The organism is Alkanindiges illinoisensis DSM 15370 (assembly GCF_000619845.1).
Classification (GTDB): Bacteria; Pseudomonadota; Gammaproteobacteria; order Pseudomonadales; family Moraxellaceae; genus Alkanindiges; species Alkanindiges illinoisensis.
On sequence record NZ_JHUX01000008.1, the window covers coordinates 115,344 to 172,217 of the forward strand.

A 56,874-nucleotide genomic window follows, 5' to 3' on the forward strand; every position below is an offset into this window, starting at 1 on the left:
GGCTTCCACATAGTCATCAAAACTGGCAGAGCCTTCTGCAAAATACGACAGGTCCTTATCGGGTACATGACCAAAGCGATGCTGTGCTTCCTTTTTAGCCAGTTCAATAAAGTAGGTGCCGATACAATTGCCAAGTCCACGGCTGCCGGAATGCAACATCACCCAGACCTGATCCTGTTCATCCACGCACAGTTCAATAAAGTGGTTGCCACCACCCAAAGTACCGAGCTGTTTTTGCCAGGTTTGGTCAAAATTTTTCAGCATGCGCTTAAGGCCCGGATGCTTGGCAATAATGGTATTCAGGCGCTTGTCCAGCGGGCTCAGTGTGGAAGCCTTGGCCTTTACCTGTTTGTGCAGGGCAAAACCGACGGGCACCTTGCGTTCAATATCGCTACGGATACGGCGCAAGTCATCCGGCAGTTGGCGGGCATTTAAGCCAAGCCGGACTGCATTCATGCCGCAACCAATATCCACACCAACAGCCGCAGGAATAATGGCATTTTTGGTAGGAATTACACTGCCGACTGTGGCACCAATCCCTAAGTGAACATCCGGCATTACCGCCACATGCGAATGAATAAACTGCAATTGCGCTACTTTCTTAAGCTGCTCAATGGCATCCGCGTCGATATCTGTGGTGAAAATCTTGATGGGAACGCCATAGCCCAAATTATTAAGGGTCTGAGCATCATCTCTGGCGTTAATGGTCATTTGTATGGCCATGATTATTTTCCATTTAAAAAATTGATCATGGTAAATATCAACGACAGCGCACCTGTGCACCTTAAAAACCTTGCAGTGCTAACCGGGGTACGTCTTACCGTACGGGTTTTTTCAGGTATAAAAAAACCCAGCGAATGCTGAGCTTTTGGCTTATGCATTCGGATATTTACCGTTTTTAAGTCTGGCAAACATCCGAACGGGCAGATGTTTGCTAAACAGTCAGGTTTTTCTTCAAATTAGGGTTTAGCACAACATCCTCCTTTTAATTGGTTAAAATTAGGGAATCAATGGAATCTGGTAAATCAGCATATCACTTGGGGATAGCTGGTTTATGCAGGGCAATTATTATAAGTTGAATCCGCAAAAATGCAATACTTTCCGGCACAGGGCAAAAACTCATGCTGTTATATCGGGAGAAACAAAGGACTATTACGCTAGGTTTAATCTGCAAGTCACGTTTAATCAACAAATTATAAAAAAACTATGCTCGCATCAGGAGTCAATTTTTAAGATTATTTTAAGGATACACTTGATAAAAACAGGACATAGATCATGAGCATGACGCATAGGTATGAAGGGCTGGCCAAGCAGGCAGCCAAGTATTCAGGCCGGCCAGTAACCTTTTTAATCGCCACGCTGGTGGTGATTGTCTGGGCAGTGTCCGGGCCGATTTTTCATTACAGTGATACCTGGCAGCTGGTGATCAATACGGGGACGACCATCATTACCTTTCTCATGGTGTTTTTAATCCAGAATACCCAGAATACTGACACCACGGCGATTCAGCTTAAACTGGATGAACTGATTCGGGTCAAGCAGGCCGTAGACAATAGCTTGTTAAATCTGGAAGACATGGATGCCGCATCGTTAGAAAAATTCAGGGAAAAATACCTGAAGCTGGCAAAAGAAGCCTGTGAGCAAATCGAAGAAAAAGCTGATGTACAAAAAGTAGATGAGTACAAAAACAAACCCACTGCTTGATTGACAGGGGCTTGTTTAGTAAACACTATTCGTTGTAATAAATGAGGATAAATTTTGCCGCTATTGTTTGGAAACTGCTTTGGAGATTGCTTTAGAGACTATGTGCCGGACAGTGCGGTTTAATCGCCCCGGTAAGGCCGCACATCCATTTCGGTATAGGTAACAAAACGGGTTTTATACTTCCAGCGATAGCCCAGCCAGATGGCCAAGAAAATGGGAATGCTGATATAAGCCGAAATAATACCTTGCCAGTCGATGTGCTCACCAATAAAAGCCTGATAATTTTGCCCCAGAGTAATAAACAAACATAACGCAAAGGCAAACAATGGGCCAAACGGGAAAAACTTGGCTTGATAGGGCAATTCGCTGAGCTGATAGCCTTGGGCAATATAGCCCTTGCGAAAGCGGTAATGTGCTACTGCAATACCAAGCCACACAATAAAGCCGCACATCCCTGAGGTATTCAGCAGCCAGACATATACCTGTTTGTCCCCAATAAAGGTGCTTAAAAAACACAATGCACCAATCAGCGTGGTTGCCAGCAAGGCGTTACGCGGTACACCGTTTTTACTCAATCTGGCAAAAATTCGCGGCGCATTGCCTTCTTTGGCCAGGTTATACAGCATGCGGGTTGACGCATACATGCCGGAATTTCCAGCCGACAAAATGGCAGTCAGGATGACTGCATTCATGACACTGGCGGCAAAGGCAAAGCCGGCGCGTTCAAACAGCAGGGTAAATGGTGATACCGTAATGTCATTGTTACTGGCGGCTTGCAGCAGGCGCGGGTCATCGTAGGGAATCAGCGTGCCAATTACAAAAATGGCCAGAATGTAAAACATCAGGATGCGCCAGAATAGCTGCTTGATGGCGAGTGGGATGGTCTTTTTGGGGTTTTCCGATTCCCCGGCTGCCACACCAATCAGCTCGGTGCCCTGAAAGGAAAATCCGGCAATCATGGCAACCCCAACCATGGCCTGCAGGCCACCTACAAACGGCGCATCACCATGCGTCCAGTTGCTAAAGCCGGGTGACTGTACGCCATGCATCAGGCCAAAGATACTGGCCAGCCCAAGCCCAATGAAAATAATTACGGCAATAACTTTAACCAGTGAAAACCAGAATTCACTTTCGCCAAAGCCTTTGACTGAAATGACATTAAGCAAAAACATGAGCGCCAGAAAGCCGCCGCTCCACACGATGCCATTCACCTCAGGGAACCAGAACCCCATGATAATCTGTGCAGCAACCAGCTCGGCAGCAATGGTCACTGCCCAGTTGTACCAGAAGTTCCAGCCCAGCGCGAAACCAAAGCCTTTTTCCACATAGCGCTCACCATAGGTGGAAAATGAGCCGGAAACCGGCTGGTAAGCTGCCATTTCACCCAGACTGGTCATCAGGAAAAACACCATCACGCCAATCAGGGCATAGGCCAGCAATGCACCTGCCGGGCCAGCCGCAGCAATGGTACTGCCGGATGCCAGAAACAGGCCGGTGCCAATGGAGCCGCCAATGGCAATCATGTTTAAATGGCGGGCTTTGAGTTTGCGCTGTAAGTGCGGCGCTTCAGGGTGTGGGCTGGCCATGATAAAAAAAATATCCGGTTAAATAAGACAGTATGAAACAACAGGTTTATGTAAGAAAACCAGCGCAAAACTAGCTGCGTTTGGCTTGGTATACATGAAAGCCATGCCCCTGGGCAAGGACATGACAATGGCCAAAATGGGTTTTGAGCAGCGGAGGATATTTTAAAAAGCTGTTGGCAACAATCCTTAATTCACTTCCTGAATAATGGGAAGGGTTAAGGTGCAGCACGGCCTGAGTAAGCAAATCTTCACTGGCTTGATAGCTGGTATGAATGCCCTGATGAAACGGCGGATTGCTAATAATGGCGCCCAGATTGTGCGGGGCATCAGCAATGCCACGTCCGGCAATCAGGTGAACACCGTCATCCTCAGCAATCTGGTTGGCAGCCAGACTTAAGCGGGTCGCAGCCAGTGCAAAGGCATCGACATCCAGGAAATGCACGGTTTGCTGAGGATATTTTTTCTTTAAAAAACAGCCAATCACACCTGCACCGCAACCAAAATCCAGCAAGTCGCCTTTGGGCAAATTGTCCAGATGTTGCAGCAACAGGGCAGTGCCATGATCCAACTCACCATGGCTAAATACACCGGGTAGGCTAACTACCTTTAAATGATCAAATGGTTCCAGCACAACGGTTTTGGCCCAATCAATCAGTGGCTTGTCGTTAACAGGGCCGGACAAATTGCATTGCCACAACTGGCAATGCCGGGCGCTATCGAGTTTTAAGGTTTTGCCATAAGGCTGTAACTGCTTGGCAGCACGCTCAATGCCAGCACGCTTTTCACCCACCAGAAACAGCTCGCCCTGAGGTTTTAACCGGCTGGCAATGCGCTGTAATAAATAATTGGTGAGTTCTTTTGATTTGGGCAAAAAGATAATGGCCTGATCAAATTGCTGTTCTGGCGGTTCGGCTGAAAAATGACAGTCACTGCTAAGCTGTGTCAAGGCACTATATTCTCCAAAGTGCCAAGACCACGCACACAGGCTGCTAATCTGTGGTTTTAGCGCGTGAATGAGCTGATCGGCTGGCAGGCCTGCCAGTAATACGGAACCCTTAAAAAAATCGAGCTGCCGTAAAATTACTTCGCTGCGCGGATCCATGCCATGCCCCTGTAACGTGTCTGGTTTAAAAATGAAATTTTAGCAGAACTTGCCTAATGAATTCTGCGTGCGCCACAATGAAAATCTGAACCGTCAGAATCAAGGCAGGATGAAAAAGTCTGGTCTGGTTTTGCTGGCCCGATGGGGTGGTTACAAAGTAACCAGTATGAGGTGTTTAAAAAAACCAATGCTGTAACCGGTTCTCTGATATAATTTCGCGTCCAAATTTTTAGTTGCTTGCATTCAGATGGGTGCTAGTAAAATAAACTGTGTACATACGTATGTACAAACTACCGGATTTAATTGAATGTCATCTAATGCAAGTGATTCAAGTGTAAAAGATTTACGCAATATTGCCATTATTGCGCACGTTGACCATGGCAAAACCACACTGGTCGACAAATTGTTGCAACAGTCTGGCGCGCTGGGCGACCGTGCTGGTGAAATTGAGCGTGTGATGGATTCCAATGCGCTGGAAAGTGAGCGCGGTATTACCATTCTGGCCAAGAATACGGCCATTAAGTGGTTAGATAAGCGTACCAATCAGGAATACCGCATTAATATCGTGGATACCCCAGGACACGCCGATTTTGGTGGTGAAGTAGAGCGTGTTATGTCCATGGTGGACTGCGTACTGCTGCTGGTTGATGCGCAAGATGGCCCAATGCCACAAACCCGCTTTGTAACCCAGAAAGCCTTTGCCCGTGGCCTAAAGCCAATTGTGGTACTGAACAAGATTGACCGTCCGGGCGCACGTCCTGACTGGGTAATGGATCAGGTATTTGACCTGTTTGACAATCTGGGCGCCAGCGATGAACAGCTGGATTTCCCGGTGGTGTATGCCTCTGCACTTAATGGTATTGCCGGTAATGACCCAGCCGACATGGCCGATGACATGACCCCACTGTTCCAGACCATTGTAGACATTGTTGAGCCGCCAAAAGTTGATATTGATGGCCCGTTCCAGATGCAGATTTCCAGTCTGGATTACAACAGCTTTGTGGGCGTAATCGGGATTGGCCGTATCCAGCGCGGTGCAGTTAAAACCAACACCCCGGTGGTGGTGGTAGATAAAGAAGGCAACAAGCGTAACGGTCGTATCCTGCAAATCATGGGCTACCATGGTCTTGAGCGCGTTGAAGTGCCAGATGCGTCTGCTGGTGACATTGTCTGTATTACCGGTATTGATGCACTAAACATTTCTGACACCATTTGTGACCCGAAAACTGTTGAAGCATTGCCACCACTGTCTGTGGATGAGCCAACTGTTTCCATGACTTTTCAGGTCAACAACTCGCCATTTGCTGGTAAAGAAGGCAAATTTGTGACCTCACGTAATATCCGTGAGCGCCTGGAACGTGAACTGATTCACAACGTGGCACTGCGTGTTGAAGACACTGATTCTCCAGACCGTTTCAAGGTGTCTGGCCGTGGCGAATTGCACTTGTCGGTACTGATTGAAAACATGCGCCGCGAAGGCTTTGAGCTGGGTGTATCGCGTCCTGAAGTGATCATGAAAGAAATTGACGGCGTGATGAACGAGCCGTTTGAAAACGTAACCTTTGATGTGGAAGAACAGCATCAGGGCGGCGTGATGGAGCAAATGGGTAACCGCCGTGGCGAGCTGACCAATATGGAAGTAGACGGCAAAGGCCGTATCCGTATTGAAGCCACTGTGCCATCACGTGGCCTGATTGGTTTCCGCTCCGAGTTCCTGACCATGACATCCGGTTCAGGCATCATGACTTCCAGCTTCTCGCATTATGGCCCGGTTAAAAGCGGAACAGGGGCATCACGTCAAAATGGTGTGCTGATTTCCATGGCCAATGGCACTTGTCTGGCGTATGGCCTGTATTTCCTGCAGGATCGTGGCCGTTTGTTTGCCGAGCCACAGCTTGAAGTGTATGAAGGCATGATCGTAGGCATTAACTCCCGTGGTGATGACATGGTGGTTAACCCAACCAAAGCCAAGCAGCTGACCAACGTGCGTGCCAGTGGTACGGATGAAGCGCTGACCTTGACGCCAGCCATTAAATTTACGCTGGAACAGGCGTTGGAATTTATTGAAGATGACGAACTGGTTGAGGTAACTCCAAAATCGATTCGTATGCGCAAGAAATTCCTGACTGAAAATGATCGTAAACGCGCTGGTCGTAAGTAAGCATGTATTAAACCAGAATAAGCCCACTGCCATAAAAGCAGTGTGCCTACTGTAGTGCTAAATACGTGATTTTACGAAGTTAGCAAAAACCACTTGTCTATCTCTTAGGCAGGTGGTTTTTTATTGTGTTGCAAAACTGTGTGAACCCGTTCCTTTTTTTGGCAAAAACATTACAGTAAAACCTGACACAGTATTAAAGCTGTTTTTAATTTAAATAACATATTGTTATGCGATAAATTTTCTATATGAAAACCATAACTGGAGTGATTGCATGAGCATTCTGCAAGAATTTAAAGAGTTTGCCATCAAGGGCAACATGATTGACCTGGCAGTGGGTGTGATTATTGGCGGTGCCTTTAGCAAGATTACTGATTCACTGGTGAAAGATATTTTTATGCCATTTATTTCGTGGATTGTTGGCGGTGATGTGGATTTTTCCCAGTGGTTTATTGTGCTGGGCGATAATCCCAATAACCTGACATCACTGGCTGACCTTAAGGCGGCAGGGGTCAATGTGCTGAGCTATGGTAGTTTCCTGACCATTTTAATTAATTTCCTGCTGCTGGCATGGATCGTGTTCCTGATGGTCAAAGGCATTAACCGCCTGCGTCGCATTCATGCCAACAAGGAAGAACCCAAAAAAGCCGATGAAAAACCGGCACCGGAACCTGAAGACATCAAGCTATTGCGTGAAATCCGTGATCAGTTAAAGACCAAAAATAGTTAAAATTTTCAAGAACGGCTGAGAAATCGGCCGTTTTTTATTGCCAAGAGTTTTACCCGTTTTATACTGACTGCTTTGGGGCTTTCGTAAACTTATAATGACGGAATTGCTGCTTGCGGCGCTGTGCAGTGTGCTGGTGTCACTGGTTTTAAAGTGGTCAAAATCGCAGGGTTTTACTGCAATTGCACTGATTAGCTGGAATTATGTAGCGGCCATTGGCTTGAGCGCTGTATTGCTGAAGCCGAATTTTAGCAGCCTACAGCATATCAACTACGGATCGTGGCTGGCCTTTTTGGCACTGGGTCTTTTGTTGCCTGTGATTTTTGTGACACTAGCCCGTTCATTACACCATGCTGGCCTGATTAAAACTGAAGTGGCACAGCGTATGTCGTTGGTGCTGTCATTATTGGCGGCATTTTTGCTGTTTGACGAAAGCTTTAACTGGCTCAAGCTGCTGGGGATTGTACTGGGTTTGGGCGGCGTGCTGGGCCTGATTTTGAGTAGCAAAGGTAGCAGCAAGCCGGTTGGTGCGCTAAAGCATTCGAGTGGGTTATTGCTGGCGGTATGGGCAGGTTATGCCGCTGTCGATGTATTGCTGAAATATATTTCCACGCTGGGCTATTCTACCAGTACCGCCCTGTGTGCCAGTTTTGGTATTGCCTTGTTGGGCTTGTGTCTGTGGCAAGCCATACAACGCCAGTTGAAACTGTTGCTACAGCCCCGCCATATTGGGCTGGGGTTAATGCTCGGCACATTAAATTTTTGCAATATCTGGTTTTACATCAAGGCACATCAGCAGCTGGCCAGCAATCCAGCCATCATTTTTGCCAGCATGAACATTCTGGTGGTCATACTAGGCGTTATTGCTGGGGTAGTGCTATTCCAAGAAAAACTGAAAAAATCCGGCTGGGGATTTGTGGCTTTGTCACTCTTGGCGATTGTGGTGCTGTATTACGCTAAACTCTAACTTACCCTAAGTTTACAGATAGATTTTAGGGCTATTTTAAAGGCTGGCGCTATTTCAATGGCTGACAGCAGGGACAAAACGCACTGGCGCGCTGGCCCAGTTTCAGGTTTTCAAGTTCTGTATCGCAATTGATGCACAGTTCACCTGCACGACCATACGCCAGCAGAGTTTGCTGAAAATAACCGTTTTCGCCCATTGCATTGGTATAGTCACGCAAAGTGGAGCCGCCCAGATCAATGGCCTGTTTTAGAATGCGCTTGATTTCCAGCACCAGTTTTTCAATTTCAGACATGGTGAGTGAACTGGCTGGCCGCGCCGGATGAATGCCGGTATTAAACAGGCTTTCGGTGGCATAAATATTTCCCACGCCCACCACCACAGCATTGTCCATAATGGCCACCTTAATGGCGGTACTTTTACCTTTTAATTTGCTGGCCAGATAGCTGGCATCAAATTCATTATCCAGTGGCTCTGGCCCCAGCTTTGATAGCAGGGGATGCGTACCATTTTCCAGCCACAGCATGCAGCCAAAACGGCGCGGATCGTGATAGCGCAGTTCAGTGATTTGCCCTTCATTGTCAGTAAACTGCCCATCACTGAATTGTAAAATCACATGATCATGCTTGCGTAATTCATCCTGTGCATTGCAAATACTAAAACTGCCGGACATACCCAAATGCAATAGCAACGCATCCTGGTCAAAATGCGCCAGAATATACTTGGCACGACGTTCTAGCCTGAGCAGCTTTTGTCCAGTCAGTTTGGATAAATCATCCGGCACAGGCCAGCGTAAGCTATGCTGACGTACCTGAACATGGGTCACAGTCTGGCCCAATAAGGGTTGCAAACTGGTTTTGGTGGTTTCAACTTCGGGCAATTCAGGCATAAAACGCTCACAGATCAACAACGGCTATCACACGTTGTAACAGGTTTAGCAAAAACCGGCTTAGCAATAACAGATTTAATCCAATTAATATTGGTCTTAAAGTGAAAGAAAACAAGGACACTGTGCTCAAAGATGCAAAAATCACCGACACCTTCCAATATTGCTATAAGTCAACCGGAACAAGTGTGTTCCAATGCAGCACAGGTTCTGGCGCATGACTGGTTTAGGCGCCCGACTGCGGTGGTGGCGGCTGATTTGATTGGCTGCTATTTATGTCGTCGTATGGATGATGGGCAGGTGGTTCGAGCCATGATTACTGAAACTGAGGCTTATCTAGGCGTTGGTGATGCAGCCTGCCATGCCTTTGAGGGGCGTCATACGCCGCGTACCAGTGTGATGTACAAAGAAGCAGGCACCATTTATGTGTACCTGATTTATGGGCTGCATTATTTATTGAACATTGTGACCACCGAAATTGGCCAGCCGGAAGCGGTACTGATTCGCGCGGTGCATGTGCAAGGTGAACCTATCAAGACTGGCGCAGGGCCTGCCAAGCTGACCAAGCGGTTAACTATTGATAAGCGCTTGAACAATCACCTGCTGGGCGAGCAGGTTGGACTTTGGATTGAAAATAAAACCGAAGCCAATATTCCGGTGAGCGTAGCCAAGCGGGTAGGCATTGATTATGCCGGAGAAGCTGCGCACTGGCTGATGCGTTTTTACTGGACAGGGCATGGGTCGGTGTCTAAGTAGTGGTTTAAGGCAATAGTTTTAACTGCTGTCATTCTTGTATGGTATGAATCACTTGATGAGGTAAAGCATGAGTTTGTTATTTAGCCCGATCCAGTTGGGAACATTAACCTTGAAGAACCGGATTATTGTCGCGCCAATGTGCCAGTATTCTGCTGAAGACAACGGTGAAATTACCGCATGGCATCGGGCGCACTGGATGAACATGGCACTGTCTGGCGCTGGTTTATTTATTGTCGAAGCCACCACCGTGCAGGAAAACGGCGGCATTACTTATGCTGACCTTGGGCTATGGAATGATCCGCAGAAGCACAAAATGCAGCAGGCACTGGCAGAAATCCGGCAATTTACACCTATGCCAATAGCCATTCAGCTGGCTCATGCCGGGCGCAAGGCCTCCACGGAAAAACCCTGGCATGGTGGTCAGCAAATTCCTGCCAATCAGCCGCATGGCTGGCAAACTGTGGCACCTAGTGCACTGACTTTTGACCCTGAGGAGGCCTTGCCGCATACGCTTGACCTTGCAGGGATCAAACAGGTGCAACAGGATTTTGCCAAGGCAGCCCAGCGCGCTGTCGATGCTGGCTTTGAGTTGATTGAACTGCATTCAGCACATGGCTACTTGTTGCATCAGTTTTTATCACCGCTATCCAACCAGCGACATGATGAATATGGGGGTAGCCTGCAAAACCGCCTGCGCATGGTGCTGGAAACATTTACCGCCATTAAGGCAGCAGTACCAGAAGGTTTTCCGGTGGGTGTACGCATTTCGGGTACAGACTGGATTAATGAACCAAACCGGCAAGGCTGGGATATTGCATCCAGTATTGCACTGTCTCAACAGTTGGAACAACTGGGTGCGGCCTATATTCATGTGTCCAGCGGTGGCTTGGACATCCAGCAAAAAATTGAAGTGAAGGACAACTATCAGGTGCCTTTTGCTGATGCCATCAAGCAGCAGGTTAACATTCCGGTGATTGCAGTCGGCCTGATTACCAAAGCCCAGCAGGCAGAAGCCATTTTGCAAAACCACCAGGCAGATGCGATTGCTGTGGCACGTGCCATGCTGTATGACCCGCGCTGGCCGTGGCATGTGGCCGCCGAGCTAAAAGAAAAAATTGCCATTGCGCCGCAATATTTACGTAGTCAGCCGCACGGCTTAAAGAAATTGTTTGAACCTTTTTAACGGCTATAAAAAAGCGTGATATGACTTCACGCTTTTAAATTTTCAGCAGCGTGTTATGCTTCACGCCCTATATCGCCATTCAAGCCTTCTGGTAAGTCCAGCACCTGATAAATTGAAGCTTCTAAGGCACTAGGCTTTGCCACCACCAGTGCTTGCCAGCCATCTGCGCTTGCAATGGCATTCACCACCTGAATATCTTTGTCTAATTCAGCACCCCCAGCAGGCACATCACCAATCCCGGCACGAATCAGATGCAGCCAGTGCTTGGGCTTGGCGCGAAACCACAGGCGCGCAATGATTTCCTGCCCCAGATAACAGCCCTTGTCATAGTCAACACCACCACGCTGATGCAAACGCAATTCCTGTGGCTGAAACAGTCCTGCTGTTTGCGCCGTAATCCATGCCTGTCCTTGGCTAATGGCAGTGTGTTGCCATTGTTCAGGCTTTACACCTTGGTCATCGGTACTAAAGCTGGCTTTACCGTCAATAATCGCCAAATGCACAGGTACTGCTGCGTCCAGTTGGAATTTTGAAAATGCACCATATTTTTTAATGTGGGCTTGCAGGGCATCACGCTGGTCGTCGGCCACAATGACTTCAATGGATTCGGCACTGTATTTTTTTAGCCACAAGCCAAAATTAATGCGGCCTTTTAAGTCACAAATAGCGGTAGGACGATATTCATCGGCACTGATAGCATTGACGTTTACTGTCACCTGTCCCTGCAAGAATTTTTCGGCATCCGGCCCTTGTAGTGTCAGGCGGCTAAAGCTTGGGGAAGCGCTTAAACTCATGGTTATCTCCAAAAAAATGGTCTGCAATTAGAATTGCTGGCATAAGATTTTGGTTATTTTTAACTTCAAGGTGACCAAAATCAGGGATTGCCGGAATTCAACCGTGACTCAATGAAATCATGCTGTATAGCCTATACCTAAACAGTTGGGGATACTGCCTGAAAACTCAACAATCTGCTCAAATTGTAGTTGAGGATGTGAGTTTAAACAGGTCTGCTGGGATTGAGGCTAAAGTTGTGCCAGTACAAAAACCAGTTTAACCAGTCCACATAGCATGACGATAAAGGGCTGGAGCAGCAACCAGCCAAAAGCCATCCAGCCAGCAGCGCCATCAATCCGCTGGGCTTTTGTTTCAAGATAAAATACCAGTGCCAGCAGGGTTAAATCGGCAAGTGCCAATGCCAGCCACCAGCCAAAACCGGCCTGCATCAGCAGCCAGTAATTCACTGCCATGACGGGTGCCCATACCATGCCACAAAGGGCCAGTAGCGCCAGTAGGGGAGAGGTTTTTGCCTTAGCATGTGGCGGGCTGTTTTTGTTGTGACGCCGGATAAACTGCTGGCCCAGCACGGCTACTGTAAACAGTGCAGCCAGTGTGCCCAGCACAAGGGTTGAAGGCATGTATCTATCGTTATGCAATGATCTAGCGATAGTCTAGCAAGTAATCAAGCGGATAATAAGTAACCAGTTAATCAATAGGTGGTTTTATCGAAAATTCCAGTTAAATTTGCCAAAATAAGAAATAGAGTAAAAAACCTAAGAATATGTAACTAAATATTTCAAAAGCTAGGTTTTTTAGGGGTAAATCTATGATAAATATAAAATTTGGGAAACGCTATTCGCGCAGAGTACAATATGCACCATTGATAACACCGAGCCACTGGATTAACCCCCTAGCCATGAATACACAATACCGTAAGCCCTTACCCGGTACCCAGCTTGACTACTTTGATGTTCGCGCCGCAGTTGAAGCCATTCAGCCCGGTAGCTATGACACCCTGCCGTATACCTCGCGCGTGCTGGCGGAACAACTGGTACGCCGTGCCGAACCCGAGCACTTAACTGATTACCTCACCCAATTGATTGAGCGCCGTCAGGATCTGGATTTTCCATGGTATCCGGCCCGCGTGGTGTGCCATGACATTTTGGGCCAGACTGCACTGGTTGACCTTGCTGGCCTGCGTGATGCCATTGCCGATCAGGGTGGTGATCCTTCCAAAGTCAATCCGGTGGTGCCAACCCAGCTGATTGTGGATCACTCACTGGCTGTAGAGTGTGGCGGTTTTGATCCTGATGCGTTTGAAAAAAACCGCGCCATTGAAGACCGTCGCAACGAAGACCGTTTCCATTTTATTGAATGGACCAAAACTGCGTTTAAAAACGTGGATGTTATTCCAGCCGGTAACGGCATCATGCACCAGATCAATCTGGAAAAAATGTCGCCGGTTATTCAGAATCGTGATGGCATTGCATTCCCGGATACCTGTGTAGGCACTGATTCGCACACCCCGCACGTGGATGCGCTGGGTGTGATTGCGATTGGTGTGGGTGGTCTGGAAGCAGAAACTGTGATGCTGGGCCGTGCTTCCATGATGCGCCTGCCGGATATTGTCGGCGTGGAATTGGTTGGCCAGCGTCAACCCGGCATTACCGCAACTGATATTGTGCTGGCTCTAACGGAATTCCTGCGTAAAGAGCGTGTGGTCGGCGCTTACCTTGAGTTCTTTGGCGAAGGTGCGGACAGCATGACCATTGGTGACCGCGCCACCATTTCCAACATGACGCCAGAATACGGTGCAACTGCCGCCATGTTCTCCATTGACCAGCAAACACTGGACTATTTAAAGCTCACTGGCCGTGAAGACGAGCAGGTAGCACTGGTGGAAACCTACGCCAAAGCCACTGGCCTGTGGGCAGATAGCTTAAAAACTGCGGTGTATCCACGCGTACTGAAATTTGACCTGTCCACGGTTACCCGTAACATGGCTGGCCCATCCAACCCGCATGCGCGCGTGTCAACCAGTGACTTGGCTGCCAAGGGCATTGCTGGCGTGGTAGAAAATCGCACTGATGGCCTGATGCCAGATGGCGCAGTGATTATTGCAGCCATTACCTCCTGTACCAATACTTCCAACCCGCGCAATACCGTGGCGGCTGGTTTGCTGGCCAAAAAAGCCAATGAACTGGGCCTGACCCGCAAGCCATGGGTAAAAAGCTCGTTTGCACCGGGTTCCAAGGCTGCTGCGCTGTATCTGGAAGAAGCCGGCGTATTAAATGAACTGGAAAAACTGGGCTTTGGTATTGTGGCATTTGCCTGCACCACCTGTAACGGCATGTCTGGCGCGTTAGATCCACAAATCCAGCAGGAAATTATTGACCGCGATTTGTACGCCACTGCCGTGTTGTCCGGTAACCGTAACTTTGATGGCCGCATTCATCCCTATGCCAAGCAGGCCTTTTTGGCATCCCCACCGCTGGTCGTAGCCTATGCGATTGCTGGTACTATTCGTTTTGACATTGAAAAAGACGTATTGGGCACCGACAAAAACGGCAATCCGGTATATCTAAAAGACATCTGGCCAAGTGATGAAGAAATTGATGCACTGGTAGCCAAGAGCGTGAAGCCGGAACAATTCCGCAAGGTTTATATTCCCATGTTTGACCTTGGTGAAATTGAACAGGCAGAAAGCCCACTGTACGACTGGCGTCCGATGTCAACCTACATTCGTCGTCCGCCGTACTGGGATACGGAAGGCATGGGCGCGCTGGCTGCCAATCCACGTACCCTGACAGGTATGCGTCCACTGGCGGTACTGCCAGACAACATCACCACCGACCATTTGTCGCCCTCCAATGCGATTCTGGCCAGCAGTGCAGCGGGTGAATATCTTGCCAAAATGGGCCTGCCGGAAGAAGACTTTAACTCTTATGCCACCCATCGCGGCGACCATTTGACCGCCATGCGCGCTACCTTTGCTAACCCGAAATTACTGAATGAAATGGTGCGCAATGAAGCGGGCAAGGTGATTCAGGGTTCACTGGCGCGTGTTGAGCCAGAAGGTCAGGTGACCCGCATGTGGGAAGCCATTGAAACCTATATGACCCGCAAGCAGCCGCTGATTATTATTGCCGGTGCGGATTATGGTCAGGGTTCCAGTCGTGACTGGGCGGCCAAAGGTGTGCGTCTGGCAGGTGTTGAAGCGATTGTGGCGGAAGGCTTTGAGCGCATTCACCGTACCAACCTGATTGGCATGGGTGTATTGCCATTGGAGTTTAAGGCAGGCACCAACCGCAATACCTTGAACATTGATGGCACTGAAACCTTTGATGTGATTGGCCAACATACGCCACGCGCTGAGCTGACACTGGTGATTCATCGGGCAAATGGTGAAAGCCTTGAAGTGCCAGTGATCTCGCGTCTGGATACTGCCGAAGAAGTGCTGATTTATGAAGCCGGTGGTGTGCTGCAGCGCTTTGCCAAGGACTTTTTAGAAGGCAATGTTGAAGTAGAAGCGACTGCTTAAACTGTTTGATTTTGTTTTAAAAAAGCCCTACTGTGAAGTGGGGTTTTTCTATATGTGAACTACTAATAAATAACGTAACTATAGAGTAAGTTTAAAAAATACTTGGGGTAAAGTTTAAATGCAGCGTTTAATGATTGTTTTAGTCATTGGCTTGGGGCTATTTTATATTCAATCCACAATGGCATTTTCTGAAGCGCATGTCATGCGCTGGATTGCGGAATATAACAATAAAACTATCGCAGGGGATTCCACAGTTTGTGACGATTTTACCGATGATGTTGAAGTCAATATTTTTGCTGAAACCCTGCAAGGTCATTGGGAAGTTGAAGGCGGTAAGGATGAAATGTGTGGCTATTTAAGGCAGGCCTCAGCAGCATTTATCGTACTTCAGGCTTCGACCAATACCCAGTTTGACAGCTTACAGATTGAGCGCGGCGGCTTCCCGTGGACATCGGCACAGGTGAAGTATCACTACAAGGCAAGCATGCAGGCAGACCGGATTCCAACCATGACTGTGGATGGCAATGACACGTTAATACTGTCAAAGAGTGTTTTTTCAGGCCTAAAAATCAAATCCCTGGAATCAAAATCGACCACTACAGTAGGTCACTAAGTCTTTAATTTAATTATTTATAAGTACTTACATTGCCTTTGACAGGTTCAGGCTCGTTGGTTGAGCTTGTCGAAACCGTGTTTTTGGAAGAAGTTTAATGATGAAGACTTCAATAAATCAGAGAAAACCAATGAACAAAATTATTTCAGCAGGCACAAGTTCAGCCTTTTTATATATTTATCATTATATTGTACTGCTGGCGATATCTTTGGCCTTGATGTTCTGGATAAAGATTCTGGCAGGAATCCCAGTCTTGCTGATGATTGCATTGTTCAGGGATGCCAAAACTATGCACTATGAGCTAACGGATAAAACCCTTTATATTTCAGCAAGTCTTCTAGATGAGGAAACTACTATTGTTAAGCTGGAAGATGTTAAAGGTTTTTATATTGTTGACCGACAACCATGGAGGTTCATTTCTTTAGGTACAGTACTGGTAATTACGGATGTTGAAGCAGAAAGTCATCCCTGCATTAAGTGTATAAAAAATCCGTTTCAGTTAGCTAAAATCATTAAAAGGTACGCCTTGAAGAATGGTGCAAATATTGATGAGAGTTTTGCTTGAACAGTGATCTGATCATAAAAAATTATATCGGCGTAAACGTCACGGTCATCAAAAATCATATACCCATCGCTAAAATCCTAATAGTGTTGACCAATCATTAAACTCACACACATTGCAAATCAAGGAGAGGAAGAAATATGTTTAATCACATTATGGTTGGAACAAACGACATCGAACGTTCAAAGCAGTTTTATAATGCTGTACTTGCCACACTAGGTGTGGGTGAACCGCTGGTGAACAAGGCAAATAGCGGACATACCCGACTTTTTTATCGCCACGATGGCAATACATTTGGCATTAGCGAACCTATAAATGACGAACCCGCAACCTGTGCCAATGGCGCAACCATTGGTTTTAAGTGCAACTCACCTGAACAAGTGCAGCAATTCCATGATGTGGCAGTTGCACACGGCGGTACTTCTATTGAGGACATGCCGGGCTTGCGCCAAACCAGCCTAGGTGCGCTGCACTTAGCTTATGTGCGTGATCCGGACGGCAATAAACTGTGCGCCATTTATCGGCCTTAATCTGTTGTTCTGGCATTGCATCGGCTAATTACGAGTAAGTCTTTGAACGATATCGCGTTGTATTTTTAAGCCGCGCGATAGATGGCTATACTGAGTTTACTGTGATCAGCAGCTATAATGTGTTTAATAATTAAAGGCAATTTAGGGTTATCCCTTCAAAGTAGCCTTGTATACTACAGGCTCTTAAAATCTTATTGTCATCTATTTTCGTGCCGCTAAACGACCATTTTATTTACACGCCGCCACAAGGTTCACTTCATGTCCTTTATGAGGATGATGACCTGATCGTAATTGATAAACCAGCGGGGTTGCTGTCCGTGCCCGGTCGCTTGCCAGAACATCAGGACAGCGCCTATTTACGGGTTTTAGAAAAGTATCCTTTGGCCAAAGTTACGCATCGGCTGGATATGGCAACCTCAGGCATTTTACTGTTTGCGAAGCATCGGGATGCCGAAGTGGCCATCAGTAAAATGTTTCAGGCCAGAAGTGTTAAAAAGAATTATGTGGCACTGGTGCAGGGACAATTGGCTGGTGAGGGCAGTATTGAAGTGCCGCTAATCACTGACTGGCCCAATCGTCCCAAACAAAAAGTAGATTTTGAAATTGGCAAACCTGCCAAAACCTTATACCAGCAGCTTGAATATGATGCCGGACAAGACATTAGCCGGATTTTGCTAGAGCCGATTACCGGGCGTTCACACCAGCTTCGTGTGCATCTGGCGCATATCGGCCACCCTATTACTGGCGACAAGCTGTATCACTTTAATCCCACAGCCAGCCTGTTAAACCGCCTAGCGTTGCATGCCAGCTATCTGGCCTTTACCCATCCCCTGCAAGGTCATCATCTGGTGCTTGAATCAACGGTGCCGTTTTAGCAGTACTCTTTTAGCAGCGGCCTGCCAGTTGCCACATGAAATGATGTTTTTGCGCGTATAATGCAGCACATGATGTAATTGAAGTAATGATGATGACTGCACCAAAGACTGAACCTGTTCGCCTTGCCAAAGTAGTGAGTGAATTACGTGCCTGTTCGCGCCGCGATGCCGAGCATTATATTGCTGGTGGCTGGGTCATGGTGAATGGGGTGGTGGTAGAGCAGCCCAATTACCTGATTACCGATCAGCGCGTAGAGGTGGATGCAGCCGCTAATTTAAAACCGCTGGCACCAGTCACCATTTTGTTTAACAAGCCTGCCGGCTATGATTTTGGCCTAACGCAAAGCTTGATCACGCGTGGTTTGAATCACCCCAAAATGCACAGCCAGCTGAGTCCTGAGCAAATGGATTTGCTTAAATTTGATGCATTGCAACTCATTACGTTAGAGACTCAGGCCAAGGATGACCGCTCCAATATTCGCCCCTTGCGCTCACATTTTCAAAAGCTTATTCCCACGCTGCCACTAGAAAGTGCCGCCAGTGGCCTGGTGGTGTATACGCAAGACAAATCAGTAGCACGTAAGCTGATTGATGATGCCAGCCGGGTGGAGCAGGAATTTATTGTCAAGGTACAAGGCACGTTGTCTGATGATGATTTAAGACGCCTGAATCAAGGCTTTTATGCGCAAAGCAAATTGCTGCCAGCCGCAAAAGTGAGCTGGCAAAATGAAGATCATTTGCGTATTGCCTTAAAAAATGTGCAGCTCGACCAGATTGAAACCATGTGTCAGGCGGTGGGCTTGCAGGTGCTGGAATTACGGCGCTTACGGATTGGCCGCCTCTCGAAAGCCAAACTGGCGGTGGGTGAATGGCGCTATTTGCTGCCTTATGAAAAGTTTTAGACGGTTTTACAGCATAAGGATTACAGGCTGGCCAGATTAATAAAACATCAGTAAAACCCGGGAGCGCCTGATGAAAAAACTGCTTCTCACGGCCTTTGAACCATTCGCTGGCCAGCAGATTAATCCAACGCTTGAGATCGTGAAAGACATCCGTGCCATGGCGTTTGCCAATGCTCAGCTAGAGGTTTTAGAGCTGCCTGTCGCCTGTTTCGATGCAGTGGAACTCACCATTCATCGTATGGGTGAGTTTAAGCCAGATATCATATTGATGCTGGGTGAAGCCGGTGGACGTGCCAGTATTCATCCTGAACGCGTTGCCATTAACATGGATGATTTCAATATTCCTGATAACACAGGCCATCAGTTAAAAGGCAAGCCCATTATCGACGGGGCGCCAGTCGGCTATTTTTCGAGCTTACCCATTAATGAAATTGTTGATCAGTTAAAACAAGCCCATATTCCAGCAGAAATATCCAATACGGCTGGGCTATATGTCTGCAATCGGCTGTTTTACAGTGTGATGCATTTTATTGCCAAAAATGATTTGCCGACATTGGCCGGATTTATCCATGTGCCGTATTTGCATGAGCAAACCTTGAGTCTCAATGTAGAGCGTCACAGCCCGGATGTTCCATGGCTAGCACGGGAAGTGATGGTAGCGGGAATAAAAATCGCCATTGAAGTGTGCTTAAGGCAAGATAGCAGGCCGCAGTTTATTTAAGAGAATAATTATTGTTATTAAATCTGGCTATTAAATAAAGTCCGCAAGATTCGGGTCGGCAGGCAGGCAAGGTCTGCCTAGTATGGCAATAGATCAGGCTTGACCTGAGCAAAAAACTGATCCCATTAATGACCTTATTAAAAAGAGCCTTGCCATGACAACATCAAACCCTGTTTCATCAGCTCAGTCTTCGTTAATTAGCGCTTTACCCAATAACCATTTATTCAATAGCCTGTTATTAAAAGGCAAGGTGGCCATTATTACAGGGGCCAGCAGCGGAATTGGCTATGCCACTGCCCAGCTATTTGCCAGGCAAGGCGCAGCAGTGGTGCTTGCTGCCCGACGGCAGGCCGAGCTGGTTCAACTGGTGGCTGAAATTCGGGCACAAGGTGGTCAAGCAGTTGCACTGGCTGGTGATGTCGGGCATGAGGCATTTGCCCAGCAATTGGTTGAGCTTGCCATCCGGCAGTTTGGGCGGCTGGACATTGCCTTTAACAATGCAGCCATACTGGGCACAATGGGGCCAGTACCGGAGATGTCACTACAGCAGTGGAATGAGGTCATGCAAACCAATTTAACCAGTGCTTTTCTGGCAGCAAAATACCAGTTGCCGGCCATATTAACCTCAGGTGGTGGTTCGCTGATTTTTACCTCTACCTTTGTAGGTTATACCGCAGGAATGCCGGGCATAGCTGCCTATGCCGCCAGCAAGGCAGGCTTAATTGGCCTGACCAAAGTACTGGCCACTGAATACGGCGCGCAGAAAATCCGGGTGAATGCGCTATTGCCGGGTGGCACGGATACGCCCACAGGTCGTGAGTTTGCCAGTACGCCTGACGCCCTTGAGTTTATAGCCAGCCTGCATGCCTTAAAGCGTATGGCAAACCCGGCAGAAATTGCCCAGTCGGCATTATATTTAGCCTCTGATCTATCCAGTTTTACTACGGGTACGGCACTGCTGGTAGATGGCGGCATTTCGATTAATCATGTTTAGTTATAGTTTTTTACACTGCTAAATGTTAGTTCACCCAATTAAGAGTAAACCCATATGCCAGATTATGCCTGTATTGATTATGAGCGCATTGAAAAAGCCATTGCCTATCTGGTGGATCATGTGGGTGAGCAACCCAGTCTGGAGGAGATGGCCGCGCAGGTACATTTAAGCCCGTTTCATTTTCAGCGCCTGTTTTGCCAATGGGCTGGTACCACGCCCAAGCGCTTTTTACAGGTGTTAACCCTTGAGCGTGGCAAGCAGTTGTTGCAGCAGTCGCGCTCAGTGCTGGAGGTATCACATGATATTGGCCTAAGCGGCAGTTCACGCCTGCATGATCATTTTGTGCAGCTTGAAGCCGTGACGCCGGGCGAGTTTAAGCAAAAAGGCCGGGATTTGCAGATTGATTATGGCGTGCATGCGACGCCGTTTGGGCCGTTATTTATTGCCATGACCCAGCGGGGTATTTGCCGCGCCAGCTTTGTAGATTTTAGCTCACTGGAGCATGAGCTGGCTGCCCTGCAACAGGCATGGCCATTGAGTATCTTGCAGCATAATGAAAGTCTAACAGCGCCTGTGGTTGACCGTATGTTTTCGTTGCAATACGACAAGCACGACAGCCTGTACAAGCCGTTTTCGCTGCATGTATCAGGCACCAATTTTCAGGTGGCGGTGTGGCGCGCTTTGCTCAAAATTCCATCGGGTAGTCTGGTCAGTTATTCCGAACTGGCCAATACGCTGGGCTATCCCAAGGCATCACGGGCAGTGGCCAATGCCATTGGTGCCAATCCGGTGGCCTGGATGATTCCCTGCCATCGGGTCATCCGGGAAAGTGGCGCGCTGGGTGGCTATCGCTGGGGCGTACCGAAAAAACAACTGATTCAAACCTGGGAACGCCTGCACATTGCGCCTGCTGATGAAGTGGTGGATTCATCAATGAACACTGAACAAGACTAAGGGTCAACAGTAAAATAAACACAAAAATACCAACCACAAAGTTGCCAGCTTGTATGCTCAAGGCATAGAAAACCAGCAAAAAACCAGCGAGTACTTTATGCAATTTTGCCAAAAACCAAGTCAGGCGATGTATAAAAAAACCGTTATTAAAAAAGCAGGGATTCAAAAAACGGTTTGCGCTTTAGTTCTTATACCCTGCATGGCCTATGCAGCAACAGGCACAAATACAAACTCTGGAAAAGGCATTCATTTTTCTCATCAGGATTGGGAAGTGGTTTGTGATAACACCCGGACTTGCCGTGCAGCAGGCTATCAGGCCGATGATGGTGACAGTTTTCCAGTATCAGTTTTATTTACCCGTAAAGCTGGGGCAGGCCAAAATATTGATGGACAGCTCAAGCTGGGCACCACGGATTATGTAGAAGGCCAGCCGACCCCTCAAGCTGTTCAGTTATTTATCAATAACACCAGCTATAGCAAGGTTTTATTAAATGGCGAGGGGCTGGATGGTCATTTGTCGAGTGTACAAACGCAGGCATTGGTTGCCGCACTGGCAGGCCATACCGTGATTCAGTTTAAATCGGGGCAGGATACATGGAGTCTGTCCGGGCAGGGTGCCGCTGCGGTATTGCTTAAAATGGATGATGTGCAGGGACGTGTTGGCACCACCAGCGCCGTATTGCGAAAAGGTAAAAAAACTGAGGCCAGCGTGCTGCCTGCATTGCCAATGTCAGTGGTGAACTGGATAAAACCCGTTGAAAGTCCTGCTTTAAAGCGTCTGGCAAAATCTGTGGATCTGCTTCAGCTTAAAAAAGAAATGCTGGCGCACACCCCAAAAACAGATGACAACTATTGCCCGGTCATCAATGGCGAAGATGACTCTGCAAAATTTGAACTGGATATTCAGCCTTTAACTAGCCATAAGCTGCTAGCTAGCGGATTGTGCTGGCGAGGGGCATACAATGAAGGCTATGGCTACTGGGTAATTAATGCACAAAAGCCTTATCAGCCCAAACTGGTGACAACGGGTGCTTCTGATTATGCCGATGGGATGATTAGCGCGGCGCAAAAAGGCCGTGGCTTGGGAGATTGCTGGTCACATGAAGCATGGACATGGAACGGGCAGCAGTTTATTCAAACCGATGATTCCACCACAGGCATGTGCCGCATGGTTGAGCTGGGTGGGGCATGGGATTTACCAACCCGGGTAGCTATAGTGAAGAAAGCAAGCATCAAATAATCACGGGTTAAATAATTACGCGTTAAATAATCAGACAGCAATTTTCTAATGACAGGAATAAAAAATAATGACAGAAAACCCGGATGCGCAGGTGGTTGCGGCTTTAAAAGAGGCTGGTTCAGATATTAGCAAACCGCATCAGGTTGAATTTGTTTTTGATGTAGCTGAGACATCGGTCGATGGTTTGGCCAGTGCGCTGGAAGTACTGGAGCTGGATATCTGTATTTATGCTCCAGTGCCAGATAATCATACTGAACAAGCTTTTGAAGTGGTGGCGCATAAAACCATGCTGCTGGATGTTGCCGAACTCAACCATTTGAGTGCGCAATTTGAAGCGATTGCCGCCCAGCATCAAGCCAGTTACAACGGCTGGGGTGCTGAGATCGTTGATTAGCATGAGCATAGCGATAGATAGGCACTTCAAGCATAAACACATGAAAGAAATGCCTATAACCCCCGATTTAATGCCGTTATAATAGCGGCAAATTTTAACAACGCACTGGAACTAAAATGACTGCCGCCCAAAGCTACGCGCCACAAGTTAAAATCCCGGCCACCTATATGCGTGGTGGCACCAGTAAAGGGGTGTTCTTCCGTTTGCAGGATTTACCAGAAGCAGCACAAGTGCCCGGGACTGCGCGTGACAAGCTGTTTATGCGTGTGATTGGCAGTCCTGATGCGTATGGCGCCCACATTGATGGCATGGGTGGCGCAACGTCCAGCACCAGCAAGTGCGTGATTTTGTGCAAAAGCAGCCAGCCAGATCATGATGTTGATTACCTATATGGTCAGGTATCCATTGACAAGGCCTTTGTGGACTGGAGTGGTAACTGCGGTAATTTGTCCACCGGGGCAGGTGCCTTTGCGCTACATGCCGGGCTGGTAGACCCAAGCCGCATTCCCCAAAATGGCGTGTGCGAAGTGCGTATCTGGCAGGCCAACATTGGCAAAACCATTATTGCGCACGTGCCCGTGACTAATGGCGAAGTGCAGGAAACTGGGGATTTTGAGCTGGACGGCGTGACGTTTCCAGCCGCAGAAATTGTGCTGGAATTCATGAATCCATCCGAAGACGGCGAAGGTTCCATGTTTCCTACCGGCAATCTGGTGGATGAACTAGAGGTTGAAGGTTTAGGGAACCTAAAAGCCACCATGATTAGTGCGGGCATTCCTACCGTATTTGTTAATGCAGAAGACATTGGGTATACAGGCACTGAACTGCGTGAAACCATTAATACCGACCCTGCGGCGCTGGCCAAATTTGAAGCCATTCGTATTGCCGGGGCGCTGCGCATGGGCCTGATTAAAGACCCAAGCGAGGCTGCCACGCGTCAGCACACCCCAAAAATTGCCTTTGTGGCCAAGCCAAAGGATTATGTGGCTTCTAGCGGCAAAGAGATTAAAGCTGATAACGTTGACCTATTGGTACGTGCGTTGTCCATGGGCAAGCTGCACCATGCCATGATGGGCACGGCAGCGGTGGCGATTGGTACAGCCGCAGCTATTCCGGGCACGCTGGTGAATCTGGCAGCAGGTGGCGGCGAACGACAGGCGGTGCGGTTTGGCCATCCTTCCGGTACATTGCGCGTGGGTGCAGAGGCCATACAGGTTAACGGCGAGTGGACAGTCACCAAGGCCATTATGAGCCGCAGTGCACGGATTTTAATGGAAGGCTGGGTGCGTGTGCCGGGTGATTCCTTTTAACGCATTGCATTAACAAAACTTTATGAACACCAGCGCATTGGCAGCAGTGCGCTGGTAAATAAACCAGTGATTACAACAATGTGAATTAAAATAATGTCTGCAAAAATTTTATTGTCTTTCAGCTTGCTGTTAAGCACGATGAGTATTCCAGCCTTTGCCAGTCCGGTTAATGCAGCCAGCAAGAATACGCTGCCTAAAGAGGCTCAGCAATTTCTGAATCGCTATGAATTGTGTGGACATTTTGCCGGTGAGTTTAATGGGGATCGTTCCGAACGCGATGCCGAGCTGAACCGTGAAATGGAAAAATTACGTTGTGGCAGCATGGATAACGAAGAAAAAGCCTTTCGTCAAAAATATGCCCATAACAAAAAAGTCATGGCCGCCCTGATTCAGCTTGATGCGCCTTATTAATAACAGCAACGCAATGCTGAACATGGCGTAAGTATCTCACATGCCTTTTACTCCCATTCATTTCGGTGCAGGTCTGGCAGCCAAAGCTATCGGACAAAGACAATTTAGCCTGATGATTTTTGCGGGTTCACAGGTGCTCATGGATATTGAGCCATTGCTGGGCATCATTTATGGCTGGCCAGTGCTGCATAGGATAAGCCATACTTTGGGTGGCGCACTGCTAGTTGGTACGATTGCAGCATTGATTGGCAAACCTGTCAGTCAGTGGATGCTACGTTGTTTCAGGTATGATCAATGGTCAATCACATGGCAGGTTAGCTTTATCAGTGCCTATGTTGGCACGTTTTCCCATATTGCCCTTGATGCCATTATGCACAGTGATATGAATCCCTTTTGGCCCTTGCTGCGTGGTAATCCATGGCTGGGAATCATCACCATAAACCAGTTGCATTTGCTTTGCCTGGTCTTGGGGATGATTGGTGGGATAATGATTGCTGTGCAAAAATATCGGCAAAAGTCAGCAGTCAAATCAGCATGAATATAACCAAAGAACCAAATACCAGGCAACCAACGATTCAACAGGATATTTTTCAGGTGGTTGCCCTGATTCCCTATGGCAAGGTTGCCACGTATGGACAGGTTGCTGCCTTGGCTGGTTATCCTCGCCATGCACGGCTGGTGGGTTATGCCTTGAATCGTATACTGGCACCCGACAGCGATTTGCCCTGGCACCGGGTGATTAATGCGCAAGGTCGTTTAAGCCTGCATAAACTTGATATCCATGCTGAGGAGCTGCAACGGTTTAAACTCGAACAGGAAGGTGTGGTATTTGCAGAGGGGCGAGTTAATCTTAAAACTTTTCAATGGCAACCTTAGCCAATTGGGTTTAAGTCTGGTATGCCTATTTCTCTTGATCCCGCTTTTACATTAGTTCGTTGCCAGTTTGAGCAACATGGCCAACCCATTCTGGTCATTTTTAACCACGCCATTTTGCACACGCTGTCACTGTATGAGTATCAGCCACGCAGCCTGCATGACATCAGGTTATGGTTTGACTTTAAGGCCAAAGCGGGTTTTCCGGTGCTGGGATTGGTAGATAATAATGGGCAGTTGCTGGGCTTTGCTTCTTATGGCCCGTTTCGGCCACAGGCGGCTTTTGTCCATACTATCGAACATTCGATTTATATCCGGCCAGATCAGCAGGGCAAAGGGCTAGGCAACATTCTATTGCAAGCCATTATTGATGAAGCCAGTCGCCAGCAGTTTCATAGTATGGTGGCCGCCATTGACAGCAGTAATATTGCCAGTATTGCGCTACACCAGAAATTTGGCTTTCAACACACGGGCACTATTTATCAGGCTGCTTACAAGTTTGAGCGCTGGCTGGATTTAGTGTTTTACCAGCTTCTGCTACCCAGTGCTGAGTTAGACCCATAACTGTTCTAACAGCATGCGTTGATTCGCAATGAATCAGTCATGGCCTGACAAATTTGCAAGTTTGATACACATTACGACTAGTGATTCATAGGGGTGCAACCTATGGTCAGTAGGCTGGCTTTGTTATGATTTGCGGGATTAAGACAATTTTAGTGAAGTGAAAATATCAACCTTTCCTGCAAATCCAGCAGTGACTAACTCAAAACAAATGGAATAAACCCATGACAATGATCTCCGCTGCGGTCTTGTTATTTCTGGTCATGGACCCGCTGGGTAATGTGCCCATGTTTATTTCAGCCCTAAAAAATGTGGCCGCAGAACGCCAGAATACCGTGATTGTGCGCGAGCTGCTGATTGCACTGCTATTGCTGGTGATTTTTTTGTTTGCAGGCCAGTACTTGCTCAGCTGGTTTCATATTACCGACCCGGCTTTAACAGTATCCGGTGGCGTCATTCTATTTTTAATTGCCATTCGCATGGTGTTTCCATCGCATGAAAAACCCTTACAGGAAGGCATTGACGGTGAACCGTTTATCGTGCCGCTGGCCGTCCCTTATGTGGTAGGGCCGTCTGCCATTGCCACGGTCATGTTAATGATGACCCGCAACCCGGAACGCTGGCCCGAATGGTTAATGGCGGTGTTTCTGGCATGGCTGGCCTCCAGCCTGATCCTGTTTTTTGCCACCAAGCTCAAGCGTTTTTTAAGCCAGCGTGTGCTGATTGCCATTGAGCGCCTGATGGGCATGCTGCTGATTACCTTAGCCGTGCAAATGCTGATGACCGGGATTCATCAGTTTATGCACACTACTTAGGCAGACAGATACCGTTACGTTTCAAGAGGCAAACCGCCTTAATGCCACTGCTGGTCAAGTGTATGCAGTGCTTTGACAATGGCGTGGATTTCAGTGGCTTTGTGCTGATCTTCCAGTGACAAAACCAGCCGGGCAGGTAACTGCATTTGCTGTAAATACTGGGCAATTTCGGTTTTCAGGCGCAGGTCTTTCATGGCATTTCTCGTTCTGCTATTGAGATGACCTTCAGCATAGGTAAAATTATAATATTGGTAAAACAGTCTATTTTTATAAAATAAATCGTTTTTACAGATTTTAATTTATGCTAAGAAACCTGATCAGACTGCTTTCATAGGTTACCAACCTTGCCTTCGACCACTGCGGCAAGCTCAGGAAACGTGTTGAAACTGCACGGTGCAAAGCGTTTTATTCACTATCGTTTTTAGATGTAGCCCAAAATAAAATGGGCAATGTTGCAGACACTGCCCTGTGGTAAAACCGCTAGATTTAAGCCGAAGTTTTGCCCTGTTTCAGCCAGTCACGCAATACAAATTTTTGCAGCTTGCCGGTAGAGGTTTTTGGAATCTCAGTCACAATGATGTCCTTAGGCACCTTGAATTTGGCCAGATGTTGCTTGCAATGCGCCAGCAATTCATCTGTGCTAGTGTGTTCATGGCCTTTTTTGAGTTCAACAAAGGCACAAGGGACTTCCTGCCATTTATCATCCGGCTTGGCCACCACCGCAGCGGTTAAAACAGCCGGATGGCGATACAGCGCTTCTTCCACTTCCAGCGAGGAAATATTTTCACCACCGGAAATAATCACATCCTTGGAACGGTCTGTAATCTTGGCATAGCCATCACTGTGCGCCACCGCCAGATCACCACTATGAAACCAGCCCCCGGCAAAAGCATCTTGGGTTGCTTGCGGATTTTTCAGGTAACCTTTCATCACAATATTGCCGCGAAACATGATTTCGCCCAGAGTTTGTCCGTCATTGGGCACAGGTTGCATGGTTTGTGGGTCAAGTACGCGCATGGCATCCTGCAAATGATAGGGCACGCCCTGGCGGCTGTTACGCTCGGCCTGGCCCGCAATATCCAGTGTTTCCCAGTCATCCTGCTTGGCACATAATGCTGCCGGGCCATAGGTTTCAGTCAGGCCATAGGTATGGGTAATGTTAAAGCCCAGACGTGCCATACCTTCAATAATAGCGGCTGGCGGCGCAGCGCCGGCCACCATGGCTTGTACCTGATGACTCACGGGCACACGTTCATGTTCCGGCGTATTAATCAGCATGCTATGCACAATCGGCGCACCACAGAAATAGCCAACCTTGTGGCGGGCAATCAGCTCAAAAATCTTCACTGGCTCAACCTTGCGCAGGCACACACTGGTTCCGGCATTGGCTGCCATGCTCCATGGAAAGCACCAGCCATTACAGTGAAACAGCGGCAGTGTCCACAAATAAGTGGAATGCGGTGGCATGCCCCATGCCAGCAGGTTGCTGGCTGCATTCAGGTAAGCACCGCGGTGATGATACACCACACCTTTGGGATTGCCCGTCGTGCCCGAGGTATAATTCAGGCTAATGGCATTCCATTCATCACTGGGCAATTGCCAGTCAAATTCGGCATTGCCTTGCGCAATCCAGTATTCATATTCAAAATTGCCAATCCGCTCATCCGCACCCTGCCATTCGCTGTCTGCCACATCAATTACTACGATGCTTTGCTCAGGGCTGTTCTGTGCAAGAGTGGCCTGCGCAAGCTGTGCCAGTGCTTCACGGGCAACGGGTGCAAATTCCGGGTCAACCAGCAACACCTTGCTTTCCGCATGTTGCAGGATAAAGGCAATGGTTTTGGCGTCCAGCCGCGTATTGATGGTATTAAGCACCGCGCCAGTCATGGGCACTGCAAAGTGCGCTTCAAGCATGGCTGGAACATTGGGCAGCAGGGTAGACACCGTATCATTTTTGCCAATACCCAGTTTTGTCAGCTGGTCGGCAAACTGGCGGCAACGTGCATAGGTTTGCTGCCAGCTTAAATGGCGTTCGCCATGAATAATTGCAGTGCGCGCTGGATAAATCATTGCAGTGCGCGCCAGATAACTTAAGGGTGATAGCGGCACAAAATTGGCAGGTGTACGGGGCAGTTCATCATAGGCGTGTGGCATTTTTATTCTCGTCAGTTCAGTTTAATTTGATGATTGGCAAGTCCGGTTTGCATTAGTGGTTTGGCTCTCTGGTTTTGCAATTCCATGCTTTCAGTTTACTGGCATTTCAGATGGTACTTTCAGACAGCATGCAGGGATATAAATATGCCTAAAAACTGAAAAAACGTCTGTAGGCCGTAGGTTGGCTAGCCATTGCCGTCAATAGTTGTTAAAGTGTGCGTTTTTTATGGCAAAGCCAGCCGTTGATGCCAGTTTAAGCTTGTCTGATAGTAGTCTATCCGGCAATTTAGCGTCAATTTGCATATTTTGGTTTGCCATCACATTTATCATCTCGCGGTGATATGCCCTTTGGTATAGGGCATCACTCCTTAAGGATACATTATGCCTGTTATTACCCTGCCCAATGGCGACCAGAAACACTTTGACCATCCTGTATCAGTGATGGACGTTGCCTTAAGTATTGGTCCCGGTCTTGCCAAAAATACTATTGCCGGAAAAGTCAATGGCCAGCTGCGTGATGCCTCTGACCTGATCAATGCTGACGCCACGGTGCAGATTATTACCCCCAAAGACGATGAAGGCGTCGAAATTATTCGCCATTCCTGTGCGCACCTGATTGGCCATGCGGTCAAGCAATTGTTTCCCGATGTGCAAATGGTGATTGGGCCGGTCATTGAAGAAGGCTTTTATTACGATATTTTTAGTCCGCGTCCTTTCACGCCGGATGATATGGCGGCCATTGAAAACCGCATGAAAGACCTCATTAATGAGGAATATGATGTTATTAAAAAAATGACACCGCGCGAAGAGGTGATCAAAACCTTTACCGAACGCGGTGAAAGCTACAAGTTACGTCTGGTGGATGACATGCCGGACGAGCAGGCCATGGGACTATATTACCATCAGGAATATGTCGACATGTGCCGTGGCCCGCATGTACCGAACACCCGATTTTTAAAAGCCTTTAAACTGACCAAGCTGTCTGGTGCCTACTGGCGCGGCGATGCCAAGAATGAGCAGTTGCAGCGTATTTATGGTACTGCCTGGGCTGATAAGAAACAGCTGGCTGCCTATATCCAGCGCATTGAAGAAGCCGAAAAACGCGATCATCGCAAGATTGGCAAGGCACTGGATTTGTTCCATTTGCAGGAAGAAGCACCCGGCATGGTGTTCTGGCATCCCAATGGCTGGACCATTTATCAGGTGCTGGAACAGTACATGCGCAAGGTTCAGCGCGACAATGGCTATCAGGAAATCCGTACGCCTCAGGTGGTTGATCTGGTGCTATGGGAAAAATCCGGACATGCGGCCAACTATGCCGAAAACATGTTCATCACCAATTCCGAAAGCCGCACTTATGCCGTTAAGCCGATGAACTGTCCCTGCCATGTGCAGGTGTTTAATCAGGGCTTAAAATCCTACCGTGACCTGCCGTTACGTCTGGCCGAGTTTGGTTCCTGTCACCGTAACGAGCCATCCGGTTCCCTGCATGGCATCATGCGAGTGCGTGGCTTTACGCAGGATGATGCGCATATTTTCTGTACTGCCGCACAAATTGCAGACGAAGTGGCCGCCTTTATCAAGCTAACGCTGGATGTCTACAAAGACTTTGGATTTGAAGACGTACAAATGAAACTGTCTACCCGTCCTGAAAAGCGGGTGGGCAGTGAAGAGATGTGGGATACTGCTGAAAAAGCGCTGGCTGATGCGCTGGATGCGGCTGGCCTGCCGTGGGAGCTGCAACCGGGCGAAGGCGCGTTTTATGGCCCGAAAATTGAATTTAGCCTGAAAGACTGTCTGGGCCGGGTGTGGCAGTGCGGGACTATTCAGTGCGATCCGAACATGCCGGAGCGTCTGGATGCCAATTTTGTTACTGAAGACAATAACCGTGACCATCCTGTCATGTTGCACCGCGCAATACTTGGCAGTTTCGAGCGTTTTATTGGTATACTAATTGAACACTACGCCGGTTATATGCCGCCGTGGCTTGCGCCTGTTCAGGCGTGCGTGATGAATATTACCGATGCACAAAGTGATGCGTGCAAAAATGTTACTCAACTGTTAAATCAGCGTGGTTTACGCGTAATCAGTGACTTGAGAAACGAGAAAATCGGATTTAAGATTCGCGAACGTACCCTCGAGCGTATTCCTTACCTGCTGGTCATGGGTGACCGTGAGGTGGAAGAAGGCACAGTCAACGTGCGTACGCGTACCGGGAAGAATTTGGGAACCATGTCCATTGAAGCCTTCATTGAACTGGTTCAATCCGCCGTTGCCGAACGTGGCCGGTATATTTTGGAGTAATAGCGATTAAACAGCCTGACCGTAACCCGCAACAAGTTGCCAAGAGCAACCGCCCTGCCATCAACGATGAAATCCGTGCCAAAGAAGTACGACTGGTTGATGAGGCAGGTGAGCAAAAAGGGATTGTGCCATTAACTGAAGCACTGCGTGCTGCTGAAGCCGTTGAACTTGACCTGGTCGAGATCGTGGCCAATGCCGAGCCGCCAGTATGCAAGATTATGGACTACAACAAGCATTTGTTTGACCTGAAACAAAAGCAGAAAGATGCCAAGAAGAAACAGCATCAGGTTCAGGTCAAGGAAATCAAACTGCGTCCGGGTACGGATGTAGGTGATTATCAGGTCAAACTGCGTTCCATTCTGCGTTTTCTGGAAGATGGCGACAAGGTAAAAATTACCTTGCGTTTCCGGGGCCGTGAAATGGCGCATCAGGAGCTGGGCCTCAAGCAATTGCAAAAAATTGAGGGTGACGTGGCTGAATTTGGTGTTGTTGAACAGCAGCCCAAAATGGAAGGCCGTCAAATGGGCATGCTCATTGGACCTAAAAAGAAAAAATAACGGTTTCTGATTATTTTTTCTAAAAAGAAGCGATGCTATGCAAGTGGCATCGCTTTTTTGTTGCTGTTTTTTAATGATGATTTGTTGATGCTGCGAATGGGGCCAGGATTTTTTATTGAAAAGATGCTTTTTTTATACCTGTAAACAATGCTACAGTCGCTGCACAAACAAGAATATGGATATACGATGGAGATGGTTAGGATGCGTGCATTCACAACAATTAAACTGCTATCTGTGGCGTTCGCTACCTTGGTGAGTACACAAAGTTTTGCACTTGGCCTGGGTGGTCAGTTATTGTATTCCAATCCTGAAGTAAAAGATTACGATGGGCTAAACTTTGATCTGGCTGGGGTTTCCGGCACCTTGCAACTGGGTGAATTTGACAGCTTGCTGGCACCCGCAGTGCATGCCCAGTTTGCAACGGGCAGTGGCGATACCCCCAATGGCAAAACTGATGTCAATTATTTTGAAGTCACCGGCACGGGCGGTGTACTGATTTATGACCAGAATAATATTGTCGTGCGCGGGGTTGCTGGCATTGGCATTGGTATTGCCGATATTGATGTACGGGCAACCAACATTAATAATGATACCGATGCTTCTTTTGTGGTTTTTCCAGTGTCCGTTGAAGCCAGCTATCTGGTTCCTAACACCAATTTAAGCTTTTTTGCCAATGCAGGCTATAAGCTATATCTGGACGTGGCTGATGAGCGCATTCGTTGTGCTGATGGTACGGTGTCTTCAGACACTGGCTACAATGTGTGTAATGGCAAAGGCGGCTTTGCATCGGATAGCGAATTTCCGGTTGGAAAAATGGATGGCATACAGCTTGGTGTTGGTATCAAACTGTTTTACTAGCCTTAAGCTTTAGTTTGGTTAAAATCCAGCCATAAAAAAAGCGGTGCATCATAGCGCCGCTTTTTTACATTCAATTAGACCCAATCACCCTTGGGAAATATCCAGTGATCAGCAGGGGATCAGGCAAACTTGGCCAGCACATCCAGAAAAGGCTGAGCCTGACTGGCATATTGTGCAATCACCCGATGAATGGTCTGACCCTGTGGATTGGCTGCATGAATATTACGGCCATCTGCCACAAACTTGGTCAGCAGGCGTTCAAAGTCATAAGGACGCATGTGTTTAAATGCGGTATAGAGCACTGAATAATCAGCATCAGTCCCGTGCGGTGGCAAATGGTTTAAATAAGCAAAGACGCGGGAATCAGGCCATTCTTCATTAAATGTTGCAGGTTGTGAAACGGCCATGCGGCTCTCCTGTGAGATCAATCCAAAGCAAATCACCCATACAGGCAAAGATGCTTTAAAAATAAAAGATAAAAAATGAAGCAGATATAAATGGCTTAGCCGCTCAAGCGCTGCGCAAAGTTGATACAGCTTGCCCACTTAACGCTTTTGTCTTGCGGAGTGTTAGTCCTTAGAGCAAATGAGACATATATGCCGTAAGACGTAGCACTAGCGAAGAGGCTTTGCTTATCCAGTCCACTCGAAGCAGAGCCTCTCGTCTTGCGGCGGGGAAAAGCAGTGCTTTTCTTGCCCCGCCTCATATTTTGCCTGAGTTTGCCAGACAGGTAAAATGAGAAAAACTGAAAACCTTCATCATTTTTCCCGTACTGGCTTTACTGGATCAGAGGAAGCCTAGCGTTCTTCAGGCAGGTTAATGTTCATTTCCAGCATTTCAATGTCTGCTTCAGAGCGCACACTCATTTGTACATCCTGCTCATCCACACCCCGGACGTAACGATTAACCACTTCCATGATTTCAATTTTCATGCGGTCAATCTTGTCCTGACTCAAGCGACGGCCCAACCGGTTTTCGCTGGCCACAATAACTTTCAAGCGATCCTTCGCAGCCTTGGCACTGGTCGGCTTTTCATCATTCTTAAATAAATTACTCCAGAAACCAGCCATGTTATCCTCCAAATAGTCGAGCTAACCAACCTTGTTTTTGTGGTTGAATGTGACGGTAGGGACGCTCTTCACCCAGAAAACGTGCCACTAGATCATCATAGGCTTCACTGGCCTTGGAGTCGTTTTCACGAATAACGGGAACGCCCTGGTTAGACGCATTCAGTACTGATGGGCATTCTGGAATAACACCCAGGGTTGGAATCTTTAAAATATCATCAGCAATATCTTCAATGCTCAGCATTTCCTCACGCTGGGCACGATTAGGATCAAAACGGGTAATCACCAGATGCTTGCGGATGCGTCCTTCATTGCGCTCAACTTTTTTGGTTTTGCTGTCCAGCATGCCAATGATGCGGTCAGAGTCACGCACTGAGGAAATTTCAGGATTGGTAACAATCAGGGCTTCATCAGCGTGATACATGGCCAGAATTGCACCACGCTCAATGCCTGCTGGCGAATCGCAGATGATGTAGTCAAATTCCTGTGACAGCTCGTCAATGACACGGCCAACGCCTTCGTCACTCAAGGCATCTTTGTCGCGGGTTTGTGAGGCAGGCAGGATATACAGGTTATCAATGTCACGATCCTTGATCAGGGCCTGTTGCAAACGTGCTTCATTGTTGATGACATTCACCAGATCATAAACCACACGGCGTTCACAACCCATGATCAAGTCAAGGTTACGCAAGCCCACATCAAAATCAATGACGACAGTCTTGTGGCCACGCTGAGCCAGTCCTGTTGCAAAAGATGCACTTGTCGTGGTCTTACCAACGCCACCTTTGCCTGATGTTACGACAACAATTTTGGCCACCGAATAAACTCCTGTGTGAAATTACAGCGGGCTAGATATCTGTTATATCTATTGATCTGTATATAATTTATGCATACCTTAATGGGGTAGCAGATGGAATTCAAGTTCCTGATCGGAATTCAGGCAAATATGCACTGATTTGCCAATCCTGTCAGCGGGTATATCATCCGCTACACAATAGGTTCCTGCAATGGATACCAGTTCTGCTTCCAGACGCTGGCAAAAAATCCGGGATTGCTGCTGGCCGCTGGCACCGGCAATAACACGGCCGCGTGCTGTCCCATAAACATGAATGCTGCCTGAGGCAATCACTTCTGAACCGCTGTTCATGTCTGCAATTAAAATAATGTCGCCATCATCTTCATTCAGGCTCTGGCCAGTGCGTAATACTTCCTTATGGATAATATTGCGTGCTGCCGGGCGTGGACTGGCTACTGCCGCAACCGGCGCTACTACCGGCTCAATGCTGGGTACGCTTACCGCTGTATCTTCGGTTGGCTTGATACGCTGCATGGGCTGGTCACGGTTGAGCACTGGAAACTGGATAATGCGTGCCTGATCACCAAGCTGACCATCAATGACCGCCATCGGTTGCAGGCCAAAATCCACCAGTAGCTGGATTAAGGCAATCAGGTTGTTCTCAACGGTACTGTCCAGAATGACTAGCGTGCCATTATGTTCTCCCTGGGTACCTAGATGTTTTTCCAGTTCCTTTTTTATTTTGTCATGATCATTGGTTTGAAAAACTAAACGCGAAAAATTGACCATCCGGCCATTAATGCGAATATCGCTCATATTTTGTCCTTAAGGGCTGTATTGCCTGAGCACAGGCGTTTAGCCCATCAACTACCATCAAATTGTTTTGAATCGTAGTCCAAATTAACGCTTTAAACTAGCCATGTTAAGGCAGTTTTCACCATCATTTATTGTAAAATACAAAAAATTAAGTGTTCGGCACAGATACGGGCTGCCGGGTGGCCGTGGCAAGGTCTTCCTGTACTGCCTGATCCAGCTTCCAGTGCTGAATCTTGACCTGTTGGCGAATCACATCAAGGCTTTCAAACACCAGGGATTCCACCAGCTTTTCAAGGGCAGGCGTATCAATCCGGAGCTGGCCCAGATAACTGGCACTGGTATTAATTGCTGTATTGACTGGCTGGCTGGTTGTTGCAGGCTGGGCGAACGGTTCAATCAGCCCGGCTGTAATATTTTCACCCAGGCGCTGGCCAATACTTTGCAGTTGCTGTTCCATCAACGAACCAACGACAGGAATCAGGCGCAGCAGGCGGTGCAGTTCTGGTGTATCACTGATGGCCTTGCTTACAATCTGGCCAACCCCTTGTGCAATCTGCTGCTGCTGGGCTTCTAAGGCTGTGGCAAGGTTGTTTTGTAGCACTTCACCCATAGCCTGCTCAATTTGTACCCGGTGACTGTTGACCAGTTGATGTAGCAAGTGATGATGGGTTGCACCGGTTTTTAATTCACGCTCAACGCCATCCAGAATGGTCAGCACAATACGGTCTGACAATTCTTCCATGACCACCTGATAATAAAAACGACCCGCCTTCAACCAGCTGTCCGGCAAGACCTTGTAGCCAAGCTGGTATAGGCGATAACCAATCACTATCGCCCGTAACAGACGCAAGGCACGGAAGGTCGGAATACAGGCCAGAAATTCATACCAGTGAATAAATGGAAAGAAAAACCAGCGGTGATGATGCCTAAAAACAATGGCTACCAGCCAGCGTACCAGTAATTCACTCACCAGATAAATGGTAATCCATTCATCCACGGTTTGAACCACAGGATGTAACTGCGCACGGTATTCATAAACCCAGCCTGTCTGACCAATAAACTGGGCCGCCGAAAGTCCGATGTTGGTAAACATCAGGTGATCAATGGCAATGGTCAGCAAATTTACGACAATCAGTACCATCATCAGAATGTCGTAAATTAAAAAGGCGCGCCAGGCACGGGTAGGTGGCTTGTGGCCCGGCAACTCGTCAGGTGAATTCAGAGTAGGGCCATTAGGCTGGGCAGTTGGATTCATTTAACCCATCACGTTGAGGATTGATGGGAAAGACCCGGTAAATCAGGGTTCAGGCTTTGTTCGGTTCCTGCAAAGCGTTGCAGCATTTGTTCAATTCGCTGATCCTTATCCTGCCACAGCTGGGTGACCCAGTCCTGAAAGCGCGCACGGTAAGCCATGTCTTCTTCATAGTCGCCGGCCAGTACCCAGCCCGGCAATTCAATCTGACGAATATCTACACCAATCCGTCGCACACGCCCTGTCCAGAAATCGCCGTAGGTTGGGATGCCGTCCGGATACACAATGGTCATGTCCATAAGCGCATCAATTTCCTTGCCTAGAATTTGTAGCGCCAGTGCAATGCCACCAGTCTTGGGTTTCAGCAAATGCTGGTAAGGCGAGTTTTGTTCCTGATGTTTTTTTGCCGTAAAACGCGTGCCTTCCAGATAATTGAGCAGCGTATAGGGCTGGCGCTGCAAGTTAGAACAGGCACGCTTGGCTTCTTCCAGATCCTGCAACTTTAAGGCTGGATTCTTGGCAATGGCCTGCTTGCTATGGCGTTTCATCATGGGAAAGCCCAGAATCTTGAAGGCCAATCCTAAAAATGGAATAAAGATCAGTTCCCACTTGGTAAAAAAGCGGGTCAGCGGCATGCGTGTCAGGCCGACATACTGCATGATGGTGGTATCTACCCAGCTTTGATGGTTGCACATCAGCAGATAACGCCCATCCAGGCTTAATTCGGTGGGCAGGGTAATTTGCCAGTCGATATCCGGCAACACATGATCAATCAGCCAGTTATTCACACCCAGCCAGCTATTGGTCAAACCAATCGCCATTTCATCAATTTTGCGCGAAGGAATGATGGTTTTGAGCAGGCCCAGTGTCAGTACTGGCGGCCCATGCAAAAAAGTGCTTGATGTAATGGCAGTTGCAATGGTCAGGCCACGCAGCTTTTCAGCCACTTTCTTGTTTTTCATAAATTTGTCTAATACAGCCATAAAGCGACTTTCTCACTTGCAACGTTATTTACCGTCCTGATGGTAAAAAAGAATAGGGGAGAGTGCAAATTGCATTTTGTTCCAAAAAGCAGCCATGACCTGAATTAATCCGTCTCAGGCCAAACTGCCCTAAAGAAATAGGAGAAAACCAGACAAAAATGGCCTAATTGATTAGAAATAAAGCAAATGCTCAACCCAAATGTAACAAAAAAATTATTTGTTAACAAAAAGAGTATAGTGCTGGAAAACATTCCTGCTCAGAATGTTTTCCAGCAAGTTCAATAAATTACTAAGGAGAAAATCCATGCGTGCACTTGTGATTACAGCGTTGGTGGGTAGCTTGTCATTGGCGGGTTGTACTACTGATCCAACAACTGGTCAGCGTGATTATAATAAAACTGCAATTGGTGCCGGTTTGGGTGCCCTGCTGGGTGCTGGTGTTGCCAAGTCAAATGGCGATAAAGACAAGGCTGGCCGTGCAGCTGCCATTGGCGCGGTTGTTGGCGCTGCTGGTGGTTACTTCCTTGACCAGAAAGAGAAAAAACTACGTCAGCAAATGGCAGGTACAGGGGTTGATGTATCACGTAATCCTGATGGTTCCATTGCACTGGTGATGCCGGGCAACATTACTTTTGCCACCAATTCTGCCAGTATCAGCCCAAGCTTCTACTCTACGCTGGACAAAGTAGCAGCGACACTGGCTGAAGATACCAAAACAGCAATTGTGGTTAGCGGCCATACTGACAGCACTGGTAGCGATGCCATTAACCTGCCATTGTCACAAAACCGCGCTAATGCGGTGGCCAGCTACCTGATCAACAAGGGTGTTACCAGCAACCGTATCAATGCACAGGGTTATGGTTCTGCCCAGCCAGTCGCTTCCAATGCCACTGCCGAAGGCAAGCAACAAAACCGTCGTGTTGAGCTGAGCATTTACGCACGTCAATAAGCGTTAATTTTCAGATAAAAAACCGGCAATTCATGCCGGTTTTTTTATGGATTTTTAAAGCTGAAATAAAAGCCAGAAGTTTTATTCGTCGCATAAACCACTGCAAGGATTCATTTTAGGGAAAGTTTTATGTTATTTTGCCAAGGCTAGTGTTAGGATGCTAGTGTTAAGAGCGATCTAGCTGCATTGAGGCAGTGAGTAAACAACAAGATAAAACGCCTGAGGGAAGCCATGCGTTATTTACCAATGCATTATTTACCGGTCATTACACTGTTGGCAGCTGCATTCACAGGATGTGCCACGACACCTAAACCTGAGGCAACCCAGGCACATAAGTTTGATTTGTTTGGATTAATTAAGTACAAGCAGCAGCCAAACGAAGAGGCAATTGCCAATCCTTCGACCTTAAAAACCATTGATTATGCCCATACCGATCCGCACAAAAATCGGTTCCGGCTTGATCCGTTTTCAGTGGGTGGCTGGGTGAACCAGAACGAAGGCGAGCCATTCAAGCAGGTGATGCCCACTACCGCCAATTCTGCCATTGTGTATTTATACCGCACCCACAGTACCTGGAATCATCAGGAAATTGTTGCGCCCAACTTCTTTTTAAATGACAAGCGCATTCCAAGCCTGCTGGATAACCATTACTACTGGATTGAGTTGCCTGCAGGAACCTATCGCCTGAATATTAGCCGTCCGGTAGGTGTGATTCATTTCCAGAAAGGCACGGCGGTTGATTTTTCTGTGGAAGCAGGCAAAAGCTACTTTTTACGCTATGAAGAACAAAAATTCCGTGGCACACCCAATAAAGCGGATGGGCTGCTAAAAGCCGGGCCACTGATGCAGATGCCGACAGAGCAGGCCTTACGTGAAATCAGCGGCACTACCTTAAGAACACCGGGCTATAGCTTTGTGAAGCGTGACAATATTGATCAGCCGGAATTGGCAGCCTTTAATGGTAAAGTCCCAGACAAGGTCAATAAAAAGCAACTGGAAGAGAAAAAGCAGCTTCATCTGGACAAGCCATTCAAGCTGTGGAATCCGCTAACCTGGTAAGTGAAAAGGTATTCAAAAAGCCGTATGGGTAATGTCATGCGGCTTTTTTATTGCTTATCAATCAGGAACTGGTTTGAAGCAATTTTTCTCGCAGTACTTGCAGCTCTTTTAGCGCTTTTTCGGACGGAGCAAAGTTTGACCAGCGGGTTTGGCTGTCCTGCATGATGTTTTGCATCAACTGCGGCATCTTTTGCATCATGGATTTACCTTCGGGCGTGCGATAAAACCTAAGGCTGGCCTGAATTTCTTCTTCCGTAAATGTCTGCTGATAGCCTTTAATCATCATTGCCTTCATTTTTTCCCAACTCATCATTGAGGACATTTCTTCAAATAAAATTTCCTGCATTTGCATGACAATTGCCAGTTCATTGGCCGAAAGTTCTTCTTTTTGCAACATTTCTTTTGCTGCTTGAATGGTTTGTTGTTCAATGGCAGGCTTGGCACTTTGGGCTATTTGTGCCATCAGATTTTTTGCTTCAGTTTCTACCAGCATTTGCTCAATGGATTCAAGTTTTGCCGGGGTAGCCATGGCATAAGAGGTACAAAAACCTAAACTCATTATTAGAACTATCTTTTTAAACATTTTTATAACTCTATATTTAATAAAAAAGCACCCATGCTTAAGCGCATGAGTGCCTTGAGTATAGCCAACTAAAGAGTGTAACGAAATGAGGAACAGGCGTAAATTAACCCGCAGCATCCGTCACTGGAATTTTACCAATCTTGGCTTGCCAGATTTTTGGCGCAGTGGCGTGTACCGAGGTGCCATTGACATCTACAGCCACAGATACCGGCATATCTTCCACTACAAACTTGTAAATAGCTTCCATGCCTAAGTCTGCAAAGGCAACCACTTCAGCTTCACGCACGGCTTTGGAGACCAGATAAGCAGCGCCACCCACGGCCATCAAATAGGATGCACCATGCTTTTTGATGGCTTCGACGGCAGCAGGGCCACGCTCAGCCTTACCAATCATGCCAAACAGGCCAGTATGTTCCAGTACCTTGTCGGTAAATTTGTCCATGCGGGTAGCCGTGGTCGGGCCAGCAGGGCCAACCACTTCATCACGCACCGGATCAACCGGGCCAACGTAATAAATAAACTTGCCTTGCAGATCAACCGGTAATGGCTCGCCATTGTTAATCATGTCTACCATGCGCTTGTGTGCCGCATCACGGCCCGTATACATGGTGCCAGAGAGCAGCAGGGTGTCACCTGGTTGCCAGGCATTCATTTCTTCCCGGGTCAGGGTATCCAGATTCACGCGTTTGGATTTGGAGGTCGACCAGGTCACTTGCGGCCAGTCTTCCAGTTTCGGGATAGGCATGTGCGCAACGCCTGAGCCATCCAGATGGAAATGCGCATGGCGGGTAGCAGCACAGTTTGGAATCATGGCAACGGGTTTACCGGCAGCATGACATGGATAATCCTTGATCTTGATATCCAGTACGGTGGACAGGCCACCCAGACCTTGTGCGCCAATACCCAGTGCATTCACTTTTTCATATAGCTCAATACGCAGTTCTTCCAGCTTGTTTTGCGGGCCACGAATCAGCAACTCGTGCATGTCGATGTCTTCCATCAGGGCTTCCTTGGCCAGCAACACTGCTTTTTCAGCGGTTCCGCCAATCCCAATACCCAGCATGCCAGGTGGACACCAGCCTGCACCCATGGTTGGTACAGTTTTTAATACCCAGTCCACAATCGAGTCAGAAGGATTGAGCATCACCAGTTTGGACTTGTTTTCAGAGCCACCGCCCTTGGCTGCCACGGTGACATGCACCTGATTGCCCGGAACCAGTTTGTAATGGATCACGGCAGGGGTATTGTCCTTGGTGTTTTGGCGGCCAAACGCAGGGTCACGCAAAATGGAAGCACGCAGCACATTGGTATTTTCTAGATAACCCTGACGCACACCTTCATTGATCGCATCATCCAGGCTCATGCTGAGGTCAAACCGCACATCCAGACCCACTTCCATAAATACGTTAACAATGCCGGTATCCTGACAAATCGGACGATGGCCTTCGGCACACATGCGGGAGTTAATCAGGATCTGAGCAATGGCATCCTTAGCCGCAGGGTTGGCCTCAGCTTCATAAGCGCGATTCATGGCCTGAATGAAATCCAGCGGATGGTAATAGGAAATAAACTGAAGTGCATCTTTGATTGAAGTAATCAGGTCATCCTGTTTGATGACAGTCTGTGTTGCAAAAGAGGTCATATTAGGGTCTCGCAGAGGGTTTTGCTGGCCAATCGCAACATTGGGCTGGCGTTTGCGTGCAGTGCGGCGATTATACAAAAAACATACCGCAATGTGAGATACTTTAGTCCTGTACTGAAAAATAAGCTGCATTATAGTGATCAATAAAGCCTGTCCGGTATTATTACGCCAGCGTCACGATGCCAAAATAAAGTACCTTGAAATTCTGGCTTTTAGGCATCCTCTTGCCGGACTGCAATTGGTAAAGGAAACCATAGAGCCGGGAGAATTGCCTACGCAGGCTGCCTTACGTGAGTTACGGGAAGAAGCAGGAATTCAGGCAAGTGTAATTAATCATTTGGGCAATCAGACCATTGCAGCAACTGGTCAGCTTTGGCATTTTTATGGATGTAATACAAGCGATGCTTTGCCAGACCAGTGGCAATTTTTTACGCAGGATGATGGCGGGCACTGGTTTGAGTTCTTCTGGCATCCGCTGGTTATCAATAACAGTCAACAAATAGACTGGCTTGCAAATGAATCTGAAACAGTTTTAGAGGATTGGCATCCAATGTTTCAACAGGCACTGCTATATTTACAGCAGCGCCTGACAGTAATGTCCAGTGATGAACTAGTCAGAATTTTAAGTTCAATCAGGCCTTGCTAACCATTGATTATTCGGCATCAAAAATCCGCGCCATGGGAATCGACAGTTTGGCTGCCAGATAATCATCAGATTGCACAAACAATGGACCAATCACCTTTAGCCAGCGGTCATCATGGTGTACACGGCCCAGGTCTTCACGTTTGGGTAAGGGATAGTTTAGTGTGCGGTAAAATGACCAGAAATCAATAGAGTTCAGGTCGCGGCACAGCATGTAATGACCTTCTTCAGTACGCTTGATCAGGTTATTGTCTTCCAGCGTTTCCAGATAAGAAGTTTCATTTTCAAATTCGCCACGGCCTAAAATCGACAAGGCATCCTGATCGCTCACCGCCAGCCCCAGTTTTTGATGATGGTAAAACAGCTCCATAATATCAAGTAAAATCAACACAGGATGGCGGTTAATGTCGGTGCGGGTGGTAAAGGCAGTAATGGCATAGCTCACTTCCACGCCCAGCAAAATCACATTCCATGACAGGAAAATCCACAACAGGAAAACTGGGAAGGCGGCAAATGCGCCATACACCAGTTCATAGCTGGTAAAATTACTCATCAGCAGGCCAAATGACTGGCGCAAGCCCTCAAACATCAAGGCACTAAACAGGCCCGCAATAAAGGCCGAGGTAATAGGGACACGCCGGTTAGGAATGGTCCAGTACAATAAGCTAAAGCCCAGCCAGGTCAGGGCAAATGAAATCAGCCATAGCCAGAATTCACCATTTAGCTCATAACCGGCAATATTGTTGCTCAGAAACTTCATGGAAGCCAGGGTTGAGGATACCGCAAAGGCACTACCCAGCAGGATTGGGCCGAGGGAAATAATCGTCCAGTAGCGCATAAAACCAATCATGCCGCCCCGCGATTTGCTCACGCGCCAGATATGGTTAAAGGCATCTTCAATAGAACTGAGCATCAGGATAGCTGTGACAAATAACACTAGAATTCCCAGCACGGTCAGGTTACTGGAAGTTTCAGTAAATTTATTCAGGTATTGCTCAACCGCAACGCCAGTACGTGGCAGCAGGTTACTGTAAATAAAATGCTGTAACTGCTCACGGGCCGGTGCCAGCGCCTTGATGGATGAAATGATCACCAGAAACACCGTGAGCATGGGCACGACGGCAAACAGAGTGGTATAGGTGAGTGAACCTGCCTGCTGGCGGCATTTATCGGCCTCAAAACGCTCCACCACAAACAGTAAAAATTGAAACCATTCCTTGTGATAGAACGGTAATTTTTCCAGCAGTTTTAGCATGGATTTCCCCAATTGCACCTGCATTACAGGTTATGATTTAACAGAACTGGAAAAATCTTAACATTGTTAACTGCTGATTCTGTGTATCTTTTTTGGCATTAATGTCAGCTATTGGCTTATAGGTATTAAAATGTCGCGTTATGTTCTGGTGTTGTATTACAGCAAATATGGCACCACCCGCCAGATGGCACATCTGATTGCAGAAGGAATTGAGCAGGAAGGCCTGCCTTATGGACTGGAAGCCAGAATTCGTACCGTGCCTGAAATTGCCCCGGTTACTACCATGCAGGCGCCTTCTGTGCCTTCAGACGGAGAGCTGTACTGCGAGCTTGAAGACTTGCGCCAGTGTGCGGGTTTGGCACTGGGCAGTCCGACCCGCTTTGGCAACATGGCATCTCCGCTAAAATATTTTCTGGATCAAACCAGTAGCCTGTGGCTGGCTGGAGATTTGCAAGGCAAGCCAGCTTGTGTATTTACTGCCACTGGCACTATGCACGGCGGGCAGGAAAGCACGCTGCTGAGTATGATGAACCCTTTATTGCATCATGGCATGTTCCTGATGGGCTTGTCGTATGCACATCCAGCGCTATCGTCTACCCAGCGTGGTGGTACACCGTATGGTGCCAGTTATGTGACTGGTCCCAATCATGACCAGCCCTTAAGTACGGAAGAAAAAAACCTGTGTCTTGCGCAAGGCAAGCGCTTGGCCAGACTGGCACATATCCTGGCTGGGCATGAGCGTATTCAATAAGCGTGATACGCGTGCAACCTGACCTTAAAACGTCATCAATGATGAAAAAAATCCCCGGAAATATTAATTCCCGGGGATTTGCTTGTTAGCCTGTACTAAAATATTGGTTAGGTTACGATGGCTTGTAGTTGGTCAGGTTTAAGGTATACACGCTGCCATCATCATTATGGGTAACTTTCACTGGCAAGTAGTCCAGACTTGGCGCCAGCCAGAATACGGTACTTTTATCCTTTTTCTGATGGTTAATGCGAACCTTGACCGCATCGTAACTACCACTAGGGGTATTCACTTTCACCGAGCCTTCATTGACAAACTGGCGCGGCGTAATGTCTTTTTGGTCTGCAATCAGGTAAGTGGACTTCAGCCCGCCTTTTTTTAAGTCTTCACGCAACTGGATTTCCACATTCAGGTCATCCAGCACTCCTGCCTGCCACGGCAGCTGACTGTTTTTCTGGTCACGTTTAACCTGAATGCTTTTGCTGGCATTGTTGAAGTCAAGGCTGGTTTGCTGGTTATGAACCAGAATTTTGTACTGGCGCTGGTAATGCTGGGACACTACCTGATTATTGCTCAGGCTAAATACACTTTTTTCGCTGGCAGTCGCAATGACAGGCACACGGGCGTCAAAGTTATACACCCACTGGTTGCCTTGCCGGGACAGTTTGCGCACCGCCGTACCAGATGCCTTATTATCCAGATTAAAGCTATAGGTTGCAGTAAATGGAACTACCGCATAGGCACTGCTCAGCGTGATGGATGCCAGCGCCGTTGCCAAAATGGTTTTGCAGGAAATTTTAGTCAGCATCTGTTTAAAACCAGTCATTGTTATCATCACCTCTGCGATCTCATGCGCCATAACCTTTTAAGGCTACAGCTAGGTTTGCTTATGTTCAGTCTACACATAGATGAGGGTAAATTGCTAAACCACAAGGGAACACAACAGGGAGCAAGCATAATGCTTAGAAATTTAACCAATTCACAAAAATAAGATGAATATATGCACGCTTAATGATTCAAGTGTAGATAAATTAAACAAAGCTATTATTGGGTTTAGTAGAACAAGATAATGCAGTAAGCCCTTAAATACCCCGCCATGAACCTTTAAACCTATTTAAAGTCGCTGGGTTTTGGGTCAATGGCAGAATCAATTTCCTGCAAGCCGTCGTCGTCATCCCCATCAAGATCCAGAATCAGGGTGTTACGCTGTGGATCACGCCGGAAAATACCCGGCAAATTCAGGTTGGCTTTCAATACAAACTGCCCTTCGCGCAAAATGGCATGATTGACATGAATCTTGTTTAAGGTACGAATCACCTTATCCGATTTTTCCAGATATTTGTTCAAGCCTAAGTATAGCAAATCATGCTTGATTTCAATCACATCCAGCTTTTCCAGAATCAGGCCTAACGGGTCTTTATGCAAAATGCGCTGGAAAACATAGACTGCAATGTTAAAGGCAATTTTCTTGAATGCACTGCTAAAACTGGCGCTAATTACCTGCGTTTCACTGATTTGCTCAAACACCAACTGCTGAATGTCCTTGTCTAGCTGCATTTGTACCAGACGCAAATCAACTGAAAGCGTGGTGTAAATGCCTTTGTAATCCAGTGTGGCATATAGGCGGCACCAGTCATCATAAATGTCGGCATGCAGGTCTTTGAGCGCTTCTACATTATCAGTAACATACTTTTGAATAGTGGCATTGAGCAGGTTTTGCGACAGGGGTAATTCACGTTCTTCTTCAATTAAATCTTCTGCCTTGTGATAAAAGCCTCTAATGTTTTGTGCAATTTTCTTGAAAACGCGTTGCATATCCTAGTTTCTCATTGGCTTGATCACATTGATTGCACAGCATGGTTTGTCTACAATGCTGGCTCACTGCGTGCAGATATAAATCCTTGAATGTATCCAAATTATCACAGTTACTGCTTTATTTTACATGTGATGGTTATAAAAATGAAACCGCAACAGGCACTCTGGGCTTTATTTGAACAATTCAGGGCGCATAGACTACATTGAGGCAACGTCTATGACGCAGGCAATCACGCCTTAACAGGGAAGTAACAGGACTTTTAGCAGCATGACAAAACAGGATATAGCGCGCCATATTGGCCCGGCAAGTTTTGCCCAGGATCGCCTGTTGCAGGGTGCAGTGGTGGTAGCCTGCCTGTTTCATGTGGCACTGCTGGCCACTACCTTTGTTGCCCCCAATCCACCCAAGGCCGCAATGCAGGACATTGCCATTGCAGTGCATTTAAGTCCACAAAAAGTCACTGATGCTGATTTCATTGCACAGTCTGACCAGCAGGGTGCAGGCGTGTTGCGCAATATCCATCGCATGACCAGTCCGGATCAGCAGGCTGCATCTGTTGACCAGCAGGAAGTGGCTGAACAACTGGCATTGCAAACCGAAAAACAAAGTCAGGCACGTGCAGCATCAGAACAGGTGCTGGTCACGACCTTAAGCTGGCAAAAACAGGCCCGTAATCTTGAGCGCGAGCAGGAAGCGCAAACCCGCGTGTCCAGTAGCCCGGACATAGCGCAACTGGCCATGATTGCCTCGCTGGAAGCACAATATGCCAAGCGTAAGCAGGAATATACCCACAAGACCAATGTGCATACGGTTGATAGTGTGTCAGCGCGCGCTGATGATACAGCCCTCTATATGACCAGGTTTACCCAGAAGGTGGAGCAATTGGGCAACAAGCATTATCCAATGGAAGCACGCGCCCAGCATTTGCATGGTGAAGTGCAGCTGATGGTGATTTTAATGCCGAATGGTCATATTCGTGCCATTCGCCTATTGCAGGGTTCTGGTTATCACATTCTGGATGAGGCTGCCAAGGATTCGGTGCGTCAGGCTGCACCATTTGGCCCGTTTGAGAAAAAAATGAAGGATTATACCGAGCTACGAATTATCAGAACTTGGCGCTTTTCTGAAAATATGGATGAGCTGCAAATTGACCAGTAATTGACGGGTAAAACAATAAAAGCTTTAAACCTGAAATTAAATAAAAATGAGTTTAGGGCTGTTATTCCATTTCATAGGGATTGCCAAAACCCAGTTGTTGTAATACCTGAATTTCCAACGCTTCCATTTCCACAGCTTCTTGTGCACCCAGTTCATGGTCATAGCCCATCAGGTGCAAAGTGCCATGCACCACCATATGGGCAAAATGCGCTTCAGGCGTTTTGTGCTGTTCAGCCGCTTCTTTGAGTACCACTGGAATACAAATGACCAGATCACCGAGTGGCACTTGATCCAGCATTGGCAGGATCTCTTCTGGCAATTCACTAGGAAAGGACAATACATTGGTGGGTTTGTCTTTATGGCGATAATGCAGGTTTAGTGACTGGCTCTCAGAATTGTCCACCAGACGAATGCTAATGTCACAGGCCTGCTCAAAATGAATCGCAGTTAGGGTTTGTGCCACATATTTAATCACTGCTGCCCGCTTGACCAGCAGGTCAGGCGAACGATAGGCATTTTGCAGGCCAAGTTTGATTAAGCGCTGATTCACCGATATCTCTTAAGCATGGTTTGAAAAATAATAGTTGTTAAATGTGATTTTCAATTGTGCAGGGCAGTGAGCTAAAAGACACTGCCCTGCAAGAATCGTCGCTGGTCAGCGCCTAATTCAAACGGAGCTTTTCATCTTGCGTTCAGACGGTGATTATTAATCACCGTTTATTCCTCACTCATGCTGGGAATCAGCCGCCAGATCATTGGTTAAAATGGCTTCCTGCTGACGAGCCTGTCTGGCACGTTTTGCTTCTATTGAAAGCTTTTGTTGCTGATCATCAAAGCCTTCATAGGCTTCAACAATTTTTTGCACCAGCTGATGACGTACCACATCACGTGAGTGAAAACGGGTAATGTGAATTTCATCAATGCCTTCCAGCACTTTCAGGGCATGCGCCAGACCAGATTGCTGGCCACGCGGCAAATCTACCTGCGTGATATCACCAGTGATGACTGCACGCGAACCAAAGCCCAGACGGGTCAGGAACATTTTCATTTGTTCCGGTGTGGTGTTTTGCGCTTCATCCAGAATCACAAACGAGTGATTTAAGGTGCGACCACGCATATAGGCTAGCGGTGCAACTTCAATCACCTGACGCTCAATCAGCTTGGCGACTTTCTCAAAACCCAGCATTTCATACAGGGCGTCATACAAGGGACGCAAGTAAGGATCAATTTTCTGGGTCAGGTCACCGGGCAGGAAACCCAGCTTTTCACCAGCTTCCACCGCAGGACGCACCAGCAGAATACGCTGGATTTCGTTGCGTTCCAGCATGTCCACGGCAGCCGCAACAGCCAGATAGGTTTTACCCGTACCTGCCGGGCCAATCCCAAAGGAAATATCACTTTGCAGGATGCGTTGTACATAGCGGCGCTGGTTGGCCCCACGCGGCATGATCTTGCCTTTGCGGGTTTGCAGATAAACCTGAAATGAGGCTTCTTCATCCGGCTCAATGTCACGCTCGGTCTGGCTGCCCTGAATCAACAGGTGCAACTGGTCGGGACTAATGGCACGGTTTTCTGCCGATTCTTCATAAAGGCGTTGCAGCAGTACTTCAGCACGTTCTACGGCTTCAAGCTCACCATCAACAATAAACAAATCACCACGCTGGGCAATTTTCACATCAAGACGTTGTTCAATCAGCTTCAGGTGAGCATTATAGGCACCCAGCATGGATTTTAAGCGTTCCAGCGTCACGCCGGAAAATTCAACAGTACGACGAATAGATGCTGTCAACATAATTCCTTTTTAGAGAAGTAAGCCACTTGAGCTTACGATAGCCTGCTTTCAAAGGTCAAGCAGTTCACGAGTCACGCATTAGCTGCTCAGTGCTTCGAGATTCAACAGCTCACCTTCCACCAGATTCATGCTTCTGATCTGGGTGATTTTGATTTCGGCAAAGCGGCCAATCCAGCGACTGTCACCCACAAACTGAACCAGGCGGGTATTGTCAGCGCTGCCAATCAGCATATCATGGTGGCGATCTGAGGGTTTTTCAATCAGCACACGCACGGTTTGCCCCAGCATGGCATTGGTTTTGTCAATGCTGGAGCGTTTGATCACATCTTTAACCTGTGACAGGCGTACTTTTTTGACATCTTCAGGTGTGTCATCCGGCAGTTCAGACGCCGGTGTTCCTGGCCGTTTGGAGTAAATAAAGCTATAGGAATGGTCGAAATCCAGGTCCTTGATAAATTGCAAGGTTTCTGCAAATTCAGTATCGCCTTCACCCGGAAAGCCAATAATAAAATCACTGGACAAGTGCATGTCCGGGCGAACCTGACGCAGGCGTGCAATCTTGTCGATATACACATCAATGGTATGGTTGCGCTTCATGGCAGCCAGCACTGCATTGGAGCCACTTTGAACCGGCAAATGCAGGTGTGACACCAGTTGTGGCAGGTCAGCATAGGCAGCAATCAGGTCATCAGAAAATTCCAGCGGATGACTGGTGGTGTAGCGGATACGGCCAATTCCCGGAATCTCACTGACCAGACGCAACAACTGGGCAAAGTTGCAAATGTCGCCATCAAAGGTTTCCCCGCGATAGCCATTGACGTTCTGACCCAGCAAAGTCACTTCACGCACGCCCTGTTCCGTTAGACTTACAATTTCGGCCAGCACATCATCCAGCGGGCGGGAAACTTCCTCACCACGGGTGTACGGCACCACACAAAACGAGCAGTACTTGGAGCAACCTTCCATGATGGACACAAAAGCCTTGTAGCCCTCTACTTTTGGCTCGGGCAGGAAGTCAAACTTTTCAATATCCGGGAAGGAAATATCAATCAGGCTAATTTTCTGGCTTTTGGGTGCAGCCTTGTTTTCCTGATGCTGATCCAGCAGTTGCGGCAAGCGATGCAGGGTTTGTGGGCCAAATACCATATCTACATAGCTGGCCCGTTTCTGGATCACTTCACCTTCCTGCGAGGCCACGCAGCCGCCTACACCAATAATGACATTCGGATTGGCTTCCTTGAACTTGCGCCAGCGGCCCAGCTCACTAAATACTTTTTCCTGTGCTTTTTCCCGGATGGAGCAGGTATTCATCAGCAGGACATCGGCTTCACCGGGATCACTGGTGAGTACATACCCGTGTGAATCACCCAGCAAATCAGCCATGCGGCTACTGTCATACTCATTCATCTGACAGCCTTGTGTTTCAATATAAAGACGCTTAACAGGCACATCAGTCCGGGCCAGATCAGGCTGGCTGCTGGCAATTTCTGTTGCACGGGATATTGAGGGGACAAAGGTTTGAACCGTCATGAATGCTCCTTGGGTTCACAGTTGCAGGGCCAGAACAGGCCATGTACGGTGAACAGGCGTATCAAGCTATAAAACGCGCAATTCTAGCATTTTGCCAATCAAATAACATGGGTTTGTCGGATAGAAATTCAGTGTTTACAAAAAGGATAGCCCGTTGCTTAAAATGCTGTAGAGGGATGAAATGTTAAGAACGCCTGATTTATTAGCCAGCACGTTACACAAGCTCACTGTTGTCAGAGGTTCACGCCTTTTAGAATTAACCTGGCACAATTGTTGGGCAGCAGCACATAACTTATCGCATAAATTAAGGTTGAAACTATGGCAGAATTGATAAGTCCTGATTTTCCAGAGGTTTATGTGTCTACAGTGAAAAAAAAACTAAAAAGCAAAGCAACATGGATGGTGAAAGCCGGACTTTGTGCAATTAGTCTGGGCATTGTGCAGGCACAGGCAGCTGACAGTGATTTTAATCAGGCATTAATTGCTGCCAATAATGACAATATCAGCATGCTGGACAATTATCAGGCTTCCATGCAGGACAGCGTGCTGGGCTATTATCCCGAATACTGGAAGCTTAGCAGTGACTTGGTGACCCAGAGTCCGCAGGCTATTTTATCCTTTGTAACGCGCTATCCGAATTCTGCCATGGCAGAAAAACTGGCCGCCGACTACATTGAAGCCAAGGTGCAGGCAGGGGACTTTGCCAGTGCGCGGCCTTTATTGTCCTATGTCACTAATGCCGATGAAGCGGAAAGCTGCGCCATTGGGCAGGTACAGGCTATGGCTGGTGACCCGCTGGTATTTTCAGAATTTAACCGGGTATGGCTTAGAACCAACAAGCAGCCAGAATCCTGTACCGGGCTGGCACGCCTGATGGTGAATAGCCCTTTAAAGAGTGCGCAGGACCGTCAGCAGCGTCTATGGACCATGCTGCGGGCAGGTGAGCTGGGCAGTGCGGTACAGGTGGGGCAGGGTCTAGGCATTGGGCTGGATTTTGCCGAACTGAATTATATTGCAACCAATGCCTTTAATTATTTGCAAAATGCGCCGCTAGCCAGTAGCGCTGATCAGGCCAAATTCTTGTTTGCTATTGCGCGGCTGGCCGACAGCTCGGTCGATATGGCGGCAGGCCAGATTAATCAATATCGTTCGCGCCTGCCACAGGATGTCATGCGATATGCTTACCGGATTGTGGCCTATAAAGCTGCTAATTCAGTGATGCAAAACGGCTTTAATGCCCAGTCAGTAGGCTGGTTTGACCAAAGCTATGGTTATCCGTTTAGTGATGAAGAAGCCGAAAGCTATGGCAGGCAAGCCATCCGCTTTGGCCAGTGGAATGCTGTACTGCGCGCTGTGGATAGTATGAGCCTGCCCTTGCAGCAGGAGCGCATGTGGCAATACTGGTTTGCACGTGCCAGCGAACAACGCGGCGGTGATCCGGGTACTCAGGCACAGGGCAAAGCTGCAGCCCGGGCGTTTTATACCAATCTGGCGCTGGAAGATGACTATTATGGCTTGCTGGCCCGGGATCGTCTGGGTCAATCATTGACAAAATTGGGCACATCCTACAGTCCTACCACACAGGACTTTCAGCGTCTGGATGGCGATGTGCATTTCCAGCGCGCCTTTGCGCTCTATAATATCAACGCCTCAGCCAGTTATAGCAACCGTGAATGGAACTGGGCCGTAAGACAGGCCTATCTAAAACATGATGATGGCATGATTCTGGCAGCAGCTAGTCGTGCCAATAGCATGGGCTGGTATGACCGGGCCATTTATGCGGCGGAGCGAACCACCAAACTGCACAATTATGACCTGCAGTTTCTGACGCCTTTTCGCGATCAGGTGATTCAGCACAGCAGTAATGTCGGTATTGATCCGGCCTGGGTCTATGGCCTGATCCGACAGGAAAGCCGTTTTGTGCTGGCGGCACGTTCGCATGTGGGTGCGGGTGGTTTGATGCAGATTATGCCGGATACGGCAAAATGGGTAGCCCGGCAACTGGGTGAAAGTTATAGCAGTGCCGCGCTATCCAATATGCAAACCAACATCCGTTATGGCACGTTTTACCTGAGTCATATTCATGGGGAGTTAAGCAACCAGCCTGTACTGGCGACAGCAGGCTACAATGCCGGGCCAAACCGGGCTAGACGCTGGCAGCCTACTGATATGCCGCTAGAGGCAGACCAGTACACGGAAAGCATTCCGCTGCTGGAAACCCGGGATTACGTCAAGAATGTCATGACTAATGCTACCTATTACGGGTTGATCTTTGGCAGAAACAACCAAACCATTGCACAGCGTATGGGAAAAATACCTGTTCAATACTGAATTCGCAATTACATAAGGAAGATGGCATGACAGGGAACGCCGTATCCAGGCAGAAAATCACAGCAGGCAGACCAGCGTTAGTGGGCCAGTGTGAAGCAGCGATGTTCACGTTTGTTCAACACGATGGTGCTGTCAAAAGGCGAAAGCTGGTTTAACATAGCGATCCAAATTTTATGCGTTCAGGCTTTTTAACCTTTTTCTGGCGGGTGATTTAACCAAATGAAGTTACGGCATACACTGCTGGGTACAGTATCTGCTTTTTGTGTCTTGTCACTTACACAACAGGTGATGGGTGCAGAGAACGTACGTCCGCAGCGTTTTACGCTGGTAATTCATATGTCACCGGCAATGTGTGCACTAGATCCCAGCAAGCGCCAATTGCGCCAGTGTCAGGAAGGGTTTTCATTAACTATTGCTTCACTTAAGCCTGAAGTACCTGCCAGTGACGCGGATGAGTGTGCCAGCCGTACCCCGGCAGCGCTTAATCCCTTGCAGGCGCGTGTGGTTGAACGGGTCATGCCGGATGAGCGCCTGCGGCAGGAAGACTGGCAGCGTAATGGGGGCTGTACTGGCATGAGCCCCAGCACCTATTTTAGAACCATTGCCAACTACGCCGGACGCCTGCGGGTTCCTCCTGAATTCAATGCGTCCAAAGAAATCACCATGCAGCGCAGTAGCCTGATCCGTCAGCTACAAATGCTCAACTCCACCTTGCCAGCCGATGGTATTCAGTTGCGTTGTGTCCAGACGGCACGTTTTAACGCCCCCGTCCTGACCGAAATGCGGGTTTGCTACAACAGTCAGGGCCAGTATGTCTCATGCCCGGCTACGATTCGCTCCAACTGTCCAGCCACCTTTATCGTGCAGGGTGCGCCTTAAGTCCTGACTTTATCTCAGGTCTTTTTTTTGCGGTTTTTCATCAAAAATCCTGCGACTTTTGTAGATTTGCCTGCCCCTATACTCGCACCCGTCGCGTTAATCAAGTACAATCTTGGCGCCGAGATGAAGAGCCGCTGATATCCACTATCGCTGCGTCTTGATCTACCAGACATTCCTTGTCCCATAATTGGAGAAACTACATGAAGCAACCTGTTCGTGTTGCCGTCACTGGCGCTGCTGGTCAAATTGGTTATAGTTTGTTGTTCCGTATTGCCAGCGGGGAAATGCTGGGCAAGGATCAACCTGTTATTCTGCAAATGCTGGAAGTTCCATTTGAAAAAGCCCAGCAAGCGCTAAAAGGCGTGATGATGGAGCTGGAAGATTGTGCATTCCCATTACTGGCAGGCATGATTGGCACTGATGATCCAAAAGTTGCATTTAAAGATGCTGACTATGCATTGCTGGTCGGTTCACGTCCACGTGGTCCTGGCATGGAGCGTGCTGAGCTGCTGGCTGTAAACGGTGAAATCTTCATTGCACAAGGTAAAGCCCTGAATGAAGTGGCTAGCCGTAATGTTAAAGTGCTGGTTGTAGGTAACCCTGCAAACACCAATGCCTACATTGCCATGAAGTCTGCGCCTGATCTGCCAGCCAAGAACTTCACTGCCATGCTGCGTCTGGATCACAACCGCGCTCTAAGCCAGCTTGCTGCCAAGACTGGCAAAGCGGTAGCTGACATTGAGAAAATGGCAGTATGGGGCAACCACTCTCCAACCATGTATGCGGATTACCGTTTTGCCACCATCAATGGCGAAAGCGTAAAAGACATGATCAACGATCAGGAATGGAATGCTAACGTATTCCTGCCAACTGTTGGCAAACGTGGTGCTGCCATTATTGAAGCGCGTGGCCTGTCTTCTGCTGCTTCTGCTGCCAATGCTGCCATTGATCACATGCGTGACTGGGCACTGGGCACCAATGGCAAATGGGTAACCATGGGTATTCCATCTGACGGTTCTTATGGTATTCCTAAAGATGTAATGTACGGCGTGCCAGTAACCTGTGAAAACGGTGAATACACTCGTGTAGAAGGTCTGCCGATTGACGAATTCAGCCGTGAAAAGATGGATGCCACACTGGCCGAGCTGGAAGGCGAGCGTGCTGCAGTTGCTGACCTGTTAAAATAACAGTCTGGCAATAGAAATACTAAAGCCTTGATTACTGTCACGTGATCAGGGCTTTTTTTGTGTAACCCATCATTAAAAAATAAAAAACGCACAATAAACTACGTTTTGTTGCTTGTCATTCTAGCTGTCTGGTTTATAAATTTTATGATCATATTTAATAAATTAGGAGTTAATCATGATTGTTGGGTCACCAAGTCTGGAAACTTTATTTGAGCAATTGGGGCTGGATTCTTCCGAGGAAGCTATTGAAACGTTTATCCATACCCATCAGTTGCCGGAAAATGTCAAACTGGGCGATGCGCCGTTCTGGACATCAGGCCAGTCACAACTCCTGAAAGAAAAATGGCATGGCGATGATGAATGGGCACCGATTATTGACCAGCTTAATGCCGAACTGCATAGCGACTCCATGCCAAAATCATAATTTAAGACAGTAGCAATCATTTTCAATGAAGATGAGCTTTAAACAAATCCTGATACCAGGATTCATGTCGGTATGAATCCAGCTCTGGGGCTTGTCTGATGCACCCAATATCTGTATTGGGAAGTTGCATCAGGCGGGTCAACCAGTGTTTTACCAGCGACGGGTGCTTTTCAGTGGCACTCAGGCGCGCCAAAGCCAGCAAGATTTCCGGACTTGGATGATGCGACAGTGGCTTGATCACCTGCCGGCTAATCACCAGATAGCGTTTTTCCTGAGTCACATGATAAAACTGCAAATAGGTTTCACCCAGTGCTGCACTCAGTTCCACATGCTGCTCAAGGCTATCCACGTCCATCAGGGCAATTTCCAGCAATGCAGCAGCTTCGGTTAAAAAATACAGCTGTTCCTGTTTCTGATGACTATATTGCACCAGTGCGATGCGCAAGTTTGCACGGAGTTTAGCCAGTTCCGGGCTTGGATGGGTTAGAAACTGCTGATCGGTTTCACCAATTTTTCTAACAAGATCAGCACTACTTTGATGAGAAATAGGAGTCATGGTTTACCTGTTTTAGTGAATAAAAACAACGTTACAGCAACTATGCATAAAGTGGGAAATAGCTAAAACCAGAAATAATTAAAGCCAGCGCTATTTAAAAAAATGAGAGATGCAAGATCAAAAATACTTAAAACAACGGTTCATCGCGTCGCAACCAGCCAGCAATAGAGCGACGTTCATGGGTCGCTGGGCAAACTTCATGCAGCAAGTTACTTTGAAAAATAACCAGCCGATTGGGCATTGGCAGAATGTTGTGCCATTGCTGCTGATTATCCTGTAAATGCAATTCGCCGTGCCATTCAGATTGCCACACTGGATTAAGATAAAATACTGTAGAAATTACCCGCGACTGTTGCTGCGTAAGCTTTGTAGCGTGCGGCCCATTAGTAACGTGAA

At 47.8% G+C, this 56,874-nt stretch carries 59 protein-coding genes (2 of these 59 running past the window's edge); 35 read left to right on the plus strand and 24 right to left on the minus strand.

Features of this window, described 5'->3' with window-relative positions; all coding sequences use genetic code 11:
- On the minus strand, nt 1-723 hold the 5' portion of the coding sequence (locus Q337_RS0112485) for an RtcB family protein (RefSeq protein ID WP_026471875.1). The gene continues 507 nt to the left of window position 1, outside the view; the window shows 723 of its 1,230 coding nt (coding positions 1-723); it begins with the start codon at nt 721-723; its stop codon lies off the left edge, out of view.
- A gap of 552 nt (nt 724-1,275) precedes the next feature.
- Here Q337_RS0112485 and Q337_RS0112495 point away from each other — a divergent pair.
- Complete coding sequence (locus tag Q337_RS0112495) at nt 1,276-1,704, plus strand: low affinity iron permease family protein (protein WP_026471877.1); 429 nt, start codon at nt 1,276-1,278, stop codon at nt 1,702-1,704.
- A gap of 119 nt (nt 1,705-1,823) precedes the next feature.
- Here Q337_RS0112495 and Q337_RS0112500 read toward each other — a convergent pair whose 3' ends face one another.
- Nucleotides 1,824-3,290 carry an amino acid permease gene (locus tag Q337_RS0112500; protein ID WP_034280290.1) on the minus strand — a complete coding sequence of 489 codons (1,467 nt, stop codon included), beginning with the start codon at nt 3,288-3,290 and terminating at the stop codon, nt 1,824-1,826.
- A 70-nt stretch (nt 3,291-3,360) separates the two neighbouring features.
- Complete coding sequence (locus Q337_RS0112505) at nt 3,361-4,392, minus strand: class I SAM-dependent methyltransferase (protein WP_026471879.1); 1,032 nt, start codon at nt 4,390-4,392, stop codon at nt 3,361-3,363.
- A gap of 307 nt (nt 4,393-4,699) precedes the next feature.
- On the opposite strand from Q337_RS0112505, the gene typA reads away from it, so the two are divergent.
- From typA to Q337_RS0112520, 3 genes are all read left to right on the plus strand, one after another.
- Nucleotides 4,700-6,553, plus strand: a complete 1,854-nt coding sequence (gene typA / locus Q337_RS0112510) for a translational GTPase TypA (protein ID WP_026471880.1) — start codon at nt 4,700-4,702, stop codon at nt 6,551-6,553.
- A 271-nt stretch (nt 6,554-6,824) separates the two neighbouring features.
- The gene (gene mscL, locus Q337_RS0112515; RefSeq protein WP_026471881.1) at nt 6,825-7,280 is read left to right on the plus strand and encodes a large conductance mechanosensitive channel protein MscL; all 456 of its coding nucleotides are present in this window, start codon (nt 6,825-6,827) and stop codon (nt 7,278-7,280) included.
- A gap of 94 nt (nt 7,281-7,374) precedes the next feature.
- On the plus strand, nt 7,375-8,244 hold the full coding sequence (locus tag Q337_RS0112520) for an EamA family transporter (RefSeq protein ID WP_026471882.1): 870 nt from the start codon (nt 7,375-7,377) through the stop codon (nt 8,242-8,244).
- Nucleotides 8,245-8,293: 49 nt separating this feature from the next.
- Here Q337_RS0112520 and mutM read toward each other — a convergent pair whose 3' ends face one another.
- A complete protein-coding gene (mutM, locus tag Q337_RS0112525) occupies nt 8,294-9,130 on the minus strand; it encodes a bifunctional DNA-formamidopyrimidine glycosylase/DNA-(apurinic or apyrimidinic site) lyase (RefSeq protein WP_026471883.1) in 837 nt (278 codons plus the stop codon).
- 132 nt (nt 9,131-9,262) lie between these two features.
- Here mutM and Q337_RS0112530 point away from each other — a divergent pair, with 132 nt between their 5' ends.
- Entirely contained in the window at nt 9,263-9,883 is a 621-nt protein-coding gene (locus Q337_RS0112530) for a DNA-3-methyladenine glycosylase (RefSeq protein ID WP_084494829.1), read from the plus strand.
- 67 nt (nt 9,884-9,950) lie between these two features.
- Nucleotides 9,951-11,066, plus strand: coding sequence for an NADH:flavin oxidoreductase/NADH oxidase (locus tag Q337_RS0112535; protein ID WP_026471885.1), 1,116 nt, complete (start codon nt 9,951-9,953; stop codon nt 11,064-11,066).
- Between the two features lie 53 nt (nt 11,067-11,119).
- Here the strand turns inward: Q337_RS0112535 and ygfZ are convergent, their stop codons facing one another.
- Together ygfZ and Q337_RS0112545 are read right to left on the minus strand one after the other, a co-directional pair.
- A complete protein-coding gene (gene ygfZ / locus Q337_RS0112540) occupies nt 11,120-11,860 on the minus strand; it encodes a CAF17-like 4Fe-4S cluster assembly/insertion protein YgfZ (RefSeq protein WP_026471886.1) in 741 nt (246 codons plus the stop codon).
- Nucleotides 11,861-12,088: 228 nt separating this feature from the next.
- Nucleotides 12,089-12,481: a hypothetical protein gene (locus Q337_RS0112545; RefSeq protein ID WP_026471887.1), complete on the minus strand. Its 393-nt coding sequence runs from the start codon at nt 12,479-12,481 to the stop codon at nt 12,089-12,091.
- A 278-nt stretch (nt 12,482-12,759) separates the two neighbouring features.
- On the opposite strand from Q337_RS0112545, the gene acnD reads away from it, so the two are divergent.
- The 17 genes from acnD to Q337_RS0112635 all read left to right on the plus strand — a co-directional run bounded on the left by acnD (nt 12,760) and on the right by Q337_RS0112635 (nt 27,139).
- A complete protein-coding gene (acnD, locus tag Q337_RS0112550) occupies nt 12,760-15,384 on the plus strand; it encodes a Fe/S-dependent 2-methylisocitrate dehydratase AcnD (RefSeq protein ID WP_026471888.1) in 2,625 nt (874 codons plus the stop codon).
- A gap of 118 nt (nt 15,385-15,502) precedes the next feature.
- On the plus strand, nt 15,503-15,997 hold the full coding sequence (locus Q337_RS0112555) for a hypothetical protein (RefSeq protein ID WP_156935795.1): 495 nt from the start codon (nt 15,503-15,505) through the stop codon (nt 15,995-15,997).
- A gap of 97 nt (nt 15,998-16,094) precedes the next feature.
- Entirely contained in the window at nt 16,095-16,562 is a 468-nt protein-coding gene (locus Q337_RS0112560) for a hypothetical protein (RefSeq protein WP_026471890.1), read from the plus strand.
- A 137-nt stretch (nt 16,563-16,699) separates the two neighbouring features.
- Nucleotides 16,700-17,089: a VOC family protein gene (locus tag Q337_RS0112565; protein WP_026471891.1), complete on the plus strand. Its 390-nt coding sequence runs from the start codon at nt 16,700-16,702 to the stop codon at nt 17,087-17,089.
- A 209-nt stretch (nt 17,090-17,298) separates the two neighbouring features.
- Nucleotides 17,299-17,964 carry a pseudouridine synthase gene (locus tag Q337_RS0112570; protein WP_026471892.1) on the plus strand — a complete coding sequence of 222 codons (666 nt, stop codon included), beginning with the start codon at nt 17,299-17,301 and terminating at the stop codon, nt 17,962-17,964.
- Between the two features lie 86 nt (nt 17,965-18,050).
- Nucleotides 18,051-18,866 carry an RNA pseudouridine synthase gene (locus Q337_RS0112575; protein WP_026471893.1) on the plus strand — a complete coding sequence of 272 codons (816 nt, stop codon included), beginning with the start codon at nt 18,051-18,053 and terminating at the stop codon, nt 18,864-18,866.
- Nucleotides 18,867-18,936: 70 nt separating this feature from the next.
- Nucleotides 18,937-19,587 (plus strand): pyroglutamyl-peptidase I, encoded by a 651-nt coding sequence (gene pcp / locus Q337_RS0112580; protein WP_026471894.1) that lies wholly within the window; start codon nt 18,937-18,939, stop codon nt 19,585-19,587.
- Nucleotides 19,588-19,741: 154 nt separating this feature from the next.
- Nucleotides 19,742-20,581, plus strand: coding sequence for an SDR family oxidoreductase (locus Q337_RS0112585; RefSeq protein WP_084494830.1), 840 nt, complete (start codon nt 19,742-19,744; stop codon nt 20,579-20,581).
- Between the two features lie 54 nt (nt 20,582-20,635).
- Nucleotides 20,636-21,535: a bifunctional transcriptional activator/DNA repair enzyme AdaA gene (locus Q337_RS0112590; RefSeq protein ID WP_026471896.1), complete on the plus strand. Its 900-nt coding sequence runs from the start codon at nt 20,636-20,638 to the stop codon at nt 21,533-21,535.
- Between the two features lie 199 nt (nt 21,536-21,734).
- Entirely contained in the window at nt 21,735-22,775 is a 1,041-nt protein-coding gene (locus tag Q337_RS0112595; protein WP_084494837.1) for a DUF1176 domain-containing protein, read from the plus strand.
- A gap of 67 nt (nt 22,776-22,842) precedes the next feature.
- Nucleotides 22,843-23,169: a ribonuclease E inhibitor RraB gene (locus Q337_RS0112600; RefSeq protein ID WP_026471898.1), complete on the plus strand. Its 327-nt coding sequence runs from the start codon at nt 22,843-22,845 to the stop codon at nt 23,167-23,169.
- 116 nt (nt 23,170-23,285) lie between these two features.
- Nucleotides 23,286-24,479, plus strand: coding sequence for a 2-methylaconitate cis-trans isomerase PrpF (prpF, locus tag Q337_RS0112605; RefSeq protein ID WP_026471899.1), 1,194 nt, complete (start codon nt 23,286-23,288; stop codon nt 24,477-24,479).
- Nucleotides 24,480-24,572: 93 nt separating this feature from the next.
- Nucleotides 24,573-24,890, plus strand: coding sequence for a hypothetical protein (locus Q337_RS0112615; RefSeq protein ID WP_156935796.1), 318 nt, complete (start codon nt 24,573-24,575; stop codon nt 24,888-24,890).
- Between the two features lie 40 nt (nt 24,891-24,930).
- Nucleotides 24,931-25,428, plus strand: a complete 498-nt coding sequence (locus Q337_RS0112620; RefSeq protein ID WP_026471901.1) for a metal-dependent hydrolase — start codon at nt 24,931-24,933, stop codon at nt 25,426-25,428.
- A complete protein-coding gene (locus tag Q337_RS0112625; protein WP_026471902.1) occupies nt 25,425-25,766 on the plus strand; it encodes an MGMT family protein in 342 nt (113 codons plus the stop codon). The genes Q337_RS0112620 and Q337_RS0112625 overlap by 4 nt, the downstream gene beginning before the upstream one ends.
- A gap of 21 nt (nt 25,767-25,787) precedes the next feature.
- On the plus strand, nt 25,788-26,327 hold the full coding sequence (locus tag Q337_RS0112630) for a GNAT family N-acetyltransferase (RefSeq protein WP_026471903.1): 540 nt from the start codon (nt 25,788-25,790) through the stop codon (nt 26,325-26,327).
- 221 nt (nt 26,328-26,548) lie between these two features.
- A complete protein-coding gene (locus tag Q337_RS0112635; RefSeq protein ID WP_026471904.1) occupies nt 26,549-27,139 on the plus strand; it encodes a MarC family protein in 591 nt (196 codons plus the stop codon).
- 38 nt (nt 27,140-27,177) lie between these two features.
- Here Q337_RS0112635 and Q337_RS18850 read toward each other — a convergent pair whose 3' ends face one another.
- Nucleotides 27,178-27,333: a hypothetical protein gene (locus Q337_RS18850; protein WP_156935797.1), complete on the minus strand. Its 156-nt coding sequence runs from the start codon at nt 27,331-27,333 to the stop codon at nt 27,178-27,180.
- 292 nt (nt 27,334-27,625) lie between these two features.
- Nucleotides 27,626-29,293, minus strand: a complete 1,668-nt coding sequence (locus Q337_RS0112645; RefSeq protein WP_026471905.1) for an acyl-CoA synthetase — start codon at nt 29,291-29,293, stop codon at nt 27,626-27,628.
- 381 nt (nt 29,294-29,674) lie between these two features.
- Here Q337_RS0112645 and thrS point away from each other — a divergent pair, with 381 nt between their 5' ends.
- The 3 genes from thrS to Q337_RS0112665 all read left to right on the plus strand — a co-directional run bounded on the left by thrS (nt 29,675) and on the right by Q337_RS0112665 (nt 33,012).
- Nucleotides 29,675-31,597, plus strand: a complete 1,923-nt coding sequence (gene thrS, locus Q337_RS0112655) for a threonine--tRNA ligase (RefSeq protein ID WP_026471906.1) — start codon at nt 29,675-29,677, stop codon at nt 31,595-31,597.
- 5 nt (nt 31,598-31,602) lie between these two features.
- Entirely contained in the window at nt 31,603-32,154 is a 552-nt protein-coding gene (gene infC / locus Q337_RS0112660; RefSeq protein ID WP_084494831.1) for a translation initiation factor IF-3, read from the plus strand.
- A 201-nt stretch (nt 32,155-32,355) separates the two neighbouring features.
- Nucleotides 32,356-33,012, plus strand: coding sequence for a hypothetical protein (locus Q337_RS0112665; protein WP_026471908.1), 657 nt, complete (start codon nt 32,356-32,358; stop codon nt 33,010-33,012).
- 119 nt (nt 33,013-33,131) lie between these two features.
- Here Q337_RS0112665 and Q337_RS0112670 read toward each other — a convergent pair whose 3' ends face one another.
- The 6 genes from Q337_RS0112670 to Q337_RS17710 all read right to left on the minus strand — a co-directional run bounded on the left by Q337_RS0112670 (nt 33,132) and on the right by Q337_RS17710 (nt 37,905).
- Entirely contained in the window at nt 33,132-33,419 is a 288-nt protein-coding gene (locus Q337_RS0112670) for a PA4642 family protein (protein ID WP_026471909.1), read from the minus strand.
- Nucleotides 33,420-33,809: 390 nt separating this feature from the next.
- Complete coding sequence (gene minE, locus Q337_RS0112675; protein WP_026471910.1) at nt 33,810-34,082, minus strand: cell division topological specificity factor MinE; 273 nt, start codon at nt 34,080-34,082, stop codon at nt 33,810-33,812.
- A gap of 1 nt (nt 34,083) precedes the next feature.
- A complete protein-coding gene (gene minD, locus Q337_RS0112680) occupies nt 34,084-34,896 on the minus strand; it encodes a septum site-determining protein MinD (RefSeq protein WP_026471911.1) in 813 nt (270 codons plus the stop codon).
- A gap of 78 nt (nt 34,897-34,974) precedes the next feature.
- The gene (minC, locus tag Q337_RS0112685; RefSeq protein ID WP_026471912.1) at nt 34,975-35,691 is read right to left on the minus strand and encodes a septum site-determining protein MinC; all 717 of its coding nucleotides are present in this window, start codon (nt 35,689-35,691) and stop codon (nt 34,975-34,977) included.
- 148 nt (nt 35,692-35,839) lie between these two features.
- Complete coding sequence (locus Q337_RS17705) at nt 35,840-36,946, minus strand: preprotein translocase subunit SecA (protein WP_228133131.1); 1,107 nt, start codon at nt 36,944-36,946, stop codon at nt 35,840-35,842.
- 8 nt (nt 36,947-36,954) lie between these two features.
- The gene (locus Q337_RS17710; RefSeq protein WP_084494838.1) at nt 36,955-37,905 is read right to left on the minus strand and encodes an acyltransferase; all 951 of its coding nucleotides are present in this window, start codon (nt 37,903-37,905) and stop codon (nt 36,955-36,957) included.
- Between the two features lie 325 nt (nt 37,906-38,230).
- On the opposite strand from Q337_RS17710, the gene Q337_RS0112700 reads away from it, so the two are divergent.
- A complete protein-coding gene (locus Q337_RS0112700) occupies nt 38,231-38,875 on the plus strand; it encodes an OmpA family protein (RefSeq protein WP_026471913.1) in 645 nt (214 codons plus the stop codon).
- 231 nt (nt 38,876-39,106) lie between these two features.
- Complete coding sequence (locus Q337_RS17715; protein ID WP_051526864.1) at nt 39,107-39,934, plus strand: DUF2846 domain-containing protein; 828 nt, start codon at nt 39,107-39,109, stop codon at nt 39,932-39,934.
- A 61-nt stretch (nt 39,935-39,995) separates the two neighbouring features.
- On the opposite strand, the gene Q337_RS0112710 is transcribed toward Q337_RS17715, so the two are convergent.
- Together Q337_RS0112710 and Q337_RS0112715 are read right to left on the minus strand one after the other, a co-directional pair.
- Nucleotides 39,996-40,634, minus strand: coding sequence for a DUF2059 domain-containing protein (locus Q337_RS0112710; RefSeq protein ID WP_084494832.1), 639 nt, complete (start codon nt 40,632-40,634; stop codon nt 39,996-39,998).
- Nucleotides 40,621-42,159: a fumarate hydratase gene (locus Q337_RS0112715; RefSeq protein WP_026471915.1), complete on the minus strand. Its 1,539-nt coding sequence runs from the start codon at nt 42,157-42,159 to the stop codon at nt 40,621-40,623. Before Q337_RS0112715 ends, Q337_RS0112710 begins: the two co-directional genes overlap by 14 nt.
- Nucleotides 42,160-42,295: 136 nt before the next feature.
- Between Q337_RS0112715 and Q337_RS17720 the strand changes: the two genes are divergently transcribed.
- Nucleotides 42,296-42,805, plus strand: coding sequence for an NUDIX hydrolase (locus tag Q337_RS17720; RefSeq protein ID WP_051526865.1), 510 nt, complete (start codon nt 42,296-42,298; stop codon nt 42,803-42,805).
- Between the two features lie 7 nt (nt 42,806-42,812).
- On the opposite strand, the gene Q337_RS0112725 is transcribed toward Q337_RS17720, so the two are convergent.
- Nucleotides 42,813-44,057: a YihY family inner membrane protein gene (locus Q337_RS0112725; RefSeq protein ID WP_026471916.1), complete on the minus strand. Its 1,245-nt coding sequence runs from the start codon at nt 44,055-44,057 to the stop codon at nt 42,813-42,815.
- A gap of 130 nt (nt 44,058-44,187) precedes the next feature.
- Between Q337_RS0112725 and wrbA the strand changes: the two genes are divergently transcribed.
- Entirely contained in the window at nt 44,188-44,808 is a 621-nt protein-coding gene (gene wrbA, locus Q337_RS0112730; RefSeq protein WP_026471917.1) for an NAD(P)H:quinone oxidoreductase, read from the plus strand.
- A 112-nt stretch (nt 44,809-44,920) separates the two neighbouring features.
- On the opposite strand, the gene Q337_RS0112735 is transcribed toward wrbA, so the two are convergent.
- Together Q337_RS0112735 and Q337_RS0112740 are read right to left on the minus strand one after the other, a co-directional pair.
- Nucleotides 44,921-45,631: a DUF3108 domain-containing protein gene (locus Q337_RS0112735; protein WP_228133132.1), complete on the minus strand. Its 711-nt coding sequence runs from the start codon at nt 45,629-45,631 to the stop codon at nt 44,921-44,923.
- Nucleotides 45,632-45,915: 284 nt separating this feature from the next.
- Nucleotides 45,916-46,620, minus strand: coding sequence for a hypothetical protein (locus Q337_RS0112740; protein ID WP_026471919.1), 705 nt, complete (start codon nt 46,618-46,620; stop codon nt 45,916-45,918).
- Nucleotides 46,621-46,888: 268 nt separating this feature from the next.
- Here Q337_RS0112740 and Q337_RS17725 point away from each other — a divergent pair, with 268 nt between their 5' ends.
- Entirely contained in the window at nt 46,889-47,779 is an 891-nt protein-coding gene (locus tag Q337_RS17725) for an energy transducer TonB (RefSeq protein ID WP_051526866.1), read from the plus strand.
- Between the two features lie 61 nt (nt 47,780-47,840).
- Here Q337_RS17725 and ybeY read toward each other — a convergent pair whose 3' ends face one another.
- From ybeY to miaB, 3 genes are all read right to left on the minus strand, one after another.
- A complete protein-coding gene (ybeY, locus tag Q337_RS0112750; protein WP_228133133.1) occupies nt 47,841-48,329 on the minus strand; it encodes an rRNA maturation RNase YbeY in 489 nt (162 codons plus the stop codon).
- A 174-nt stretch (nt 48,330-48,503) separates the two neighbouring features.
- Nucleotides 48,504-49,568, minus strand: coding sequence for a PhoH family protein (locus Q337_RS0112755; protein ID WP_026471921.1), 1,065 nt, complete (start codon nt 49,566-49,568; stop codon nt 48,504-48,506).
- Nucleotides 49,569-49,649: 81 nt separating this feature from the next.
- A complete protein-coding gene (gene miaB / locus Q337_RS0112760) occupies nt 49,650-51,101 on the minus strand; it encodes a tRNA (N6-isopentenyl adenosine(37)-C2)-methylthiotransferase MiaB (RefSeq protein ID WP_026471922.1) in 1,452 nt (483 codons plus the stop codon).
- Nucleotides 51,102-51,419: 318 nt separating this feature from the next.
- Between miaB and Q337_RS0112765 the strand changes: the two genes are divergently transcribed.
- From Q337_RS0112765 to Q337_RS0112785, 4 genes are all read left to right on the plus strand, one after another.
- Nucleotides 51,420-53,432: a lytic transglycosylase domain-containing protein gene (locus Q337_RS0112765; protein ID WP_051526867.1), complete on the plus strand. Its 2,013-nt coding sequence runs from the start codon at nt 51,420-51,422 to the stop codon at nt 53,430-53,432.
- 219 nt (nt 53,433-53,651) lie between these two features.
- Nucleotides 53,652-54,311, plus strand: a complete 660-nt coding sequence (locus Q337_RS0112775) for a T2 family ribonuclease (RefSeq protein WP_034280293.1) — start codon at nt 53,652-53,654, stop codon at nt 54,309-54,311.
- A 200-nt stretch (nt 54,312-54,511) separates the two neighbouring features.
- On the plus strand, nt 54,512-55,498 hold the full coding sequence (locus tag Q337_RS0112780; protein WP_026471925.1) for a malate dehydrogenase: 987 nt from the start codon (nt 54,512-54,514) through the stop codon (nt 55,496-55,498).
- Between the two features lie 175 nt (nt 55,499-55,673).
- Complete coding sequence (locus Q337_RS0112785) at nt 55,674-55,922, plus strand: DUF2789 domain-containing protein (RefSeq protein ID WP_026471926.1); 249 nt, start codon at nt 55,674-55,676, stop codon at nt 55,920-55,922.
- 22 nt (nt 55,923-55,944) lie between these two features.
- Here Q337_RS0112785 and Q337_RS0112790 read toward each other — a convergent pair whose 3' ends face one another.
- Both Q337_RS0112790 and Q337_RS0112795 read right to left on the minus strand, forming a co-directional pair.
- Nucleotides 55,945-56,478 carry a hypothetical protein gene (locus Q337_RS0112790; protein WP_034280294.1) on the minus strand — a complete coding sequence of 178 codons (534 nt, stop codon included), beginning with the start codon at nt 56,476-56,478 and terminating at the stop codon, nt 55,945-55,947.
- A gap of 127 nt (nt 56,479-56,605) precedes the next feature.
- Nucleotides 56,606-56,874: the final stretch of a 2OG-Fe(II) oxygenase gene (locus tag Q337_RS0112795; protein WP_026471928.1), read on the minus strand. Its footprint extends 394 nt past the window's final position; the window shows 269 of its 663 coding nt (coding positions 395-663); the start codon falls outside the window, past its right edge; it ends in the stop codon at nt 56,606-56,608.

Excerpts from the sequence above, each read along its gene's own strand:
- Q337_RS0112495 (WP_026471877.1), top strand. The coding sequence starts at position 1,276 with ATGAGCATGACGCATAGGTATGAAGGGCTGGCCAAGCAGGCAGCCAAG.
- Q337_RS0112500 (WP_034280290.1), bottom strand. The coding sequence starts at position 3,290 with ATGGCCAGCCCACACCCTGAAGCGCCGCACTTACAGCGCAAACTCAAA.
- Q337_RS0112505 (WP_026471879.1), bottom strand. The coding sequence starts at position 4,392 with ATGGATCCGCGCAGCGAAGTAATTTTACGGCAGCTCGATTTTTTTAAG.
- typA (WP_026471880.1), top strand. The coding sequence starts at position 4,700 with ATGTCATCTAATGCAAGTGATTCAAGTGTAAAAGATTTACGCAATATT.
- mscL (WP_026471881.1), top strand. The coding sequence starts at position 6,825 with ATGAGCATTCTGCAAGAATTTAAAGAGTTTGCCATCAAGGGCAACATG.
- Q337_RS0112520 (WP_026471882.1), top strand. The coding sequence starts at position 7,375 with ATGACGGAATTGCTGCTTGCGGCGCTGTGCAGTGTGCTGGTGTCACTG.
- mutM (WP_026471883.1), bottom strand. The coding sequence starts at position 9,130 with ATGCCTGAATTGCCCGAAGTTGAAACCACCAAAACCAGTTTGCAACCC.
- Q337_RS0112530 (WP_084494829.1), top strand. The coding sequence starts at position 9,263 with ATGCAAAAATCACCGACACCTTCCAATATTGCTATAAGTCAACCGGAA.
- Q337_RS0112535 (WP_026471885.1), top strand. The coding sequence starts at position 9,951 with ATGAGTTTGTTATTTAGCCCGATCCAGTTGGGAACATTAACCTTGAAG.
- ygfZ (WP_026471886.1), bottom strand. The coding sequence starts at position 11,860 with ATGAGTTTAAGCGCTTCCCCAAGCTTTAGCCGCCTGACACTACAAGGG.
- Q337_RS0112545 (WP_026471887.1), bottom strand. The coding sequence starts at position 12,481 with ATGCCTTCAACCCTTGTGCTGGGCACACTGGCTGCACTGTTTACAGTA.
- acnD (WP_026471888.1), top strand. The coding sequence starts at position 12,760 with ATGAATACACAATACCGTAAGCCCTTACCCGGTACCCAGCTTGACTAC.
- Q337_RS0112555 (WP_156935795.1), top strand. The coding sequence starts at position 15,503 with ATGCAGCGTTTAATGATTGTTTTAGTCATTGGCTTGGGGCTATTTTAT.
- Q337_RS0112560 (WP_026471890.1), top strand. The coding sequence starts at position 16,095 with ATGATGAAGACTTCAATAAATCAGAGAAAACCAATGAACAAAATTATT.
- Q337_RS0112565 (WP_026471891.1), top strand. The coding sequence starts at position 16,700 with ATGTTTAATCACATTATGGTTGGAACAAACGACATCGAACGTTCAAAG.
- Q337_RS0112575 (WP_026471893.1), top strand. The coding sequence starts at position 18,051 with ATGATGATGACTGCACCAAAGACTGAACCTGTTCGCCTTGCCAAAGTA.
- pcp (WP_026471894.1), top strand. The coding sequence starts at position 18,937 with ATGAAAAAACTGCTTCTCACGGCCTTTGAACCATTCGCTGGCCAGCAG.
- Q337_RS0112585 (WP_084494830.1), top strand. The coding sequence starts at position 19,742 with ATGACAACATCAAACCCTGTTTCATCAGCTCAGTCTTCGTTAATTAGC.
- Q337_RS0112590 (WP_026471896.1), top strand. The coding sequence starts at position 20,636 with ATGCCAGATTATGCCTGTATTGATTATGAGCGCATTGAAAAAGCCATT.
- Q337_RS0112595 (WP_084494837.1), top strand. The coding sequence starts at position 21,735 with ATGGCCTATGCAGCAACAGGCACAAATACAAACTCTGGAAAAGGCATT.
- Q337_RS0112600 (WP_026471898.1), top strand. The coding sequence starts at position 22,843 with ATGACAGAAAACCCGGATGCGCAGGTGGTTGCGGCTTTAAAAGAGGCT.
- prpF (WP_026471899.1), top strand. The coding sequence starts at position 23,286 with ATGACTGCCGCCCAAAGCTACGCGCCACAAGTTAAAATCCCGGCCACC.
- Q337_RS0112615 (WP_156935796.1), top strand. The coding sequence starts at position 24,573 with ATGTCTGCAAAAATTTTATTGTCTTTCAGCTTGCTGTTAAGCACGATG.
- Q337_RS0112620 (WP_026471901.1), top strand. The coding sequence starts at position 24,931 with ATGCCTTTTACTCCCATTCATTTCGGTGCAGGTCTGGCAGCCAAAGCT.
- Q337_RS0112625 (WP_026471902.1), top strand. The coding sequence starts at position 25,425 with ATGAATATAACCAAAGAACCAAATACCAGGCAACCAACGATTCAACAG.
- Q337_RS0112630 (WP_026471903.1), top strand. The coding sequence starts at position 25,788 with ATGCCTATTTCTCTTGATCCCGCTTTTACATTAGTTCGTTGCCAGTTT.
- Q337_RS0112635 (WP_026471904.1), top strand. The coding sequence starts at position 26,549 with ATGACAATGATCTCCGCTGCGGTCTTGTTATTTCTGGTCATGGACCCG.
- Q337_RS18850 (WP_156935797.1), bottom strand. The coding sequence starts at position 27,333 with ATGAAAGACCTGCGCCTGAAAACCGAAATTGCCCAGTATTTACAGCAA.
- Q337_RS0112645 (WP_026471905.1), bottom strand. The coding sequence starts at position 29,293 with ATGCCACACGCCTATGATGAACTGCCCCGTACACCTGCCAATTTTGTG.
- thrS (WP_026471906.1), top strand. The coding sequence starts at position 29,675 with ATGCCTGTTATTACCCTGCCCAATGGCGACCAGAAACACTTTGACCAT.
- Q337_RS0112665 (WP_026471908.1), top strand. The coding sequence starts at position 32,356 with ATGCGTGCATTCACAACAATTAAACTGCTATCTGTGGCGTTCGCTACC.
- Q337_RS0112670 (WP_026471909.1), bottom strand. The coding sequence starts at position 33,419 with ATGGCCGTTTCACAACCTGCAACATTTAATGAAGAATGGCCTGATTCC.
- minE (WP_026471910.1), bottom strand. The coding sequence starts at position 34,082 with ATGGCTGGTTTCTGGAGTAATTTATTTAAGAATGATGAAAAGCCGACC.
- minC (WP_026471912.1), bottom strand. The coding sequence starts at position 35,691 with ATGAGCGATATTCGCATTAATGGCCGGATGGTCAATTTTTCGCGTTTA.
- Q337_RS17705 (WP_228133131.1), bottom strand. The coding sequence starts at position 36,946 with ATGAATCCAACTGCCCAGCCTAATGGCCCTACTCTGAATTCACCTGAC.
- Q337_RS17710 (WP_084494838.1), bottom strand. The coding sequence starts at position 37,905 with ATGAAAAACAAGAAAGTGGCTGAAAAGCTGCGTGGCCTGACCATTGCA.
- Q337_RS0112700 (WP_026471913.1), top strand. The coding sequence starts at position 38,231 with ATGCGTGCACTTGTGATTACAGCGTTGGTGGGTAGCTTGTCATTGGCG.
- Q337_RS17715 (WP_051526864.1), top strand. The coding sequence starts at position 39,107 with ATGCGTTATTTACCAATGCATTATTTACCGGTCATTACACTGTTGGCA.
- Q337_RS0112710 (WP_084494832.1), bottom strand. The coding sequence starts at position 40,634 with ATGCTGCGGGTTAATTTACGCCTGTTCCTCATTTCGTTACACTCTTTA.
- Q337_RS0112715 (WP_026471915.1), bottom strand. The coding sequence starts at position 42,159 with ATGACCTCTTTTGCAACACAGACTGTCATCAAACAGGATGACCTGATT.
- Q337_RS0112725 (WP_026471916.1), bottom strand. The coding sequence starts at position 44,057 with ATGCTAAAACTGCTGGAAAAATTACCGTTCTATCACAAGGAATGGTTT.
- wrbA (WP_026471917.1), top strand. The coding sequence starts at position 44,188 with ATGTCGCGTTATGTTCTGGTGTTGTATTACAGCAAATATGGCACCACC.
- Q337_RS0112735 (WP_228133132.1), bottom strand. The coding sequence starts at position 45,631 with ATGACTGGTTTTAAACAGATGCTGACTAAAATTTCCTGCAAAACCATT.
- Q337_RS0112740 (WP_026471919.1), bottom strand. The coding sequence starts at position 46,620 with ATGCAACGCGTTTTCAAGAAAATTGCACAAAACATTAGAGGCTTTTAT.
- Q337_RS17725 (WP_051526866.1), top strand. The coding sequence starts at position 46,889 with ATGACAAAACAGGATATAGCGCGCCATATTGGCCCGGCAAGTTTTGCC.
- miaB (WP_026471922.1), bottom strand. The coding sequence starts at position 51,101 with ATGACGGTTCAAACCTTTGTCCCCTCAATATCCCGTGCAACAGAAATT.
- Q337_RS0112765 (WP_051526867.1), top strand. The coding sequence starts at position 51,420 with ATGGCAGAATTGATAAGTCCTGATTTTCCAGAGGTTTATGTGTCTACA.
- Q337_RS0112775 (WP_034280293.1), top strand. The coding sequence starts at position 53,652 with ATGAAGTTACGGCATACACTGCTGGGTACAGTATCTGCTTTTTGTGTC.
- Q337_RS0112780 (WP_026471925.1), top strand. The coding sequence starts at position 54,512 with ATGAAGCAACCTGTTCGTGTTGCCGTCACTGGCGCTGCTGGTCAAATT.
- Q337_RS0112785 (WP_026471926.1), top strand. The coding sequence starts at position 55,674 with ATGATTGTTGGGTCACCAAGTCTGGAAACTTTATTTGAGCAATTGGGG.
- Q337_RS0112790 (WP_034280294.1), bottom strand. The coding sequence starts at position 56,478 with ATGACTCCTATTTCTCATCAAAGTAGTGCTGATCTTGTTAGAAAAATT.